General features: G+C 32.8%; 56 protein-coding genes, 2 tRNA genes and 2 pseudogenes (2 of these 60 only partly in view). 21 read left to right on the top strand and 39 right to left on the bottom strand.

The window, feature by feature from the left end; all coding sequences use genetic code 11:
• From ACZZZT_RS07180 to ACZZZT_RS07160, 5 genes and pseudogenes are all read right to left on the bottom strand, one after another.
• Window positions 1-853 (bottom strand): annotated as a pseudogene (locus ACZZZT_RS07180) (MBOAT family O-acyltransferase) (it extends 826 nt beyond the left edge of the window).
• Window position 854: 1 nt separating this feature from the next.
• Window positions 855-2,186, bottom strand: coding sequence for a GDSL-type esterase/lipase family protein (locus tag ACZZZT_RS07175; protein ID WP_463459901.1), 1,332 nt, complete (start codon window positions 2,184-2,186; stop codon window positions 855-857).
• Between the two features lie 82 nt (window positions 2,187-2,268).
• Window positions 2,269-3,750 carry an SGNH/GDSL hydrolase family protein gene (locus tag ACZZZT_RS07170; protein WP_463459900.1) on the bottom strand — a complete coding sequence of 494 codons (1,482 nt, stop codon included), beginning with the start codon at window positions 3,748-3,750 and terminating at the stop codon, window positions 2,269-2,271.
• A 261-nt stretch (window positions 3,751-4,011) separates the two neighbouring features.
• Window positions 4,012-5,091, bottom strand: coding sequence for an HmuY family protein (locus ACZZZT_RS07165; protein ID WP_463459899.1), 1,080 nt, complete (start codon window positions 5,089-5,091; stop codon window positions 4,012-4,014).
• Window positions 5,092-5,108: 17 nt separating this feature from the next.
• Entirely contained in the window at window positions 5,109-7,220 is a 2,112-nt protein-coding gene (locus ACZZZT_RS07160) for a TonB-dependent receptor plug domain-containing protein (RefSeq protein ID WP_463459898.1), read from the bottom strand.
• Between the two features lie 105 nt (window positions 7,221-7,325).
• Between ACZZZT_RS07160 and ACZZZT_RS07155 the strand changes: the two genes are divergently transcribed.
• Entirely contained in the window at window positions 7,326-8,228 is a 903-nt protein-coding gene (locus ACZZZT_RS07155) for a DUF6607 family protein (RefSeq protein ID WP_463459897.1), read from the top strand.
• Between the two features lie 99 nt (window positions 8,229-8,327).
• On the opposite strand, the gene ACZZZT_RS07150 is transcribed toward ACZZZT_RS07155, so the two are convergent.
• From ACZZZT_RS07150 to argS, 10 genes and pseudogenes are all read right to left on the bottom strand, one after another.
• The gene (locus ACZZZT_RS07150; RefSeq protein WP_124020477.1) at window positions 8,328-8,813 is read right to left on the bottom strand and encodes a lipid-binding protein; all 486 of its coding nucleotides are present in this window, start codon (window positions 8,811-8,813) and stop codon (window positions 8,328-8,330) included.
• A gap of 10 nt (window positions 8,814-8,823) precedes the next feature.
• Window positions 8,824-9,459: a DUF5011 domain-containing protein gene (locus ACZZZT_RS07145; RefSeq protein WP_463459896.1), complete on the bottom strand. Its 636-nt coding sequence runs from the start codon at window positions 9,457-9,459 to the stop codon at window positions 8,824-8,826.
• A gap of 11 nt (window positions 9,460-9,470) precedes the next feature.
• On the bottom strand, window positions 9,471-10,898 hold the full coding sequence (locus ACZZZT_RS07140; protein ID WP_463459895.1) for a SusD/RagB family nutrient-binding outer membrane lipoprotein: 1,428 nt from the start codon (window positions 10,896-10,898) through the stop codon (window positions 9,471-9,473).
• Window positions 10,899-10,912: 14 nt separating this feature from the next.
• Window positions 10,913-13,759 (bottom strand): SusC/RagA family TonB-linked outer membrane protein, encoded by a 2,847-nt coding sequence (locus ACZZZT_RS07135; protein WP_463459894.1) that lies wholly within the window; start codon window positions 13,757-13,759, stop codon window positions 10,913-10,915.
• Window positions 13,735-14,064, bottom strand: coding sequence for a carboxypeptidase-like regulatory domain-containing protein (locus ACZZZT_RS07130; protein ID WP_463459893.1), 330 nt, complete (start codon window positions 14,062-14,064; stop codon window positions 13,735-13,737). Before ACZZZT_RS07130 ends, ACZZZT_RS07135 begins: the two co-directional genes overlap by 25 nt.
• A 615-nt stretch (window positions 14,065-14,679) precedes the next feature.
• On the bottom strand, window positions 14,680-16,128 hold the full coding sequence (locus ACZZZT_RS07125) for a RagB/SusD family nutrient uptake outer membrane protein (RefSeq protein ID WP_463459892.1): 1,449 nt from the start codon (window positions 16,126-16,128) through the stop codon (window positions 14,680-14,682).
• A gap of 4 nt (window positions 16,129-16,132) precedes the next feature.
• Complete coding sequence (locus ACZZZT_RS07120) at window positions 16,133-18,598, bottom strand: SusC/RagA family TonB-linked outer membrane protein (RefSeq protein ID WP_463462394.1); 2,466 nt, start codon at window positions 18,596-18,598, stop codon at window positions 16,133-16,135.
• Between the two features lie 20 nt (window positions 18,599-18,618).
• A complete protein-coding gene (locus ACZZZT_RS07115; protein WP_463462393.1) occupies window positions 18,619-18,951 on the bottom strand; it encodes a TonB-dependent receptor plug domain-containing protein in 333 nt (110 codons plus the stop codon).
• Window positions 18,933-19,319: a carboxypeptidase-like regulatory domain-containing protein gene (locus tag ACZZZT_RS07110; protein WP_463459891.1), complete on the bottom strand. Its 387-nt coding sequence runs from the start codon at window positions 19,317-19,319 to the stop codon at window positions 18,933-18,935. The genes ACZZZT_RS07115 and ACZZZT_RS07110 overlap by 19 nt, the downstream gene beginning before the upstream one ends.
• Window positions 19,320-19,754: 435 nt before the next feature.
• Window positions 19,755-21,532, bottom strand: a pseudogene (argS, locus tag ACZZZT_RS07105) (arginine--tRNA ligase).
• Window positions 21,533-21,845: 313 nt separating this feature from the next.
• Between argS and ACZZZT_RS07100 the strand changes: the two are divergent.
• Window positions 21,846-24,260, top strand: coding sequence for a TonB-dependent receptor (locus ACZZZT_RS07100; protein WP_463459890.1), 2,415 nt, complete (start codon window positions 21,846-21,848; stop codon window positions 24,258-24,260).
• A gap of 92 nt (window positions 24,261-24,352) precedes the next feature.
• Here ACZZZT_RS07100 and ACZZZT_RS07095 read toward each other — a convergent pair whose 3' ends face one another.
• From ACZZZT_RS07095 to ACZZZT_RS07075, 5 genes are all read right to left on the bottom strand, one after another.
• A complete protein-coding gene (locus ACZZZT_RS07095; protein WP_463459889.1) occupies window positions 24,353-25,024 on the bottom strand; it encodes a copper homeostasis protein CutC in 672 nt (223 codons plus the stop codon).
• 120 nt (window positions 25,025-25,144) lie between these two features.
• Window positions 25,145-26,152 carry a 3-oxoacyl-ACP synthase III family protein gene (locus ACZZZT_RS07090; protein ID WP_042565974.1) on the bottom strand — a complete coding sequence of 336 codons (1,008 nt, stop codon included), beginning with the start codon at window positions 26,150-26,152 and terminating at the stop codon, window positions 25,145-25,147.
• A gap of 220 nt (window positions 26,153-26,372) precedes the next feature.
• Window positions 26,373-27,323, bottom strand: a complete 951-nt coding sequence (locus tag ACZZZT_RS07085; protein WP_042565973.1) for an ABC transporter ATP-binding protein — start codon at window positions 27,321-27,323, stop codon at window positions 26,373-26,375.
• A 101-nt stretch (window positions 27,324-27,424) separates the two neighbouring features.
• On the bottom strand, window positions 27,425-28,120 hold the full coding sequence (locus ACZZZT_RS07080; RefSeq protein WP_042565972.1) for a YiaD family glycine zipper/OmpA-like lipoprotein: 696 nt from the start codon (window positions 28,118-28,120) through the stop codon (window positions 27,425-27,427).
• A gap of 18 nt (window positions 28,121-28,138) precedes the next feature.
• A complete protein-coding gene (locus ACZZZT_RS07075; RefSeq protein WP_463459888.1) occupies window positions 28,139-28,639 on the bottom strand; it encodes a lipocalin family protein in 501 nt (166 codons plus the stop codon).
• 201 nt (window positions 28,640-28,840) lie between these two features.
• Here ACZZZT_RS07075 and htpG point away from each other — a divergent pair, with 201 nt between their 5' ends.
• From htpG to ACZZZT_RS07030, 9 genes are all read left to right on the top strand, one after another.
• Window positions 28,841-30,724, top strand: a complete 1,884-nt coding sequence (gene htpG, locus ACZZZT_RS07070; RefSeq protein WP_042565971.1) for a molecular chaperone HtpG — start codon at window positions 28,841-28,843, stop codon at window positions 30,722-30,724.
• Between the two features lie 209 nt (window positions 30,725-30,933).
• A complete protein-coding gene (locus ACZZZT_RS07065) occupies window positions 30,934-32,199 on the top strand; it encodes a patatin-like phospholipase family protein (RefSeq protein WP_042565970.1) in 1,266 nt (421 codons plus the stop codon).
• Window positions 32,200-32,285: 86 nt separating this feature from the next.
• Window positions 32,286-32,840: a hypothetical protein gene (locus ACZZZT_RS07060; protein WP_463459887.1), complete on the top strand. Its 555-nt coding sequence runs from the start codon at window positions 32,286-32,288 to the stop codon at window positions 32,838-32,840.
• 74 nt (window positions 32,841-32,914) lie between these two features.
• On the top strand, window positions 32,915-33,433 hold the full coding sequence (locus ACZZZT_RS07055; RefSeq protein WP_463459886.1) for a hypothetical protein: 519 nt from the start codon (window positions 32,915-32,917) through the stop codon (window positions 33,431-33,433).
• Window positions 33,434-33,660: 227 nt separating this feature from the next.
• Window positions 33,661-34,482, top strand: a complete 822-nt coding sequence (locus ACZZZT_RS07050) for a hypothetical protein (protein WP_463459885.1) — start codon at window positions 33,661-33,663, stop codon at window positions 34,480-34,482.
• A gap of 133 nt (window positions 34,483-34,615) precedes the next feature.
• A complete protein-coding gene (locus tag ACZZZT_RS07045; RefSeq protein ID WP_042565967.1) occupies window positions 34,616-35,332 on the top strand; it encodes a DUF4369 domain-containing protein in 717 nt (238 codons plus the stop codon).
• Between the two features lie 228 nt (window positions 35,333-35,560).
• Window positions 35,561-35,785, top strand: a complete 225-nt coding sequence (locus tag ACZZZT_RS07040; protein ID WP_463459884.1) for a hypothetical protein — start codon at window positions 35,561-35,563, stop codon at window positions 35,783-35,785.
• Window positions 35,748-36,368, top strand: a complete 621-nt coding sequence (locus tag ACZZZT_RS07035; RefSeq protein ID WP_463459883.1) for a hypothetical protein — start codon at window positions 35,748-35,750, stop codon at window positions 36,366-36,368. Before ACZZZT_RS07040 ends, ACZZZT_RS07035 begins: the two co-directional genes overlap by 38 nt.
• Window positions 36,320-36,817 carry a hypothetical protein gene (locus ACZZZT_RS07030; RefSeq protein ID WP_463462392.1) on the top strand — a complete coding sequence of 166 codons (498 nt, stop codon included), beginning with the start codon at window positions 36,320-36,322 and terminating at the stop codon, window positions 36,815-36,817. The genes ACZZZT_RS07035 and ACZZZT_RS07030 overlap by 49 nt, the downstream gene beginning before the upstream one ends.
• Before the next feature lie 32 nt (window positions 36,818-36,849).
• On the opposite strand, the gene ACZZZT_RS07025 is transcribed toward ACZZZT_RS07030, so the two are convergent.
• The 8 genes from ACZZZT_RS07025 to idi all read right to left on the bottom strand — a co-directional run bounded on the left by ACZZZT_RS07025 (window position 36,850) and on the right by idi (window position 40,406).
• On the bottom strand, window positions 36,850-37,173 hold the full coding sequence (locus ACZZZT_RS07025; protein WP_042565965.1) for a hypothetical protein: 324 nt from the start codon (window positions 37,171-37,173) through the stop codon (window positions 36,850-36,852).
• Between the two features lie 136 nt (window positions 37,174-37,309).
• A tRNA-Thr gene (locus tag ACZZZT_RS07020) sits at window positions 37,310-37,383 on the bottom strand.
• 102 nt (window positions 37,384-37,485) lie between these two features.
• Window positions 37,486-37,559 (bottom strand) — tRNA-Thr (locus ACZZZT_RS07015).
• 78 nt (window positions 37,560-37,637) lie between these two features.
• Window positions 37,638-37,904 (bottom strand): hypothetical protein, encoded by a 267-nt coding sequence (locus ACZZZT_RS07010; RefSeq protein ID WP_026982865.1) that lies wholly within the window; start codon window positions 37,902-37,904, stop codon window positions 37,638-37,640.
• A gap of 56 nt (window positions 37,905-37,960) precedes the next feature.
• Window positions 37,961-38,929: a type I phosphomannose isomerase catalytic subunit gene (locus ACZZZT_RS07005; RefSeq protein WP_463459882.1), complete on the bottom strand. Its 969-nt coding sequence runs from the start codon at window positions 38,927-38,929 to the stop codon at window positions 37,961-37,963.
• Between the two features lie 57 nt (window positions 38,930-38,986).
• Window positions 38,987-39,445: a peroxiredoxin gene (locus ACZZZT_RS07000; protein ID WP_042565963.1), complete on the bottom strand. Its 459-nt coding sequence runs from the start codon at window positions 39,443-39,445 to the stop codon at window positions 38,987-38,989.
• A 3-nt stretch (window positions 39,446-39,448) separates the two neighbouring features.
• Window positions 39,449-39,859, bottom strand: coding sequence for a 6-carboxytetrahydropterin synthase (locus ACZZZT_RS06995; RefSeq protein ID WP_042565962.1), 411 nt, complete (start codon window positions 39,857-39,859; stop codon window positions 39,449-39,451).
• 19 nt (window positions 39,860-39,878) lie between these two features.
• The gene (idi, locus tag ACZZZT_RS06990) at window positions 39,879-40,406 is read right to left on the bottom strand and encodes an isopentenyl-diphosphate Delta-isomerase (protein ID WP_073396032.1); all 528 of its coding nucleotides are present in this window, start codon (window positions 40,404-40,406) and stop codon (window positions 39,879-39,881) included.
• 293 nt (window positions 40,407-40,699) lie between these two features.
• Between idi and msrB the strand changes: the two genes are divergently transcribed.
• Window positions 40,700-41,260, top strand: a complete 561-nt coding sequence (gene msrB / locus ACZZZT_RS06985) for a peptide-methionine (R)-S-oxide reductase MsrB (protein ID WP_463459881.1) — start codon at window positions 40,700-40,702, stop codon at window positions 41,258-41,260.
• 55 nt (window positions 41,261-41,315) lie between these two features.
• Window positions 41,316-41,882 (top strand): peptide-methionine (S)-S-oxide reductase MsrA, encoded by a 567-nt coding sequence (gene msrA / locus ACZZZT_RS06980; protein WP_463462391.1) that lies wholly within the window; start codon window positions 41,316-41,318, stop codon window positions 41,880-41,882.
• 62 nt (window positions 41,883-41,944) lie between these two features.
• On the opposite strand, the gene ACZZZT_RS06975 is transcribed toward msrA, so the two are convergent.
• Window positions 41,945-42,379, bottom strand: a complete 435-nt coding sequence (locus ACZZZT_RS06975) for an META domain-containing protein (protein ID WP_463459880.1) — start codon at window positions 42,377-42,379, stop codon at window positions 41,945-41,947.
• A gap of 261 nt (window positions 42,380-42,640) precedes the next feature.
• Here ACZZZT_RS06975 and ACZZZT_RS06970 point away from each other — a divergent pair, with 261 nt between their 5' ends.
• Both ACZZZT_RS06970 and ACZZZT_RS06965 read left to right on the top strand, forming a co-directional pair.
• Window positions 42,641-44,047 (top strand): aminopeptidase P N-terminal domain-containing protein, encoded by a 1,407-nt coding sequence (locus ACZZZT_RS06970; RefSeq protein WP_463459879.1) that lies wholly within the window; start codon window positions 42,641-42,643, stop codon window positions 44,045-44,047.
• A 204-nt stretch (window positions 44,048-44,251) separates the two neighbouring features.
• Window positions 44,252-45,211: a quinone oxidoreductase family protein gene (locus tag ACZZZT_RS06965; RefSeq protein WP_463459878.1), complete on the top strand. Its 960-nt coding sequence runs from the start codon at window positions 44,252-44,254 to the stop codon at window positions 45,209-45,211.
• A 96-nt stretch (window positions 45,212-45,307) separates the two neighbouring features.
• Here ACZZZT_RS06965 and ACZZZT_RS06960 read toward each other — a convergent pair whose 3' ends face one another.
• The 5 genes from ACZZZT_RS06960 to ACZZZT_RS06940 all read right to left on the bottom strand — a co-directional run bounded on the left by ACZZZT_RS06960 (window position 45,308) and on the right by ACZZZT_RS06940 (window position 49,288).
• Window positions 45,308-46,396, bottom strand: a complete 1,089-nt coding sequence (locus tag ACZZZT_RS06960) for a DUF6630 family protein (protein ID WP_302093484.1) — start codon at window positions 46,394-46,396, stop codon at window positions 45,308-45,310.
• Between the two features lie 45 nt (window positions 46,397-46,441).
• The gene (locus ACZZZT_RS06955) at window positions 46,442-46,978 is read right to left on the bottom strand and encodes a hypothetical protein (RefSeq protein ID WP_463459877.1); all 537 of its coding nucleotides are present in this window, start codon (window positions 46,976-46,978) and stop codon (window positions 46,442-46,444) included.
• Window positions 46,979-47,193: 215 nt separating this feature from the next.
• The gene (locus ACZZZT_RS06950; protein ID WP_463459876.1) at window positions 47,194-48,753 is read right to left on the bottom strand and encodes an NAD(P)/FAD-dependent oxidoreductase; all 1,560 of its coding nucleotides are present in this window, start codon (window positions 48,751-48,753) and stop codon (window positions 47,194-47,196) included.
• Window positions 48,754-48,773: 20 nt separating this feature from the next.
• Window positions 48,774-49,040 (bottom strand): type II toxin-antitoxin system RelE family toxin, encoded by a 267-nt coding sequence (locus tag ACZZZT_RS06945; protein WP_042565955.1) that lies wholly within the window; start codon window positions 49,038-49,040, stop codon window positions 48,774-48,776.
• Window positions 49,037-49,288 carry a hypothetical protein gene (locus tag ACZZZT_RS06940; RefSeq protein ID WP_042565954.1) on the bottom strand — a complete coding sequence of 84 codons (252 nt, stop codon included), beginning with the start codon at window positions 49,286-49,288 and terminating at the stop codon, window positions 49,037-49,039. Before ACZZZT_RS06940 ends, ACZZZT_RS06945 begins: the two co-directional genes overlap by 4 nt.
• A gap of 119 nt (window positions 49,289-49,407) precedes the next feature.
• Between ACZZZT_RS06940 and ACZZZT_RS06935 the strand changes: the two genes are divergently transcribed.
• The gene (locus ACZZZT_RS06935) at window positions 49,408-49,647 is read left to right on the top strand and encodes a hypothetical protein (RefSeq protein ID WP_042565953.1); all 240 of its coding nucleotides are present in this window, start codon (window positions 49,408-49,410) and stop codon (window positions 49,645-49,647) included.
• Window positions 49,648-49,768: 121 nt separating this feature from the next.
• Here ACZZZT_RS06935 and ACZZZT_RS06930 read toward each other — a convergent pair whose 3' ends face one another.
• Genes ACZZZT_RS06930 through recQ form a run of 3 tightly spaced genes read right to left on the bottom strand, consistent with a single transcriptional unit; the run spans window position 49,769 to window position 53,162 of the window.
• The gene (locus ACZZZT_RS06930) at window positions 49,769-50,191 is read right to left on the bottom strand and encodes a hypothetical protein (protein ID WP_463459875.1); all 423 of its coding nucleotides are present in this window, start codon (window positions 50,189-50,191) and stop codon (window positions 49,769-49,771) included.
• Between the two features lie 4 nt (window positions 50,192-50,195).
• On the bottom strand, window positions 50,196-50,957 hold the full coding sequence (locus tag ACZZZT_RS06925; RefSeq protein ID WP_302093488.1) for a hypothetical protein: 762 nt from the start codon (window positions 50,955-50,957) through the stop codon (window positions 50,196-50,198).
• Between the two features lie 9 nt (window positions 50,958-50,966).
• Entirely contained in the window at window positions 50,967-53,162 is a 2,196-nt protein-coding gene (gene recQ, locus ACZZZT_RS06920) for a DNA helicase RecQ (RefSeq protein WP_042565952.1), read from the bottom strand.
• Window positions 53,163-53,249: 87 nt separating this feature from the next.
• On the opposite strand from recQ, the gene ACZZZT_RS06915 reads away from it, so the two are divergent.
• The 5 genes from ACZZZT_RS06915 (at window position 53,250) to ACZZZT_RS06895 (ending at window position 56,614) form a co-directional block, all read left to right on the top strand.
• The gene (locus ACZZZT_RS06915; protein WP_073396004.1) at window positions 53,250-54,215 is read left to right on the top strand and encodes a KpsF/GutQ family sugar-phosphate isomerase; all 966 of its coding nucleotides are present in this window, start codon (window positions 53,250-53,252) and stop codon (window positions 54,213-54,215) included.
• On the top strand, window positions 54,215-55,030 hold the full coding sequence (gene tatC, locus ACZZZT_RS06910; protein ID WP_042565950.1) for a twin-arginine translocase subunit TatC: 816 nt from the start codon (window positions 54,215-54,217) through the stop codon (window positions 55,028-55,030). Before ACZZZT_RS06915 ends, tatC begins: the two co-directional genes overlap by 1 nt.
• Window positions 55,023-55,376, top strand: coding sequence for a carboxymuconolactone decarboxylase family protein (locus ACZZZT_RS06905; RefSeq protein ID WP_463459874.1), 354 nt, complete (start codon window positions 55,023-55,025; stop codon window positions 55,374-55,376). Before tatC ends, ACZZZT_RS06905 begins: the two co-directional genes overlap by 8 nt.
• A 195-nt stretch (window positions 55,377-55,571) precedes the next feature.
• Window positions 55,572-56,312: an LPS export ABC transporter ATP-binding protein gene (gene lptB / locus ACZZZT_RS06900; RefSeq protein ID WP_029272155.1), complete on the top strand. Its 741-nt coding sequence runs from the start codon at window positions 55,572-55,574 to the stop codon at window positions 56,310-56,312.
• 80 nt (window positions 56,313-56,392) lie between these two features.
• Window positions 56,393-56,614: a DUF5808 domain-containing protein gene (locus tag ACZZZT_RS06895; protein WP_463459873.1), complete on the top strand. Its 222-nt coding sequence runs from the start codon at window positions 56,393-56,395 to the stop codon at window positions 56,612-56,614.
• A gap of 45 nt (window positions 56,615-56,659) precedes the next feature.
• Here the strand turns inward: ACZZZT_RS06895 and ACZZZT_RS06890 are convergent, their stop codons facing one another.
• Both ACZZZT_RS06890 and ACZZZT_RS06885 read right to left on the bottom strand, forming a co-directional pair.
• On the bottom strand, window positions 56,660-57,517 hold the full coding sequence (locus ACZZZT_RS06890) for a glycoside hydrolase family 25 protein (protein ID WP_463459872.1): 858 nt from the start codon (window positions 57,515-57,517) through the stop codon (window positions 56,660-56,662).
• A protein-coding gene (locus tag ACZZZT_RS06885; protein ID WP_463459871.1) for a CDP-alcohol phosphatidyltransferase family protein crosses the window boundary here: on the bottom strand, window positions 57,477-57,671 show its 3' end. Its footprint extends 567 nt past the window's final position; 195 of the gene's 762 nt are visible here — the last part of the coding sequence; its start codon lies beyond the right edge, outside the window; the stop codon is at window positions 57,477-57,479. Before ACZZZT_RS06885 ends, ACZZZT_RS06890 begins: the two co-directional genes overlap by 41 nt.

Genomic DNA, 57,671 nt, shown 5'->3' with positions numbered 1-57,671 from the left:
CGATTGCCATATCAGAGTACCCTGAAAAGTCACAGTAAATCTGGATGGCATATCCGTATGATGCCATTAAATTTTCGAATGCGGTATAATTCATTGGCGTATCAAAAACTCGGTCTACGAAGTTTATTGAGATGTAATTTGAAATTACCGTTTTCTTAATCAATCCGCCAATAATAAGAAATAAAGCGTTGTTTACATCTTGTTTGGTAAGGTTTAGTTTTTGGTAAATCTGTGGTAAAAAATCTTTTGCCCTAACAATTGGTCCGGCCACTAATTGCGGAAAAAACGAAACGAAAAATAAATATTCGATGTAGTTTTTTGTTGGCTTGATTTCTTCACGATAAATCTCGATAATATAACTCATCGACTGAAAAGTATAAAACGAAATTCCGACAGGAAGAAAAATATTATGCAAAGCAAAATGACCGTTGAACATGTCATTGTACGTAACAATCATGAAATTCATATATTTGAAATAACCAAGCAATCCTAAGTTCAGGATCACACTTATAACCAGATATATTTTCTTTGTGCTGTCTTTTGTTTCTCTGTAAATAATCTGACTCAAGCCATAATCTACGACCGAAGAAAGCAATAAAAGTAAAAAGTAAATTCCGCTTGACTTATAGTAAAAGAAAAGCGAGAACAGAATAACGTAGGTTAATCGTAAATAAAATGTTTTACGTAAAAAGGCGTATACAAAATAGAAAACTAAAAACAATCCAAGAAACAATCCTGTATTGAATAATAGTTTTTCGTCTGGATTATATATGAACCAACTTTTGACCTGCTCTAATGTAATTTCTCCAAAATTCTGAACAAACCAATTATTTATGCTATTACTTGTTATCAACTTACTTTTTTGATTTAAAATTATCGTATGCTTTTAAAAACGCTTCGGCAAACAATTTTGCTTGTTTTTCGTATCCTTTTTTAGAATAATGAACAAAATCGGGACCTATCAATCCTTCTGCTCTTAATTTTCGAACTCCTGTTATTCCACCAAATTCATCGTACAAATCCCAAACTGCAAAATCATCTTTTTCTGCAGAACTATTAATTCGTTCTGCATAATCTTTAACGTACACATTTGGTTTTCTTCCTCGGTGCAGTGATGGCGGAGGTGTCATGACAATTATCGGAACATCAATTTTTTGATCTTTCAGATTACTTATAAATTCGCGCAATTGTCGAATATAAGCTGAGGCTTCCATGTTGTCGTAACTTTCATTTGTTCCGAGAGAGAAAATCAACAAATCTGGATGCAAAGATTTTAACTGCTCAAAAAACAAAGGATATTTATTGTAATCAGAGAATTTAGCTCCGTTTACGCCAATTCCGCTATAGGTTATTCCCGGAGCATCATTCTCTAAAACAAGTCCGTTAAGCTCAAATTCTGATGCATCTTTATTTGGAATCAGGTAAATTTTGTCTAATGCCTTCTCTGATTTATAATAATGAGAAAAAGTATCATTTACGAGAGTTAACGGTACAAATTCTGAATTTTTAATCTCTTTCGGTTTTGTTTCGTTTGTTGGAATTTTTAAAGTTCTTCCGGCACGGATATTATTTGATTTTAGATTATTTGCTCTTTTTATTTCGGCTACTGAAATATTGTATTTATCTGCAATTACCGAAATTGCTTCTCCTTTTTTAATTTTATGTGTAATTACTTTTCGCTCTGTCGACTGAATAATATTGGTTTGAGATGATATTGCCAAATCAAACATATTCTGGTTTTGAGGCGTAATAATATGGATAGAATTAAATTTGTAAGCCGCATCTTTTATACTCAATTGTACTGCAAAACCTCCATTATCTCTCCACAATCCAATTCCGCTTAAACCGATGGGCCTGTTTTTTACCGGATAAATATTCCGATAACTTTCCCAGGTTCTGTTCGAATAAAATCTTTCGTTATAAGACCCATTTGTTTTTGCCAATTGATACGGAAAAACAAAACCACGACCAGCATTTCCGAATTGCTGTTGCAAAATTTTTCTAATTTTATTGGTCATTAAATCTCCCTGAATGTGAGAGTCGCCAATATGTACAATATTTATTTTTTGTTTATTATCGCCTTCGTTTTCTTTTAATCTTTTAAAAACACTTTCTAATACTTCTGCATTATAAATGTGATTACCCATGTAAGATTCAATCGTTGCGCTATCGATTTTACTAATCATATTTTTAGTTATTAAAAGTGAGACTGACTTTTGCGCCTGATTATTTATCGAGAAAAAAAGACAACAAAAGAGGATAATAAGTTTATTCATTTACACTATCTTTTTTAACAGAGACAGAATCTGCTTTTGCTCTTCTGACTGTTCTGGGTTTAGCGGCAACATCGCGTTTTTCGCGCAGCGCTTTATATTGTTCGTATCCTTTGTTTAGCTGATCATACAATAAATTACCAATTGCTTTTGCACCACGTTGATTAAAATGCGTGTAATCTTTATTGGCTTTTGCCGGAGCTTCATCAACCCATTTCACCATCGATCCGTCTCCGCCCATTAGCGTGTATAAATTTACAAATCCCGACTCAGTTTCAAGTGAATATCTTTTTTGTGCTTTCATTAAAGGAACAACGGCCGAATCTGTTTTCATTTCCAAATCATATTTGGTTGATTTATCAGCGGTTGAAACAATTAATATAGAAACTCCCGGAAAAGATTCTTTGATTTTATTTACGGTTTTTTTCATTCCTTTTTCGTACCATGAATAATTTTTGGTTCCGTAATTTAACACATTTGTTCCGTAATGAAGTACAACCAGATCATACTTTAAATGGTTGTTAAAAGCCTGCATTACATTGGCATCAAACATAGAAATTGGCAGCCCGGAATTTCCTCTTTGCGAGAAGTTATCTACATGAACTCCGCTTCCGTTATCAAAATTAAAACCATAAATAGGAATTGAATCTGCCTGAACGAAATTGGCTTTAAAAGCTTTGATACTTCCTGAGGTTACTTTTAGGGTATTGACTAAGTTATTTGGAACTAGATTTTTTCGCAATGTATCTTTTCCTATAATAAAATTGACATTTCCTTTTCGATGCGATTTTCCGTAAAACAAAGTTGGATTATCCAATACAGATACATGTTTGTTAAGTCCGGCTTCGTATTGCACCCAGGTTGGATTTGTTTTATCATTTGCAAAGAAAACGTGCCCGTTTACACCAAAAGGATTTATTGGATGTTTTACATTGAGATACGATTGTGTTTTCCAGTTTTTAGAATAAGATGATTTTACCGAGCCTCTGGACGCAGCAGATTCTGAAGTTATAGAAACGAAACCAACTCCGTTTCCGCCAAAACGTTCCTGATAATTATTTCGAACATCCTGAACAATTAAATCACCATCGGTCATCGAATCACCGTAATAAGCAATTCTCACTTTGGCTTGTGGATTTTTTTCTAACTGATATAATTTCTCGTAAAAAGAAATCAGGTATTGGTATCCTTTATAGTTTTCAAAAGTTTCTGTTGGAAATTCAATTCCTTCTGTTGCATCAAAAACAATTTTCTCCTGAGCTTCCTTTTTCTCCATTTCGACAATACTATCGCTTTCTTCAGATAAAGAATCATTTGCAACCGACTCCAGAAGCAGGCTGTCTATAAGTACACTTTTAGAATCGATCTTGCTGTCCGGAAATATCTTATTCGGCAACACTTGTTTAAATCCTATAAAAGCGATAAATGCTAATGCAACAATGGCAAAAGACTGAAAAAAATATGATTTTGTGTTCACTTAGTAATTATAAATTTTGAAGAATAGACTCACAAAAATTTCATCTTAATTTTTGTTAATTCCTTATAAAAAATACCTGCAAAGATAGAATTAAACCTTAATTTATTATTCTTTTTAACAATAAAAAAAGAGGTCAGATAAATCTGACCTCTCTCAAAAAAATAAAAAAAACAAAGCTAATGATTAACTAGATTTTTGAATGTTGTTTATTTAAAAAAAGGTTTAAAAAATAAACTAATAAAAGTTTGCATTAAAAAAATATTAATTCAATATAGCATACTCTAAAGTAGGGTAACCTCTCTCTCCTGCATCATTTGTCATAGCAAGAAATTTAACTTTATAGTAATTTCCAGCCTCATCTTTAACAACATAAAAACGATCAGTTCTAATACTTGGTAAGGAAGTTGGGCCACCACCACTTCTCCAATTAGCGCCAATAATTCTTTGATCTGTTACAGAAGCTGTAAAATTAGCTTCAACCACTTTTGCCTTTGTAAAATCAGCATATGCTCCACCATCAGCAACTAAAACCTGATAAACTTGTGTTCCTCCTTTTGCATTAGAAGTAATAAAATCTGAATATCCGTAAGTAACTTCACTACCAGCATTTAAATAATTAGTAAAAGTGGTGAAATTTAAATCCCATTTTGTTTTTTGAGGTTCAACAGAAACTGTATTTCCCGAAGCTAAACTGAAGAATGTAAAATTAAAATCAGTCTCTTTTGAAATTGTTTTTTCTGTAAAAGTTACAGAATCTAAATCTGCATATTGAATTTTATATCCATTTCCACTTCTTAAAATCCTAACCTTTTTCCACCCTCTTGCGTCTCCATCAACACTTACTGAACCCACTGCTGGTTTAGTTGTCGAAACAGCAAATCCAAGATTTACTAAATATACTTTGTTATCTGCATCTGTAGCCGAAACTTCAGCAATTGCAGTTCCAATCCCTGCTCCTGCACCAGCCAATACGCCAGTTGGATTATCAACATATCCGTTGCTGGCAAGAGTCGTACCTGCACCAACAGCAACATCTGCATCACTTTCTTGTGGTAAAGTAATATCTGAAGTAGACAATTGTTTAACAGCCATTTTAAGAGATCCATTTATAACAACTCTAAATTCTGAACCTGTAGAAAATCCAAAATCCCATGTAGCTCTATTTACTGATTTAGATTCTTCAGCACTTAAATCAAGATATACTTGGTTTGGCTGATTAGCCCCTCCTACTGTAGGTTGTAAAGTTGCTCCAACTGTTGGGATTTCAACTGGAGTATCATCATCATTTGAGCATGATGCTAATGATAATAATGCGATTGATAAAAATAATAACTTTTTCATTTGTGTTTTATGTTATATTAAAGATTAAGGTTATATGCTAATTTTAAATAATAGGAACGCCCATAGGCAAGCATAACTTCGCCCGGACCCGCATGTCCTGCAGCACTTGCAGTTCCTGTTTGGGTTACATTTGTTACATCAAGAATATTCCTTGCCCCAGCCGTAACTTCGAAGTGATCTTTGAAGAAATTCTGACGAATAGAAGCATCAAGCCAATTACTTGGAGCAACTTCAGACAAAATATAAGAAGATGTCCCTTCGATAAATTGCTGTGTTTTACCATTGTATTTGTAGTAACCGGAAACAATTGTTTTCCATTTTGGAAGTGTATATGAAAAACTTGCATTTAGATTGAAAGAATAAAGAAATCGATCATCTGAAGAAAATACAAGATTTTCAATTTTCTGCGAAATTCCAATAAGTGCAGCACCAAAATTAAATGTAAAATTTTCCTTTCTTAATTGATTCATTGTTGAAAAATTCCACATTTTATATTTACTGATATTAATGTATTGATATTCCGGATTTCCAGTATCTGGATTAAATCGAACTAATGCCATTCCAATTCTGTCATCAACATTTAAATAGCTTCCTGCAAATGTGTTTGAAAGTTGCAATCCAGATGAAAATAAAGTTAATTTTTTAAGACTTGCTTCATATGAAGTACTTGTTTCAGGAATTAGATTATCATTTCCTGTAAAAAAGTGTCCATCAAAAATTTGTTTTGAGTATAGTTCATCAAAAGTTGGTGTCCTAAAAGAATTACCATACGAACCTCGAAGTTCAATTCCTTTATCAAATAAATATCTCAATCCTAATGAAGATGCATATTGATTGGTAAATTGAGATTGAGCTGAAAATCTTAATCCTGGTCTTATCGAAAATTTATCAGTTGCCATAATCTCAGAGGCAGCAAAAAAATCATAATTTTCAAGCGTTTTAAGAACTGGTGTAAAAATATTATTTGCTTCCTGAACTAATGAATATCCTCTATTATTTACAAATTCATATCCTAATTGAAGATCAATTGTTTTATCTGAAAAGAAGTTATTTAATGTTCCTGTAGAATAAAGAACTTCCATAGACTGGTCTTTTACTGTAACATTATTCGCTTCAGTTTTAGTAAATAAATAGTACCTGAAATCTTCTACATCACGTTGCTGTTTTTGATGAGAAAGTGAAACATTATAATTTAATTGTGAGAAAAGCTTACCAGTCGCATTTAGGTTGTGAAAATACCGATTTGTAAAATATCGGCTATCTTCACTATATCTATATGATCCTAAAGTATTATTATAGCCAGATTGCACTGTGCTATTATAATAATCTACATTTTCATCTAAAAACTCGAATTTATAGAAAAAACGAAAACTATTTTTTTGATAAGCTATCGTAAATGTCCCGTTTAACTGTTCTTTTGGAAGCCATCTATAACCACGGGTACCATCATTTTCATCATAATCAATTCCATTTTTATCATCTAAATATCCCTGAAAATCATTACGATTAATACCTGCCGACACATACCAATTCTTATTAAATGTATGAGTAAGTCTTAAAGATTGAATATGACGTCCTTTATCAGAAAGAGAATATTCATTGTTTACCGTTTCTTCCTGAACGAATGCTGTAATTCCCCACTTATATTTTGAAGATTTTTTTGTGATAATGTTCAAAACACCACTAACTGCATTAGCTCCATAACTAACACCCATTGAACCCTCTACAATTTCAATATGATCTACATCGTTAAGATTAATCTGTGATAAATCTATATTATTACCTAAACCGGCTTCATTTATTAACGGAACATTGTCAACTAAAATTTTAAAATATTGTGCATCTAAACCAAATAAAGAAACTGTAGATCTACCACTTGTTCCACTTGGACTAACCGTAATATTCAAATATTGATTTAATACATCTGCAAGATTGCTTGCTGCTAAATTTTGAATATCCTGACTTGATATAACCCGAACATTAAAAACTGATTTCTTTATAGATTGTGGCTCAAACTGACCTGTAACAACAACTTCAGAAAGTTTATTTACAGCTGTAGTATCTTTTTCCTGCGCCATCAAAATTTGGCAAAAAAGAAATGCCGCAAAAAGGGTAATTTTTATTTTCATTATTTTTATTCAGTCTTAATAATAGCGCAAATATATAAACTATTTTTATTTGTTCTAAATAAAATGTATATATTTGCGAAAATTAAAAACAAAACAATTTAAGTTATGATTTCAAAAAGTCTTTATTTTTCAGCCGTAATGGCTTTGGCATGCAGTCTTGGCTTTAGTCAGGATAAAAAGCAACAGGACATTAAATCGATTAAATCAATGTGTGGTTGTTATGAAGTAAAATTCAATTTTACTGAAACTTTTCAATACCCAAAGGACTCTCTCACTTATAAACCTTCAGAAACTAAACACGAATCGGCATTGGAATGGGTAGAGTTACTTGAAGACACTCCAAACAAAATTGTAATGCAACACTTATTGATTGTAAGTGACGACATGATTATCAAACACTGGAGACAAGACTGGCTATATGAAAACACAGACTTATATTCATTTGACAAAGGCACCTCTTGGAAATATAAAAAATTAGACAAGAAAGCCGTTAAAGGTCAATGGACTCAAAAAGTATTTCAAGTAGACGATAGTCCAAGATATGAAGGATCTTCAACTTGGGTACATGTTGATGGAGAAAATTACTGGTCAAACGTTGCTGATGCTCCTCTACCAAGAAGAGAACAAACCAAGCGTAACGACTATAATGTATTAAAAAGAAGAAACATTCACGAAATCACTGCTACAGGTTGGAACCACGAACAAGACAACGCCAAACTTATTAGAGATGAAAACGGAAAAGATGTTTTATTAGCAGAAGAAAAAGGGATGGATATTTATACTAAAGTTCCGGACATTAAATGTATTGCCGGTCAAAAATGGTGGAAGGAAAATAGTGCCCTTTGGAAAAATGTTCGTGACAAATGGCAAACTCTTTTCGACAGACACCAAGACCTAAACCTGGAAGCTAAAGTGGACAGAAAAGCTCTTTATTCTCTTTTGTTTGATTTGAAACCAAATGCTACAAAAGCAGAAACTGATGCAATCATCAACAAGTTTGTAAAATAAAATATTTGAGTTAGTTGCAAAAAGCCGATAGTTCTGCAACTATCGGCTTTTTTATTTAATAAAAATTAAGGCTTCCCAATCTCAAAATTTAACTCATTGTTATTCATCTTCACTAAAACCAGTTCTTCTACTTCCTTCATAAGAATAAAGTACTCCTGGCTCATTACTAAATTCTGCCTTAAAGGAAATCTTATCAACTTTATGACCTCCTTTGGAAACAGCAGCTTCTTTTTCAACTTTACCATTTGTAATAGTTACTGTTACAGAACCATATTCATTTGAAGCAGATGAAGCCGAAAATGAACCTTCTTTCTCAAAAGTAACTTTGATTTTGAATTTTTTAAACGAATTCTGATCGTCTAGCCACAAAGTATTATTGTTGGCTGCCGTATTATAAGTAGAAAATAATTCGTGTTCTGAAACTTTTCCAGATGCATCAGACGCATCAATAAACCATTCACCTGCCAAATTTTTAGCTGATGTTCCTCCCGTAGTAGTTTCACCAACTTCGTCACAAGCCATAAATGAAGAAAGTATAAGTACTGTTGCAATTATGCTTGTTGTAAATTGTTTTATTTTTTTCATTTTAAAAATTTTAATTTGATCGTGTAAATTTTCTATCTGCTGTTCCAAAGGTTGATGAAGCAATAATAGACCATTGCCAATGGTTCGGGTCTGTTATAATTCCGTTGTTGCTTTCTGCAGAAATACCAGATGTAGAAGTTTTTTCCTGATATGGCGCATAAATTTGTTTATCATCTATATTATAGAATTCTAAAGTTATTTTATTATCATTAACATCAAATCCCGTAGCATTATCGCATTTGTACTTTCTATCACCCAGTTTTGTGACAATATTGTTGTTACCGCTTCTCACAAAGGTACCAGACAAATCTATTGTGCTTGGCTTATCACTTAAAACAATTACGGTACGTGTTATATAAGCTGGAAATCCATCACTATTTATTGCAGCGTATTTAATTTTATATACAGCTGGTTTACTTGTATCAACTGTACCATCAATTTTAACATCTAATTTTTCTCCACTAGATTCAGCTTCAGCCCCTTGTTCTGTATATGTTTCGCCTTGCGTTAAAACAACGAGCGCATCACCATTCATGGACATATTTGCGTAATACGTTATTTGCGATACATGATCTGTAGAATCTGTTTCACAAGAAGTAAACAATAGTCCGGAAACTATCATTCCTAGTATAAATATTTTTTTCATTTTTTACTTTTTTAGTTAACATTCCACCATACCGGAGCCGTAATCGCCTGTAAAATCGGTGCATTTGGATTTCTTGATTTTACGATACTAGGCAAAACAATCCTTTTTGGAAACTTTCCTCCTGTTACATTTTCTACAGATACTGCAAATTGTCCGGGAATATAAGATTCGCTTACTTGAGAAACATTAGATATTTTTGGGTATCCGGTTCTGTTTTGCTCCAAAAAAGATTCATATCCGTTTCCAGGGAAACTTGCAATCCATTTTTGAGTAATAATTGCCTCAATTTGTGCATCAGTCCCTGTTGCGGGAAATTCGTATTTACCTCCGGCAGCAACAAATGTTTCTGCGTTTCCTCCAAATCTTGTTATTGAAGTCTGAACGCCTAAATCGTATTTAGCTTTAGCTCCCGCTCCACCATAATATCTTGTTAGTACTTCTGCTTGTAAAAAACTGCTCTCTTCCTTACTGATAAAAAATACAGGTGTTAGCGGACTTAATAATACTTGGGAAAGATTAGTTGCTTTGTTTTCAAAATCACCTTGATTATTTGGACTTCCGGCTCCATAATATTTATTTAAACGAGGGTCAGTATTAACTTGTAGATAAGAGTACAATGTTTTACTCGCTTTCAGGTTTAAAGTACTATTTAATTTTCTTCTGTCAGACTCATATAATGGATTACTTTGATCGGCTGCATCTACAAATTGAGTCAATGCGGCGTCAACATCTAAAAATTCTGCACCTGAATCGATTAATGCTTTTATCCCTGATTCGGCTAGTGTCGGATCAGCTGCTGTTAATCTCATGTGTAATTTTAGCAATAAAGTATTACCAAATTTTGTCCAGTTTGCCATTTCACCTTTAAAAAGTAAATCATCAGCTGCTGGCGCAGTTCCTTTAGAAGAACTTAGATCTTTTGATAGCGCTAATTTTAAATCAGCAATCATCAGATCGTATGTTTCTTTGCCTGTATTGAATTTAGGCTGTAAAATATTTATATTATTTGCTTCAGCGTAAGGAATAGCATCATATAAATCGGTCATTACCTGAGAGCCTTCTACTTCAAGAATTGTTGCCATTAAGTAATAATTCCAGTTTTCTTCTGCTAATGCCTGTGCTTTTACAACTCTGATATCATTCAAAGCATCGTACATAGCAGTCCATGCTGGTTGATAATCGTTTGTTCCAATAGTATAAGAATCAACATTTTTATATTGATTGGAAGTATTATTTTGTGTCCAAAATTGAGACCAAAATCCGCCAATTAAAGCGTAATAAGATCCTTGCGCACCTGCAAGACCAACTATACCTGCAGGAAGGATAGTACTATTTGCTTGTCCGGACGGCAAAGTATCGGGATTTCTATTAATATCAAATGTTTCATCACATGAGACTAATAAGAATAGTACTGTAATTAATGTTGCTATTTTTTTCATTTTTCTATATAATTTTAGAATGATAATTTTAAAACTCCACCTAAAGATCTTTGTGAAGGGTTAGATCCAAATTCTCCAAAGTCTGAAAGTACACCAGTTCCATAAGTTCCTACTTCAGGATCTGTATATGGATTATCTCCCGGAGTCCACATAAATAAATTTCTTCCATAAATACCAAGTGACATTTTGTTCAATCCGATATTTTTGGTAAAATCAGAAGAGAAGTTGTAAGTCAAATTAATTTCCCTTAATCGTATGTATGTTTTATCAATTACATGAGTTGGTTCAATGCCCGGATTATTTGAGGTATTGTAAAAGGTAGATACTTTATCCCAAGCGATTGCCGTTGTGTTTTCCGTATAAGTAACATCTTTTGTTATAGCATCTACATGTTCATTAACAGAATTAGGAACAATAAAAGGATTTCTGTCGTTATAAGTAGTTTCAATACCATTTCCTGTGAAATGGGATAGTCTTTTGGTATATGAATAAAATTCGCCCCCTTGTTTCCAGTCTAATGAGAACCCTAGATTAAGGTTTTTGTATTTGAAAGTATTTTGAAGTCCCATTACAAAATCACGTTGCGAATTTCCAATTTTTTGAAGATCACCACTTACTTCATACAATCCTGTATCAGCATTAACAACATATTGTCCTGCAGCATTAATTTTTGGAACTTGAGAATAAAATGTACCTATTGGCTCTCCTTTAGCAGCCGAATAAGTAATACCATAAGCAGTTGCTAAATCAATTCGGTCAAAACCATCAGCTAGTTTAGTAACTTCATTAAGGTTTTTAGTAAAAGTGTAAGTCACGCTCCATGAGAAATCTGTATTTTTGATTGGACTTCCAGTAATAGAAAGCTCTATACCTTTATTTACAAGATCTCCCGCATTAATCGCTTTAGTTGTAAATCCGGTTGAGGGATCCAAAGGCAGGTTCACAATCAAATCAGAAGTTGTTTTATGATATAAGGCAATATCGTAACTGATTCTGTTTTTGAAAAATGACCCTTCTGCTCCAATTTCATATTCAATTGTAGTTTCTGGTTTTAATTCCGAATTACCAAGTTTTCCTGCGGCTTCATAGTAACTAATACCTCCAAGCGGAGATAAAATTTGTCCAAAATTGGCAGAAGCAACTCCTGAAATATATGAGTTTTCAGTTGAGTAAGGACTAGTATCATTTGCAATTTTAGAAGCTGAACCTCTTAATTTTAGAAAAGTATCCCCATTATCAATTACAATAGCACCTAAAGATAAAGCTGGGTAAAAATAGGCATTGTTACCAATCGGTAAAGTAGATGTAACATCTTCCCTGCCTGTTAAAGTAGCAAAATATTTATTTTTGAAAGCAAATTCTGCAGATGCATAAACTGCCCCGGTTTTTCTTAAAGTGTTAGTTTGCGAAATTTTTGCTCTAAATGGAGTATTTGAAAGTTCATAGTAATTAGCAACTCCAAGATTTGTTATTGAATTCGTTAATTCATCAGATTCTCTTTTATTATAGTTGAAACCTCCTAAAAGATTAAAATTCCAATTCTCTCCTAAATTAGTATTATAGTTAACATTGAAAAATGTATCAAACTCACTATATTCAGATCTGCCTTCTGTAACTCCACCTACAACTTTATTGGTTTTTGCAATAGCCTGTGGAGTTCCTGGAAGATAATCTACAATAGCTCCGTAACTTTTCAACCTTTCTTGTCTTAAGTTACCGCCCACTTGCCATGAAGCCGTAATTTTATCAGTAATCTTATAACTTAAATTTACGTTTCCAAAAATATTATTTCCATATATTTTTGTACTGTTCTCATTAATCGAGAAATAAGGATTTGAAGAATAAGGAGTGAAATAATAATCAGGAGTATTAAAAATATTTCCTTTATAATCTCTTAAATCTACTACACTAATATCTCTCGGAATTTGCAATAAATCCTCTTGCAATGTAGACCCTTGGCCAGCATCATCACCTTGTCCTGTGTTTACAGCACTTTGATTTTTGTAAACATAATTGAAAGCGGTTCTTAATGTGAATTTTTTCGATTTCAAACCACCATTAAATCCTAACGATTGTTTTCTATATAGATCAGCATCAGTTGGTATAATTCCATCACTATTTACATTTGAAAATACCAAAGAGAAATCTGAAGCATCTCCTCCTCCGCTAAGGTTTACGGATTGTGTAGATAATAAACCTGTATCATAAAAATCTCTAATGTTATTTTTTAATCCAACATAAGGTTTAATTTGCTGACTGTTATTATATACAGTTCCCCAAGGTCTCACCTCTCCATTAAATGCAGGTCCCCAAGAACCATTTTCATTACTGTATGTGTTAGTTCCTGAATATCCGACACCATTCCAGCCTTGTCCAAATTGATTTTGTAAGTGAGAAACTCTTGCTGCTTCGCTTAATTCTGTTGAAGCAAGCATATCAACTTTTATTCCTGAATTAGACTTTCCTTTTTTAGTTGTGATGATAATAACTCCGCCACCTGCTCTTGAACCATATAAGGCAGATGCTGCAGCTCCTTTAAGAACTGTCATGCTTTCTATATTATTAGGATCAATATCACTTACACCATTTCCTGAATCATAAGATCTTTTAGAAGAAGCAACTCCGTCATTACTCGTCCCTGTTGCTGTATTATTAATTGGAGATCCGTCAACAATATATAAAGGACCTGAATTTCCTGTTATAGTATTCAAACCACGAATAACAACTTTAGTAGAAGCTCCTGGCTGTGAGGGTGCCGTAATATCTACTCCGGCAATTTTCCCTGAAAGTGTTTCAAATGGATTTGTATTGACTACAGCCGTAAGCTGTTCTGATTTTAAGGTTGTCGTAGCATAACCCAAAGATTTTTTTGTCTCTTAATACCAAAAGCAGTTACAACAACGCTTTCAAGTTCTTGTGCGGCAGCATCTACTAATTTTACATTAATAACCGAGGAACTTGCCGCAATTTCCTGCGTTTTCATTCCAATATAACTAAATATTAAAATTTGATTTGATTCCGCTTTAATTGCATATTTTCCATCAAAATCAGTTTGCGCACCGGTTTGAGTTCCTTTAATTAATACAGTTACCCCCGGCAATGGTATGCCTGTATTGTCTGAAACGGTTCCTGTAATTTTTTTCTCTTGTGCAAATGTAAGCTGCATAGCAAAAGCAAAAAAAGCATCCCAAATACCTTCATTTTTTGTTTCATTATTTTATCATTTTGATTAATTGAGCGCAACTTATCAAATTAATATAATTTTAACAAGAAAATATTATCATTTAACATTTATTAAAGTAGCTAAAATATTACTTTTTATTTTGAATTTTGAGTGGAATTTATGGTAACATATTTTCAACAAAACAGTTATACCATAAATAAGGATTCTTGCTTTGTCCGAATATTTTTTTAATCAACAAATTCTATTAAAACTAAAAATGATAGTTTTTAAGATTTTTTATGTCGAAAAACAATTAATACTTTTTAGAAAATCCCTTCTTACAAACTTTAAAAAAAGACATAAAAAAACCGTCCAAAAATTAATTCAAACGGTGGTCCTTTTATAATCTTCACTAAATAGGGTACTAATTCAAAATAGTTAAAAATAAATACAAGGAGGGTATTTTTAACAGACTGAAATCTGTATTTATTTCTATAATAAAATGCAAAAGTAATATTAGACTGAAAGTATTTGTAGGGATAATACGTTTAAAGAATAACAAATAAAGCCGATAGTTTTAAAACTATCGGCTTCTCTATTTAAAAAAATAAATGTGTTTTATAATGGACTTTGATCAATTAACGGATTGGCATCTATTTCTGCCTGCGGAACCTGGAATATGAACCTGTTATCTCCAACAGGAATATTAAATTTTCCAAAGGTTGCATGATTTGAGCCTGGATAATCTCTTGTCAGTGGTACCTTCAATCGTTTCATATCAAACCAGGCATATCCTTCGCCCCATAGTTCAATCCTTTTTTGGAGTATGATTTCATCTATTAAAGCTGTTCCACTATTGGTAGACAGGACATATGATGGATCTCTTGTTATAGTAATATCATATAAAACTTGTCTTGCACCAGGCTCATTTCCTGATTTTGCAAGAGCTTCAGCTTCTATATAATACATTGCAGCAGATCTTAAATAAATATAATCGCCGGCATCAACCGTTGGATCTCTAAATTTTATATTGGCATATTCCGGTAATGAAGGATATATTGTACTTCCGCCCGGTGCAACAAAAGCAGTTTTTCTATAATCAGTATCTGATATGCTACTATACAGATTTTTGTCAATGTTTTTATAAATTTCTAATCCTCCAGCATATCCATCAGCGTTTGTATTGTCAAAATGAGAAAAGAAACTGGCCACAAAACTACTTTGTGCAGAAGTTATCGTTGCACCCCACATGGTATCTCCGTTAAGTGTAAGATCGTAAAAACCATTTAACCATACACTTTTTGATAACAATGGATAATTTTGTCTGGCGGCGTTAGCAAGTGGTGCAGCTTCAGCATATTTCCCCATTTCCAGGTAAACATCAGCCAAAAATGCTTGTGCAACACTTTGATTTACAGCAGCAACACCTCCACTTGGAATTCCTTCTAATAATTGAATAGATTCTAATAAATCTTTTTCAATGACAGCATACACTTCTGCTACAGTTGATCTTGGTGCACCTTCTAGAGTCACCTGAGTATAAAGCGGCACAGAAAGTTCATCTTCATTTCCAATATATGTTGGTCCATACATGCGGGCTAACATAAAATAAAAATAACCTCTTAATGCCAAAGCCTCTCCTCTAATTTTCTTCAGCTCATCGTCGGTCGCAGCATCTGCCGGAACCGCAGTCAATACCACGTTTACTGTTTTAATTTGTGGATAGTAGATGCTCCACGCTAATCTCGATCTGCTGTTTGTTTGTTGTCTTCCCAAATAATTATAAAAAGAACCATACCAGCTTGATTTGGTCATTAGCATATCATTTGACATCATGTCTGTTGCTGCAAGTATTGATTTGTGTCCATAATCTTCATGGTTTCCAGACACCGATAATCCATAAGATCTAAGTGCAGAATAAACTCCATTTATAATCGCTGCATTTGCAGCAGCAGATGTGGCAAGTTGTTCATCATTGATAGTTGACTCAGGCACTGTATCTAAAAAATCGTCAGAACAACCTGTGAATATGAACAATGACAATGTAAGTATAATTAATTTTCTCATGTTCTTAAAAATTTACTGTTAAACCAAAGGAAATAGTTTTCATAACTCCATATACATTTAAGGATTGCCCATTATTGGTTCTTGACCCCAGATTATTTAACCTTGGATCCATCCCTTTTCTTTCTGACCACAATGCTAAATTGGAACCCATTAAACTAAATTTAGTAGATTGAATTCCGATATCTTCAAGTCTGCTATTTTTAAAATCATATGATATGGAAACATCCTGTATGCTTAGATAATCTGATTTTATTAAGAAATAATCTGAAGCTGACATTTGTAAGGTTGAAATATGATCAATTCTCGGAATATCAGAATTTGGATTATCAACAGACCATGCTTTTTGTACATCTTTGTGATAATTTTGTCCAATATTGTCTGAACCTGAATACATGGCAGTTTGATAAACACCATCAAACATATACCCTCCAAATTGATAAGCAAAACTAGCCTGGAATGTTATGTTTTTATATCTAAAGATTGTTCCAAACCCACCATATACATCCGGGTTTGCATCTTTATCGCTTAAATATTGCGTTGAATTTCCGTAAACATTTGTTGTGGTTCGACCAGTTACGTTTCCGGAAGTATCTTTTACATCCATATACCATAGTGCATCTCCATTTGTTTTATCAACGCCTGCAAATTCTCTCAAATAAAATGCGTAAGCCGGAGCTCCTTCTTCAAAACGAAAAATTCCGTTTGTAAATGGACTTGGCAATGATGTCACTTCATTTTTATAATGAGTCCCGTTAACCCAAATATTAAAGTCAATATCTTCTGTTTTAATGGCATCAATTCCTATATTAACCTCTACACCTTTATTATTCATGTCACCGACATTCTCAGTAACAAATGAAACCCCTGTTGAAGGCGAATTTGGTTTATTATAAATTAAATCACTTACTTTTCTTTCAAAATATTCAGCTTCAATATTTACTCTGTTGAATAATTCAATTTCAAAACCAACATTCATATTGGCAGATTTCTCCCATTTAATATCCCTATTTCCCTGATATACTGTTAGAACACTTGCATTTCCATCAGCGTCTGGTACAATTTCATACTGGGTTTGATAAGCATAGTAATTTCGTGCACTTCCAAAGTAAGAACGATGGCTTATTTGTGATGTTCCCGGATAAAATATATTATCGTTTCCTTGTTCTCCGTAACTTCCTTTTATTCTTAAGTTTGTAATCACTTTTGACTTAGGGAAGAAAGATTCCTTCATTATCGACCAGGCAGCTCCAAAACCATAGAAATTACCCCATCTGTTTTCCGGTGCAAATACAGACGATCCGTCTCGTCTAAAACTGGCATTGATAAAATATTTTTCTTTGTAATTATAGTTTAACCTTGAAAAATAACCTTCAACATTATACAAATCGTTATATCCATCTACGTATACATATTTTGTTCCGTTGCTTAAAATAGGCAAATTTGGAATAACCGCTCCGGATTTTTGACCCGCCAACATTTTTGATTTGTAATCAGATGATTCATGTCCGACAAGGATATCCAGTGAATGACTTCCGAATGTTTTTTTCCAGGATAAAAGCTGCTGGTTTGTAATGGTGTAATCGTTTGATGTTGCGGTAGAATTTCGACCATTTACACCTTCATCGTCTCCTCCTTCTCCGGTAGTGATATTTAAATAATACCCGGACAATAAATCATATCCAAGATTATATCTAAAATTAAAATCTTTGAAAAAATCGATAGAAACATATCCTCTCGCTCCAAATTTATTCTCTTCGTTTAAATTTGTATTTAATAATGTTGTGGCATAAGGATTAAGATTTGCTCCATACGGACGATCTCCTGAATCATTAAAATCATAAGCCCTATTACCATTCTGGTCATTTACAAAATTTCCGCTGGCATCTCTTTCCCAAACAGGATAAATTGGCGCAATATTTCTCGCCCAGCTAAATAAATTGCTATAAGTAGCAGATCCAACCTGAGATATTGGTGCGTTTTGATCTGTATTGGCAAAGTTTAAATTTGTTCCCACTTTTATTTTACTGGTAACATTATAATCAACATTTGCTCTAACTGTTGCACGTTTAAAATTTGAATTAATTGTATATCCTTCATCTTTAAGATAACCCACAGATAAATAGGAACTAAGATTATCTGTACTGGATGATAAACTTAAAAAATGTTCTGTTCTTGTAGCGTCTCTAAACAATTCTTTGGCCCAATCATCGTGATATAATAATCTGGCATTAGGATTAAGTTGTCCTGTGGCAGGATTAATTACCTGATCACTTGGCACATTGTAATTGTTATATCCTAAAGAATAAGTATCCCCGGTAATTAAGGTTTGTGAGGCAATTGTAGATGCATCTGCAGCCGTTTCACCATCGTAAATTAAACCATTTCTAATGCGGTTATAGACTGTTTTATAATAATCTCCCGGATCTGTAATCATATCATATTCAGGAACAGCTCTTGAGTTAACCCCTATTTTAGTTTCGTAAGTAACTTTTAATTTCCCTTTTTTCCTTTTTTTGTTGTAACAATAATAACTCCATTTGCTCCTCTGCTACCGTATAATGCGTTTGATGAGGCATCTTTCAGGAAACTGATAGATTCAATATCCTGAGTGGCTATAGCGTTTATATCTCCGTTGTACGGAAAACCATCTACAACATACAATGGCGTATTTGAGGAAGAAATTGATCCGATACCTCTAAAACGTACTTGAGGCGGATCTCCGGGTTGTCCTGAGTTTGCACTAATTTGCACACCCGAAACTTTACCGGTTAAAGATTGAATTGCATTTGAAGCCTGAGTATTCTCTAAAGCTGCGGCATCAATTTTAGTAACCGCACCGGTAATCTCAGATTTTTTTGAGTTCCGAAAGCTACTACAACCACACCTTCGAGTTCTAGAGCGTCTCCAAGTAATTTTGCATTCACTGTAGTAGATGATGCAGGTTCTTCATTTGCTTTCATACCGATGTAGGTAAATAACAAAATTTGATCTGGTGAAGCCTTTATAGAGTACTTACCATCAAAATCAGTTTGTGTTGCATTATTTGTTCCCTTAACTGATACAGTAACACCCGGAATTGGCATACCTGCATTATCAGAAACGGTTCCCGAAACAGTTCTTTCTTGTGAAAATGCTAATTGAGATAGCATTAAAAGAAATACTATAAATCCTTTTAATTGTTGTTTCATCATTAATATTGTTTAAGGTTATTCATGCAAATTATTAAAAAATAACAATTTTAACAATATTTTAGCAGCGTTTAACAAATTAAAACGATGAATTTACTTATTTAATTAGAGGAATCAATTTGTGTTAACAGAATTTTACAGGAGGAATTTATGAATATTGTATGTTTCAAAAAATAAAAAAAACCGTCTAAAATCCCTATTTCAGACGGTTTCACCTTTTATTTTTACTAAAAGCTTACTAATTCAAAATAGATAAAAATAAAAAATAAGTTCCCTATCATAGAACTATTTAGTCATATAATAAAATTACTACAAAAAAAATAGATTTACAAAATTAATCTACTAATTAACAGTATTTTACAAATAACATTTTAAATTATTAAGCACAAAAAAGCCGATAGTTTTTCAACTATCGGCTTCGAATAAAATTATTTTTTTCTACATTCTTTCCGGAACTTCGATTCCTAGCAAAGTAAATGCTGCTTTAATTACCTCAGCCACTTTTTGAGAAAGCTGTACTCTGAATATTTTTTTGTTAAATCTGTTTCACCTAAAATATGAACTGACTGATAAAATGAGTTATATTCCTTTACCAAATCATACGTGTAATTTGCAATTAAAGCCGGACTATGATTTTGCGCCGCATTTTGAATTACTTCCGGGAAAAGTTCAATTTGTTTTACCAATTCTTTTTCTTTTTCATGAAGCTCTTCTATTGCTGTTTTAGCTGAAAAATCAAAATCAGCTTTACGAATAATAGATTGAATTCTCGCATATGTATATTGTATAAATGGACCTGTATTTCCGGCAAAATCAACAGATTCTTCAGGATTAAATAAAATACGTTTTTTTGGATCTACTTTTAAAATATAATATTTCAAAGCACCAAGACCAATCGTTTTATACAGTTTTGCTTTTTCCTCTGCAGAATAACTATCCAGTTTTCCTAAACCTTCAGAAATTTGTTTGGCTGTATCTGTCATATCCTGCATCAAATCATCAGCATCTACAACAGTTCCTTCACGGCTTTTCATTTTTCCTGATGGCAAATCCACCATTCCGTATGACAAATGATATAAACTTGAAGCCCAGTCAAAGCCCAATTTTTTCAAAATTAAAAACAAAACTTTAAAGTGATAATCCTGTTCATTACCAACTGTGTAAACCATTCCGCCAACATCCGGCATATCTTTTACACGCTGAATTGCAGTTCCAATATCTTGCGTCATATAAACTGCAGTTCCGTCAGAACGCAATACAATTTTACGGTCTAAACCTTCATCAGTTAAATCAATCCAAACTGAACCATCCGGATCTTTTTCGAAAACACCTTTATCAAGCCCAACCTGAACAACATCTTTTCCTAATAAATAAGTATTGCTTTCGTAGTAATATTTATCAAAATTAACTCCAAGATTGGTATATGTGGTAGCAAAACCATCATAAACCCATTGGTTCATCATTTTCCAAAGATCTATTACTTTTTCATCGCCAGCTTCCCATTTTTTCAGCATATCTTGCGCTTCAACAATAATTGGAGCTTGTTTTTTTGCTTCTTCTTCCGTTTTACCTGCTTGTATCAATTGATTGATTTCCGCTTTATAAGCTTTATCAAATTCAACATAATATTTACCAACTAACTTATCACCTTTTAAATTCGAACTTTCAGGAGTTTCTCCGTTTCCGAATTTTTCCCAGGCAAGCATTGATTTGCAAATATGAATTCCACGATCATTGATAATTTGCGTTTTATAGACTTTTTTACCCGAAGCTTTAATGATTTCGGCAACAGAATATCCTAATAAATTATTACGAACGTGACCTAAATGCAAAGGCTTATTAGTATTTGGCGAAGAGTATTCCACCATAATTGCTTTTTCATTTGGATTCGGCGCTACATATCCAAATTTTAAATTGTCTTTGATTTCATTAAAGAAATTCAAATAATAACTATCAGAAATTACAATATTCAAAAAGCCAGACACAACATTAAAGCGCGCCACTTCGGTTACATTTTCAACCAGATAATTCCCAATTTTATTTCCTAATTCAGCAGGATTGCTTTTAGTCATTTTTAACAAAGGAAAAATTACCATTGTAATATCGCCTTCAAACTCTTTTCTGGTAGTTTGAAATTCGATTTTATCAACAGTAACATCAAATAGTGCTTGTATTGATTTTTGTATAGAAGGTGTAAGAATTTGTGATAATGACATGTAAACTTATTTTTAAAGTGAGCAAAGATACTGCTTATTCACCAATTACAGAAAACGAAAAAGATATAAAATAACATATCCCGATTCGAATTTCTCAAAAAACGAATTGTTTTAGTTGTTAAAATTATCAAAAAATTAAAACGCTAATCTCTTATAAAATAGAGTATCTACGAAAATTTTAATTTTTAATTAATATTTTCCTGTAACAAATCGTTAAGGAAAGAGTCTTACTTAGAAAATCAAAAATAATTATACAAAGAAAATTACAAACAAAAATCATCATCAATCAATCAAAATAATCATTTACTAAACTATGAAATTAAAATTCTTTCTGTTCGTATTACTAGGGGTAATAACAACAGCACAAGCCCAAAATTCAGGAACAGTCTCGGGAAAAATTATCGAAAAATCGACTAACACACCAATTTCTTATGCTACAGTTTCGATTAAAGATAACGGAAAAGTAGTTTCCGGAGTTAATACCGATGACAATGGAGATTTCAGTATTAAAAACTTAGCTTTAAAAAGTTATACTATCGAAATTCAGTACATTGGATTTAGAAAATATATTGGCTCTGTTATTTTAAGTGATAACAAAAAAACAGCAACAGTAAATATCTCTCTTGAGGAAGAAGCAACTCAGCTAAAAGGCGTGAACATCGTTAGTGAACGCTCAACAATTGAACAAAAAATCGACAGAAAAGTAATTACTGTTGGTAAAGATCTGACCACTGCAGGAGCTTCAGCATCAGACATTATGAACAATATTCCTTCAGTTAATGTTGATCAGGACGGAAAACTTTCACTTCGTGGAAATGATAATGTGCGTGTTTTAATTGATGGAAGACCATCAAATATTGATCCGGCACAATTACTAAAACAAATTCCGTCAACTTCAATCAAAAAAATTGAATTGATTACAAACCCAAGTGCTAAATACAATCCGGAAGGAATGTCCGGAATTATCAATATCATATTACACAAGAATGCCAATACTGGATTTAACGGAAGTTATAGCGGCGGAATCACTTTTGGGGAAACTGCAAAATACAATCAATCATTAGATTTAAATTATAAAACAGGTAAAGTAAACTTCTTTGGAAATGTGGGACAAAATTTCGGGACGTATTATAATGATGGATTTATAAAAAGAGCAGATCAGGATATCGTTCAAAAAATTGATGTTGTAAATGATAATGATTCTTACCTGTATAAAATTGGAATGGACTATTTGATCAACGATCATAATACGCTTTCAATTTATACTAATCAAAATAAATCGAATGGAAAAGGTTTTGTAAACACAGATATTGATTACAATAATGTAACGGATTCTGACATATCAAACATTTATCAAAAATCAAAATATACAGGTCCGGACCGGGTAGGAACTTATAATTTAGCTTTCAAACACATCTTTAAAAAAGAAGGTCATACCTTAGATTTTGAAGCAAATTACAGTGATAATAAAGAAACTCAAAATGCTTCTTTTGATACGCAGTCAACAAAAATTGACAATACTGTCAATAGCGTAATTTATGATGATTATATTAAAGGAACTCGTAAATTAAGCACTGTAAATATTGATTATGTAAATCCGTTAAACGAAAAAACTACGCTTGAAGCCGGTGCCGAAGCCAGAATTACAAGAACAGGAAATGATTATATTACCGGAAACCCACTTGCTGCACTTCCGGTTTCTGACTACACTTACGATACTGATATTTATTCTGCATACGTAACATTTGGCCAGAAATACAAAAAATTCAGTTATCAGTTAGGAGCTCGTTTTGAAAGTTATAAAGTAGCTGCGAATTTAAATCATGGTCTTGAAAAATTTGATGATGACTATATTACTTTGTATCCATCAGCCTATTTTACTTATAACCTGAATGAGAAAAACACACTTCAATTTAGCTACAGCCGTCGTGTAGATCGCCCAAGCTTAGAGCAGACAAAACCTATTCGTGAGTTTTCTACACCACTTGTAACTTCATTAGGAAATCCTGAGTTAAGACCTCAGTTTACAAACTCTGTGGAAGTAAATTATACTAAAACTTTAGAAAAAGGAAGTTTTACTGCAGGCGTTTTCGTTAGAAGTATCAATGATCAGATTAGCAGAATATTATACCCTGATGAAGCAGATCCTAGCCAGGAAAAACAGATTATGACTTTCACCAATTATGATCATAATACAGCTTATGGTTTTGAGGTTTCATTTAATTATAAAATTACAAAATGGTGGGATATACAGCCATCTATTGATTTTTCAAGCATTAACCAACAAGGTGTTGTATTTTTATATGATCCTTTAACAAAAACAAGTAGTCCTTTAGAAAGAAAAATTACTGTGTCTGCTTTTAACGGACGTATGAACTCAAACTTTAAAGTAAATAAACGTTTAAGCTTTTTATTATTCGGTTTTTACAGAGGTGCTGTTGACGGATTGCAAAATAATAGTCATGAAATGTACAAAATGGACATTGGTTCACGTTATACATTGTTAGACAACAAGATGAATATTAGTTTACGTTTCAATGACGTATTTAATACAATGAAATATGCGTTTGATACTATGTATCCTTATCCACAATCAGGACAATTTAAATGGGAAAGTCAAACCGTTTATTTAGGATTAACATACAACTTTGGAGGTGCAACAATCAAAAACCTGCAACGTAAACAAAGAGAAGATAACACTAGTAAAGGTGGTGGTGGAATGTTTTAAAACCCTCTTTTATTAGTAGTTTTAATAGTTCTTGTAGAAAAGAAAAGCCTGGAGTATGCCAACTCCAGGCTTTTCTTGTTTTATTAATTGCGTTATAAAAAATTCTTCAGTTCTTTTATTTCTTCCGGATTGGCGGTTTCAGTCTTTCCGGTAATGGCAGATGAATGATAAAATGTAGGTTCTAATTGTTCCTGCAATAATTCAATATTTGAAGATCGCAAACCTCCTCCAGGCATGATTTCAATTCTGTCTTTTGCTAATTGCTGAATTTTGGCCAAAGTAAAAATCCCCTCTTCTACATTTATTCCCTGCCCTGAAGTCAAAATTGTTTTAAAACCACAATCAATTACATCTTCCAACGATTTTTCAATATCTTTAACTACATCAAAAGCCCGATGAAAAATACAGGAAAGTGGATGCGCTAAATGCACTAATTCTTTATTTTGTTTTTTGTTGACGCTTCCATTCTCTTTTAAAATTCCAAAAACAAAACCATCAACGCCTAGTTTTTTATACTGCTTAATGTCTTGCTTCATCTCTGTAAGTTCCTCATCAGAATAAACGAAATTTCCACCGCGAGGTCTTATAATCACATGCATTTTAATACTCAGATTTTCGCGTACTTTGACTACCAAAATTGAATTTGGAGTTGTTCCGCCAAGCTGCATGTTTTCGCATAACTCAATTCGATCTGCGCCGTTTTCCTGAGCAATTAACGCTGATTCATAATTAAAGCACGCTATTTCTAGTTGATTTTTTTTCATCTTATTAAACACTCTAAATTAGTTTGTCATTTCTGTAAAACTCCATAACAAAATACTAAATTATAAAAAAACCTGCTCCATTCCAGAGCAGGTTTTAAATATTATTTCAAACGAATCAAATTACCATTTAATAATAGCACTTGCCCATGTAAATCCACTACCAAAAGCAGCTAAAACAACGGTATCTCCAGATTTGATTTTTCCTTGTTCCCAAGCTTCTGTTAAAGCAATCGGAATAGAGGCTGCAGTCGTATTTCCATACTTTTGAATATTATTGTGTACCTGATCATCCGATAATTTGAACTTATTCTGAATGAACTGAGAAATTCTCAAATTTGCCTGGTGCGGAATCAACATGTCAATATCTGAAACCTGTAAGCCATTTGCTTCTAAACCTTCATTAATTACCTCAGCAAAACGAACTACAGCATTTTTAAATACAAACTGACCGTTCATATAAGGATAATAACTTTCGTCATTAGGGTCATTATCAGCCAAAATATCAGTTACCCAACGTGCTCCCATTCCTGGAGCCTGCAACGCCAATTCTTCGGCATGCTGTCCTTCTGAATGCAAGTGTGTAGATAAAATCCCTTTTGTTAAATCTTCTTCACGGCTTAAAACCGCTGCTCCTGCTCCATCTCCAAAAATTACCGAAACACCACGTCCGCGGGTTGTCATATCCAGTCCTGTTGAATGAACTTCTGAACCAATTACTAAAATGTTTTTATACATTCCGGTTTTAATATATTGATCTGCAACTGAAATTGCATAAACAAAACCTGAACATTGGTTTCTAACATCTAATGCTCCTACAGTTCTTAATCCTAAATCACGTTGCACTAAAACTCCGGGGCCAGGAAAATAATAATCAGGGCTTAATGTGGCAAAAACTACAAAATCAATATCTTCTTTGGCAACGCCAGAACGTTCTATTGCAATTTTAGCTGCTTTTACACCCATTGAAGTCGTAGTATCTTCTCCACGAATAATATGTCTTCGCTCCTGAATTCCGGTTCTTTCCTGAATCCATTCATCATTGGTATCAATTAACTTAGACAAATCATCATTGGTGACAACATTTGAAGGAACATAATATCCTAAGCCCGCTATTTTTGAATGATACATATTCTTTTTATTATTTGTTAAAAATTTGGATTGCAAATTTAAGTATACTTTAAAACATAAGCGTACAAATTACTATTTTTTTCGTTATTAGCAATTTAATTAAGTTTAATTATAAAGTAGATACTATTCTTTTATTGAAAGAATAGCAGATTTTGGGACAAAAAACAGCAATAAATTAAAAAAGCCACAAACACCTTTTAATGTTTATGGCTTTTGTTTCTTATAAATAATTTAAGGCTAGAAAAACATTCTCTTCAAGCGGTAAATCAATTTCACTTTCAAAAAATACTAATTGTCTTTTATAAACTGATTCTATCAAATAATGATTTCCTCTAAAGTAAGTTCTTCGAATTTTTACCGGTAATTTAGATTCCGGAACCATTTTAAATTGGTGCGGATAAACCAGCGTTTTATGCGTTTCATCTTCGTAAGAAACTAACAAATGAGTTGCAATTTCGTTTACTTCTCCAAAAAGTGAGGCTACGTATTTAGTTTCGGGGTTTTCGTAAATTTTTGTTGGATTGTCTTTTATGACAACTTCACCGTTTCGCATTACAATTGCTTCATCAGCAAACGATAAAGCATCAGTACTATCGTGAGTTGCAATAATAACAGTAATTCCTTTTTGTTTTAAATATCGAAATAAATTTCTTCGTAAAGCATTTTTACGAAAAGCATCTATTTGGCTAAATGGTTCATCAAGCAGAATAACTTCCGGCTCTAAAGCCAAAACACGAACCAATGCTACTCTTTGCTGTTGTCCTCCACTTAAAAACTTTGCTTTTACATTAGAGAATTGATCCATTTCAACCATTTCCAATAATTCCTGAACACGAAGTTTTTTCATATTTGCAAAACCATTCGAAAGAAACTTTCCAACATTTTCTGCTACGGTTTCAAACGGAGACAAATCAAAATCCTGCGCCAGATATTTCATGAATGGCATTCCCGGAACTAAATTATATTTTGGACCTAAAATAGGTTTTTCATTATAGAAAATCTCACCTTCATCAAGATCATATAAACCATACATAAGTTTAAGCAGCGTACTTTTTCCGCAGCCGCTTTCGCCAATAATAGCAATATTCTGACCTTTTTCTATGGTAAAAGAAACGTTATTAATAACCGATTTATCTGTATACGAAAAAGAAATATTTTTTATGTCGAGCATGAGTTATAATTGAGAGAGCAAATTTACAATGTTTAATTTCTAATGTCAAAAAAAGCTGCTTCAATTGAAACAGCTTTTTTAAAATTATATTGTGATGGAAATTATTTTCCGGCTTCTGCTTTCGCATCATTTACCATCTTGTCGTTTGCAGTAATTGAAAACTCAACACGACGGTTTTGAGATCTTCCTTCCGGAGTATCATTTGTTGCAATAGGATCTGCAATTCCTAAACCTGAAGTTTTGAAACGGCTTGATTTTAAACCTTTTGAAACCAAATAAGCCTGTACAGACGCAGCTCTTTGTCCAGAAAGTGTCAGGTTATATTCTGGTTTACCTGTATTATCAGTATAACCAAAAATTTGAATATCAGTATCTCCGTAATCATTAAATACAGGAACTAATTTATCTAAATTTGCTTTTGCCTGAGTAGTCAAAGTAGATTTATTTGTATCAAAACGTACAGCATTTTCATTAAGAGTTAAGTGAATCCCTTCTCCTACTCTTTCTACATCTGCACCTGGTAAAGCCTGATCGATTTCACGGGCTTGTTTGTCCATTTTGTTTCCAATAAGAGCTCCTGTTCCACCACCAACGGCAGCACCAATTGCAGCACCTAAAGCAGCGTTACCTCCTTTTCCTAAATTATTTCCTAAAATACCACCAATAAGTCCACCGGCTACTACACCAATTCCTGCACCTTTTTGGGTATTATTTGCATTTTTAACTGAATCGCAACTTGCAAAAAAACTAACTAACACAAGTAAACTGCTCAATCCTAAAACTGTTATCTTTTTCATCTTTTATTCTTTTTAATATTAATTAGCTCTTTGAAATTGGTAAGTTACATCTTTAGTTTGTCCGCCAACGTTAATGTTGTCTATTAACTGAAAAGAGTTGTCAGTTAATCCTGCTACTTTTAGCAAATATCCAGATTTTACATTTTTTGCTTTTAATCCCGGATCTACAATTTTAAGAACAAAAAGTCCCTGATTGTTAATACTCCATACAATTGGAGATGTAAATGCAGTACAACTTGGAGCATTTAATGTCATCGTACCTTTATTATTATTTGAAATAAAATTCCATGTACTACCAATGAAACATTTAGAATCTGCAAGATCAAAAGAATTTACCTTGATATAATCAGAACCTGGGTAAGAAACATTGGTAAGAATCCAATTTCCTTTAAGCGCTACCTGAGTGGGTCTGTCAAGTTTAGTCGAAAGCGTAGTTGCCTCATTTGAAGCAGTTGACGAAGATGATTTACACGCAAAAAACATCGTGGCGATCATGCAAATGAAAATGATTTTCTTCATTTTGTACATATTTTTTAAGTTAATACTTACACATTTAACAATTATTGTACCACAAAGATACAATTCATTGAAATAAGTTGGGTTTTAAAATCTAATTATTTTCTTTCAAAATTAACACTTACGCCATTTTGTCATCTTAAAAACAATTGGTATTCTATTTGAAGAAATGAAAATCATCACGTTAAACTAAATTTATAAAATATGACAACAGGTAAAATTAATGTTTCAGTAGAAAACATCTTTCCCTTAATCAAAAAGTTCTTATACAGCGATCACGAGATTTTCTTACGTGAATTGGTTTCAAACGGAACCGATGCTACTTTAAAACTAAAACACCTAATAAGCATTGGTGAAGCTAAAGTAGAATACGGAAATCCTATTATTGAAATCAAAGTTGACAAAGAAGGTAAAAAGATCCACATCATCGACCAGGGTTTGGGTATGACTGCTGATGAAGTAGAAAAATACATCAATCAGGTTGCTTTTTCAGGAGCCGAAGAGTTCCTTGATAAATACAAAGATTCTGCTAAAGATTCTGGAATTATAGGACACTTTGGTCTTGGTTTCTATTCTGCTTTTATGGTTGCTGAAAAAGTAGAAATTATTACAAAATCATACAAAGACGAGCCGGCTGCACATTGGACATGCGACGGAAGTCCAGAATTTACTTTAGAGCCAGCTGACAAAACTTCACGCGGAACTGAAATCATATTACATGTTGCCGAAGATTCTTTAGAATTTTTAGAAGATTCTAAAATCAGCGGTTTATTAAATAAGTATAATAAATTTATGCCTATTCCGATTAAATTCGGAACAAGAACAGAAACACTTCCTAAACCGGAAGATGCTCCTGAGGATTACGTAAACGAAACGGTTGAAACAGATAATATCATCAATAATCCAAACCCGGCATGGACAAAACAACCAACTGAATTATCTGACGAAGATTATAAAAACTTCTACAGAGAGTTGTATCCAATGCAGTTTGAAGATCCGTTATTCAACATTCACTTAAATGTAGATTATCCGTTTAACTTAACCGGAATTTTATATTTCCCTAAGTTAGGTTCTGACATGCAAATTCAGAAAGATAAAATTCAATTGTACCAAAACCAGGTTTACGTTACAGATAACGTAGAAGGAATTGTACCTGAATTTTTGACAATGTTAAAAGGTGTAATCGATTCTCCGGATATTCCGTTGAACGTTTCTCGCTCTGGTTTACAAGCGGATGGCGCGGTTAAGAAAATCTCAAACTACATTACACGTAAAGTTGCAGACAAATTAAAAGCATTATTCAACGAAAACCGTGCTGATTTTGAAGCAAAATGGAACGATATTAAAATCGTTTTAGAATACGGAATGCTTTCTGAAGATAAATTCTACGAAAAAGCGGGTGCATTTGTTTTATACCCAACAGTAGATGATACTTACTTTACTCTTGAAGAATTAAAAGAGAAATTAAAAGAAAACCAAACAGATAAAGACGGAAAACTAGTAGTTCTTTATGCAGGAAATAAAGATGCTCAGCACTCTTATATTCAAACTGCAAAAGATAAAGGATATGAAGTATTGCTTTTAGATTCTCCGATTATCTCACACTTAATTCAAAAAATTGAAGGCGACAATAAAGATGTAACTTTTGTACGTGTTGACTCTGATCATATTGATAATTTGATTAAAAAAGACGAAAACACAATTTCTAAGTTATCTGATGAAGAAAAAGAAACGCTAAAAACTTCATTAGAAGCTTATATTCCAAAAGCATATTCTGTACAGTTAGAAGCTATGGACAGCCAGGCAGCTCCATTTATTATTACGCAACCTGAATTTATGCGTAGAATGAAAGAAATGAGTCAGTCTGGCGGCGGCGGGATGTTCGGAATGGGTAATATGCCTGAAATGTATAATTTAGTAGTTAATACCAATTCTGATTTGGCTACCAGTATTTTGAATACGGAAGACAAAACACATCAGGAACATTTGGTAAAACAAGCTTTAGATTTAGCTAAATTATCTCAAAATTTACTTAAAGGAGAAGCTTTAACAGCTTTCGTAAAAAGAAGTTTTGAAATGATTAAATAAGATTTTTTAAAATCTACTTAAATACAAACCTGCAAGTAATACACTTGCAGGTTTTTTTGTTTATAAAAAACTCACAACCAATTATTTAACAATACTACACCTCTAAAAAAAGGGTATTTATACTCTATTTTTTAAATAACGATTTCTCTAATTTTATTTCTTCAAAAAAAACACAAGTAACTGATTATCAATGTTTAAATACAAAACTCATGGATAAGAGAAAATTTACTGAAAATGGAGAAGTTTTAGCAATATTAAGAGATTTGAGAAAGGAAATAAATGGCAAAAAATTTTCGGATATCATTGATCTCAATAACAACCAATATGTTGATCTGGTTCAGGAAGGAGGAGGCGTTTTAGGAATTGCTTTAGTTGGCTATGTTTATGTTTTAGAACAAATGGGTATTCGGTTTTTAAGTCTGGCCGGCACTTCTGCCGGAAGTATTAACACCATGCTTATGGCCGCTGCCGGAACTTGCGATATCGAAAAATCAGAATGGATATTAGACTGTTTATGTAATAAAAACTTAAATGATTTTGTAGATGGAGATCACGATGCACGCGAATTTATTGATGCTTTATTAAGTGATTCGGGAAACTTAAAATTAATTATGAAAGGATGTCAGGTAGTGGATAATTTTAAAGATGATCTTGGATTGAATCCCGGCAATAATTTCTATCAATGGATTTCAAATCTTCTTTCACAAAAAGGAATAAAAAATTATGCCGATTTAAAGGCTTTACGTTTGAAAGGTGTTTCAGATCAAAATAAATTGTACTTAATCAATAAGGTCCAACAAGGCGACAGAGAAGAATACACCAGAGCGGATCATTGGAGTAATATGGCAATAATTACTGCTGATATTACTACCGAAAGTAAAATTGTGTTCCCTAAAATGATTGATTTGTTTTACTCAAACCCTGATGTTCAAAATCCTGCCGATTTTGTGAGAGCCTCCATGTCAATACCTCTGTTTTTTAGTCCGTTTAGAATTAAAAACATTCCGACAGGCGTTGAATCCTGGGAAAAATGGAATGAAGCCACAGGGTTACGAACTTCTGTACCATCTGAAGTTATTTTTATGGATGGCGGTATCATTTCAAATTTTCCGATTGATATTTTTCATGAAAATTTAACTGTGCCGGCCTCACCTACTTTTGGCGTAAAACTGGGTTATGACAAAAATGAAGTTAATAAAAATGAAAAAATAACCAATATAATTAGTTCCATGTTTGACACAGCAAGATATGGTTACGATTCAGAATTTTTAATAAAAAATCCCGATTTTAGAAACCTGATAGGATACATTGATACGGGCGGTCATAATTGGCTTAATTTCAATATGACTGAAGATGCTAAAATTGATCTCTTCATTCGCGGTGCCCAAAAAGCCTCAGAATTCTTAACCAAATTTGACTGGGAGAAATATAAAGATATACGAAAAGCAAAGAGCAAATACTATAGAACTGTTTAATTTTCAACCAGTATAGCAAAATTTGGTTGAAAATGATTTGCAATTTTCCTGAAACCTGAAGTTTTCATAAACTTAAAACAAATCCAATGTCAAACAAAATAGGAATTTATATTACAGGTCTCGGTCAATCTATTGACAACGAAACAGTCGAAAAATATGTGGAAAGACTTAAAAATGAATTAAGTTTTAAAACAGATGGCACATTCTATTATCTTAAAATTGAAAAAAAAATCTATCCCATAGATAAAGAATGTACAGTTGTTAATCTTTACAGAAAAAGCAGAAAGGATAAAGACAACAAAAACATTGAAGGAGATCTAATTTACAAAATGTATGATTTTCAGTACCATCAAATTCTAACTAGCAGATTTGAACGTCATAATATCATTATAAAAAACCTACTCTTATTTACGTTAATTTTAAAAAAACTCCCTCAGATCACGTTACGATTATTCAATGGAGATGGTTTTAGCAGACCATATCAAACCTTGTATGCTTTTCTAATGTTATTTACAATCTCATTATGTATCCTTTTTTTAGTCCCGGCATGCATTGAAATAATTTTAAACAGCACAAATAATGGCTCCGGTTTAATAGAAAAAACTAATGCAGCTCTTCGCTTCTTTAATATAAAAAAATAATTTGTGTTACTGAAAGCAATAAAACCCTGAGCGCTATTGGAAAGACGATACTTTCAATAACTACATTAGTACTTTTGTTTGCACCAAAATCTAAAACAATATTAACTTCACTTGCTACCGAATTTTCCTGCGTCGACAGTTATATTACAAACGGAGATCAAAGTCAGATATTATTAGGAAATCTGGATCAGTTAATTGAATACATTGCAGAGAATGAGCCTGATCCTGAAATTCATTTTCACACCTATAGTTTTGGATGCATACTTGCCATTGATGCCCTTTTTCCAATTGCAGAAATTCCTCCGTCTGATAATATCCAAAAATTAACGAAACTTCTTATTACTATCGGAAATCCATTCGAATTTATTAATGCTTACTACCCAATATTTTACGAAAGAAGGTGTAGCGTAATGAAAGATAAACTGAATTGGATAAATGTTTATTCTATTTTGGACGTTTTCTCAACCAATTTCAGAAGGGATGACAAACGAGGTGAAGCTGAATTTGGTATCAAAGATATCGCACTCACTCCGGAAAACATCAATTATGAAATCACATCAGACCGTTCTGGGTTAGTAACTTTTTTTCATTAAATAGCATTAAAATGCATAAATGCTATTGGGATTACAGCACAATAGGACAAAGCTGTATAAAAGTAATATTACCTAGTTTGTTAGAAAAAAATCAATTTCTTTATAAAATATTTTTACATAAATATCTATATATAATCCTGTAAATAAGCCAACAGGATTTTTTTCAGGCTAATTTCTTTTTTTCTTATTTTTGATGGCCCTTATTTCTAACTTAAACCAAAATCATTATGAGGAAAATTATTCTTTTAACCCTAACTATTTGTACAACAACACTGATTTATGTTTCCTGCTCCAGCAGTGATGATATTGTTAATCAAACAGATCCATCTGCCGTTGGCGCTTCTGTTGCAATTGACGCAGCAAACGAAATGGATGTTAAAACAGGTTTATCAGTAACTGCTTCTGCCGAAACTGCAAAAACAACTGAAACCGGACCAATAACCTGCGCTACAATTACGGTAGAAATGCCAAACGGAACAGCCTATCCAAAAGTATTTACAGTAGATTATGGTGCAGGCTGTACTATCAATCAGCTTGAAAGAAAGGGAAAACTAAAAATTACTCTTACTGGCCCGATTATTACGACTGGAAGTAAAATGACAATTGAAAGAATCAATTACTCTCTTGCAGGTTTAAAACTTGAAGGAACAATTGAGTATACCAACACAACAACTATTGCCACAGTATCACAATGGACAAGAAAAGTAACTAACGGAAAATTTACTGATTTACAAGGAAGAGTTTTTTTAAATTCAGGAACATTTACCACAAAACAAACAGGAGGTGTTGATACTCCATACGTATTAGAAGATAATATTTATGAAATACCCGATGGAACGCACACAGTAACTACTGATAAAGGAGCAACTTTGACATTGACCGTTAAAGAAACATTAGTTAAAAAATACTCCTGCGAGTTTATTTCAAAAGGAGAATTACAAGTTGTAGGAGGTTATTTGAATGGAATTGTAGATTACGGAAACAACGAATGTGACAATAAATATACTTACTATCACGAGAACGGAACTGCCTATAATTTATCTATGTAACAGATTCATTTTTAAAAAAATAAACAAATCCCAATTTAGAAATAGATTGGGATTTTATTTTTAGTAAAAATTAAACAGCTACATCTTCACATTCAAACTATTTTCTTTATTTTGCAGCAAAATCTAAAAACCAATGAAAAAATCAATTATTGCCTTTGCTGCAATTGCACTTTTAGCATCATGCAGCAAAAAAGAATCTACTGACGGTTTACACTTAACAGGAAATATTAAAGGATTAAAAAACGGAACTTTATATATCCAAAGAGTTGTTGATACTTCACTTATTGCTATTGACTCTATTAAAATAGACGGAAACTCGTCTTTTGAAAGTAATATTAAATTAGAATCACCAGAAGTACTATATTTATTCCTTGATCGCGGAGTAACCAATTCATTGGACAATAATATTTTATTCTTTGCGGAGCCAGGCGATATGAATATTGACACCAACCTTGACAATTTCATTTACGGGGCTAAAATTACAGGATCTAAAAATCAGGAATTATACGAAGAATACAAAAAAATCAATTCACGCTTTAATGACGAAAATCTTTCTTTGGTTGAATCAAAATTTAATGCAATAAAAAGACAAGATCAAAAAGCAGTTGATAGTATAGACACAAAACAACAGTCTAATATCAAAAGAAGATATCTATACGCTACCAACTTTGCAATAAACCATAAAGATCACGAAATAGCACCTTATATTGCTTTGGCAGAAATTTATGACATCAATGTAAAATTTCTTGATACCATTCAAAAATCAATGACTCCAAAAGTTGCACAGTCACTTTACGGTAAAAAATTAACCAAGTTTGTTGCTGAAATAAAAAAAGAAGAACAAAAATAATTTTGCACAACGTTAAAAATCAGTAATTTAACTAAAAAATAGCTGTTTATTTATACCTTTTCATCCTGTTCTTATTAATAGAACAGGATTTTTTTATTGCCTTTTTTTAATATTTCAATAGAAAAATCATAAATACCTGATAATTAAATAATTATATGTTAAAAAAGAAAAATCAATAATTATTTTATTTTTATTTTGTAGTAACTTAGCTTCATAAAATAATAAATTATGAAGAATCCACTTAGTATTATCAGTCATGGAAAGTATGATTTTATTAATTCATTAGCTATTGAAAAACTAGAATCCTATCATCCACAATCTAATTTAGAATTAGAAAAAGTTCCGATACAGGATCCGTACTCAAAAAACGGACAAGAATTACGTTTAAATTTTATTCGACAGCACTTAAAATCAAATGTTGATTATTTATCTGGAGAAAAAATTCAACGATAATCAAAGTTTAAAAGGCAATATTGAGAATTATATCGGGATGAGTCAGATTCCTACAGGAATTATTGGTCCATTATTAATAAATGGAAGTTCTGCTCAAGGCCCGTTTTATGTTCCTCTTGCCACCACCGAAGGAGCTTTAATTGCATCCTATAACAGAGGTTCAAAAGCTTGCAGAGAATCTGGAACAATTACCGCAATTACATTACAAGAAGGCGTACAAAGAACACCAACATTCAAATTTAAAAATTTAATTGATCTGGCAAAATTTGTTGCCTGGGTATCAGAAAACAAAGAGGTATTCTCCATTTTAACTCGCGAAACCAGTAATTATGCAGTTCTTAACGATTTAGGGGTAAACATAGAAGGAAATATTTTAATTCTCAAATTTGAATATACTTCAGGGGATGCATCAGGTCAAAATATGGTTACCATTTGTACAGATAAAATTTGCAAGTATATTCTAAGTAATTGTCCAATTGAACCTGTTTTCTGGACCATTGAAGGAAATACATCGGGAGATAAAAAAGTAACTCCATTAACCACAAAAGTGCGAGGAAAAAAGTCACTGCCGAAATCACATTAAAAAGAGACATTATTGAATCAGTACTTAAGACAACAGCAGAACTATTATACCAACAATGGAAAATAAACTCGTCTGGATGTATAAAAGTAGGCGCAAGTGGTATTGCAACACAGACTGCTAATGCGCTGGCTGCTTTATTTATAGCATGTGGACAAGATGTTGCTTGTACTGGCGAGGCCGCTACTGCAATTACAAGAATGGAAATCGATGAAAATAAAGATTTGTACTGTGCAATTACCATGTCTAATATAATTGTAGGTACTGTTGGCGGTGGCACTTCGTTTCCTACACAAAAAGAATGTCTTGAATTAATGGATTGTCATGGTCCCGGAAAAAGCGGTAAACTTGCCGAAATAGCAGTTGCTTTATGTTTAGCAGGTGAAATTTCAATTTTATCAGCAATGTCATCGGGGCATTTTACATCTGCGCATCAAACACTTGGAAGATAAAAAACAGATATAGATTTTAGTAACAAACTACCTTAAAATCCTTTTACAACTTTTATCACAAGCTTGCAATACAAATATAAAAGCAGCACAATTAAACAAACAAACCAAAAAGCAGCAAACACAAGTGCAAAATAGTTTACCAGCCCGGGTAGTGCAACAATTTCTGTAGATGATGTCAGGGTTTCTATTAAAGGTCCTTGCAACATTAAAATAAGTGCAGTAAAAATCATGATTCCGAAACCTGTAAAACCAACAATAGCTAAAATATTACGCTTTTTAGGCAATACTTTTACATATTCATTTACAGAGTTATCAATCTTAAATTCACTTTTCTCAAAAACCGAAACATTCCCCATTTGTATATCCTTTGCATAAAAGCACAAATGTAGGAATTTTATTTCAAATAAAGATTGTTGGGAATTTTAAAAATAAAAATCACCTTGAAGTATTTAAACAAAAAAACCATCACTTTTCAGTGATGGTTTTACGTTGAGCCGGCGGAGGGACTCGAACCCACGACCTGCTGATTACAAATCAGCTGCTCTAGCCAACTGAGCTACGCTGGCGACTCATTACGGGTGCAAAGATAAAATGGTTTTTTATATTTCCAAAATAAATTTACAAGTATTTTAAAGAAAAAACCACCACTAAAAGTGATGGTTTTGTTGAGCCGGCGGAGGGACTCGAACCCACGACCTGCTGATTACAAATCAGCTGCTCTAGCCAACTGAGCTACGCTGGCGACTCATTACGGGTGCAAAGATAAGCCTGTTTTTCGTTTTTCCAAATAAAAAATCAAACTTTTTATACTTTTTTTTGCTTACAATTCGTTGATTTTAGCAATCAATTGATTAGCAGTTTCTTCCAATTCAACATTTATTTGTTTGAAGTGTGCTTTTTTGTTTTCAACGTTCTTTGCATTCACTTTTGTGATCAAAGTATCAAAAGCAGCTATAGCCTGGTCGATCAAAGCATTCGTTTCCGGAGTAGGATTTCCTGTTGTAGACATTTCAAATAAGTAAATTGCCTCAATAATATCTCCTAATACGAAATTGATGTCTTTCTTTAAATTCTTAACGTTTGCCATTTTATTTTAATTTTAATTTGCGACTGCAAAAGTACATATAATCTTTTTATTACGTGCTATGAAATGTAAATTTCTAAAATTGAAGCATTTCCATTCAAAATAAATGCATTAATCTCAGCAGGAACCAAAATAGTATCTCCTTTTATATAAGATTGTTTAAAACCGCTGTATTCAATTTCAAAACTTCCTTCAATACACATGTAAACAGTAAAACTTGCTCCTGATTTAGAAACTTCCAATTTATTTTCTAAAGGAAGAAAATTGGTCGTAAAATAAGGGCAATCTACAACAACATTTGATGTATTTGTTTTTGTCTCGTATTTCTTCTGTGTATCTACTTTATCATAATTAATAGCATCAAGCGCTAAATCTACGTGAAGTTCTCTTGTGTTTCCCTGTGCATCTTTACGGTCAAAATCGTACAAACGATATGTAATATCAGATGTTTGCTGAATTTCGGCAACAACCAAACCTGCACCTATCGCGTGAACGGTTCCAGTTTCTAAAAAGAAAACATCTCCCGGCTTTGCTTTTACAGTATCTAAAATAGAAACTAACGTTTTATCATTTAAGTGTTTTAAATATTCCTCTTTGCTTGAATCTTCTTTAAATCCAACAATAATTCTTGCATCGGCATCAGCTTGCGTTACATACCACATTTCTGTTTTACCAAAAGAATTATGACGCTCTTTTGCCAATTTATCGTTTGGATGAACTTGTATCGAAAGATCTTCTCTTGCATCTAAATATTTAAAGAGCAACGGAAATTGTTTTCCAAAACGTTTGTAAACTTCTGTTCCCAGAATTTCATTTGGTGATTCGTCAATAAGTTCCATTAACGATTTCCCTTTTAATTCACCATTCGACACAACACTCACGTCTCCTTCTACAGTTGATAATTCCCAGCTTTCGCCAGTTATTTTAGAAGTAATTGGTTTGTTAAGAATAGTTTTCAGTTTTTCTCCTCCCCAGATTCTTTCTTTTAAAATTGGTTCAAATTGTAAAGGGTACATTTGTGGTTTCATAAGTTTTTCTTTTTTGGCAAATATTTTAATTAATTATTGTTGTGTTCTAATTGTAATTTATAATACTAATTCTTTAATGGTCTCTAATGCTTTCGGAATGTGTTTTGCTGCATTCATATTATCAAAAATGTAAATTACAACTCCATTTCTGTCAATAATATACGTAACTCTTCCCGGCAACAAACCAAATAAATTATTCTTTACTCCAAAAAGCTGTCTTAATCTTTTATCCTGATCAGACAACAAAATGAATGGCAATTCATGTTTTTTGGCAAATTTGTGATGTGATTTTACACTATCACTGCTTATCCCGATTACTTCGGCACCTAAATCTTTAAAATCTTCGTATTGGTCTCTAAAGCTACAAGCCTCAGTAGTACAACCCGGCGTATTATCTTTTGGGTAAAAATAAATCACAAGTGGCTTTCTTCCTAAAACATTTCGGCTTTCAAAAAGTTCTCCGTGACTATCTTTTGCAGTAAAATTCGGAACTATATCTCCTATTTTTAATGACATTTATTATTCTCCTTTATAAGTTACAAAATTGCGGTCCGTTTCATTCAAAACGATTTCTAAGTCAAAATCAGGCTGAATTCTTTTTCTAATTTTATTCCATATCACAACGGCAATATTTTCTGCTGTTGGATTCAAATCCTGAAATTCCGGAACATCCAGATTCAGGTTTTTGTGATCAAACGGAATTTCTACCTCTTCCAGTATAATATCCGCTAATACTTTCACATCTAAAACAAAACCAGTTTCGGGGTCAATTTTTCCTGTAACACTTACTGTTAAACCATAATTATGACCATGAAAATTGGCGTTATTGCATTTTCCAAAAACAGCATCGTTTTTTTCAAATGTCCAATCTTTTCTGTGCAATCGATGTGCAGCATTAAAATGTGCTTTTCTTGATATGGTTACTCTCATTTAGGTTTGGTTGGTATAATTAAATTTTATGGTCTTCTAAATAATGATAAAATTCATCAAAAATTATTTTAAACCATACAGTATAAATTTCAGGCTTTTGTTCAATATCTGCTTTAATATCTTCAATTTTCATCCATTTCCAATCTTCGACTTCCTCTAAATTGATGGCAGGATTGTCATTATAATAGCCTATCATAACATGATCGAGTTCGTGTTCAGTCAAACCATTATCAAAAGGTGCTTTATAAATAAAATGAAAAAGTTCTTTCAATTCTGCTTTAAAACCCATTTCCTCAAACAATCTTCTGCTTCCGGCTTCTATATTTGTTTCGCCTTCACGTTGATGACTGCAACATGTATTCGTCCAGAGTAAAGGAGAATGATATTTTTGATGCGCACGCTGCTGCAACATGATTTCATTTTTACTATTTAAAATAAAAACCGAAAATGCACGGTGTAAAAGTGCTTTTTCATGCGCTTCTAATTTTGGCATTAAGCCAATTTGTTCATCGTTTTGATTGACTAATATTACGTTTTCTTCTATCATATGTAGTTTTGTACAAACAAAAATACGAAAAAAGAAATGGCTTGAAAATCCTAAAAAAGATTGTGAAAAGTTTAACGAGCTGCCATTCTTTACAAGCATTTCATATTCAAAACTTTATAAATCTATTTTAATTTTAAAACACCTTAAAAATAAGTCTAAAAAACTAAACCGATTGCTTTTACGTAAATAAAAAAAGTTAAAACATACTTAAAAAAACTCAATTGTAAATTAGCCGACATTTCTAAGCCAACTCTCGTCGTATCTTTGATATACAATTAAAAGCCTCATAAAACATGAAAACAAGAACTCAATTTTTTAGCCTTTGCCTTTTGCTTCCGCTCTTTATTTTTCAGGCATGCGGGCAATCATCAAAAAAACAAAATACAAAAACTGTTGTTATGGAAAATAAAATCGATAAACCCGGAAATCCTTATTATTCAAATACAGATACCACAAAACTAAACGTAAGTGATGCCGAATGGAAAAAAGTGCTTTCGGAAGATGTTTATGCTGTTATGCGTCAAGCGGATACGGAGAGACCTTTTACAGGAAAATACTGGAACACCGATGAAAAAGGAACGTACTATTGCGCGTCATGCGGAAACCTGCTTTTTAGATCAGGAGCCAAATTTTCAAGCAGCTGCGGCTGGCCAAGCTTTTTTGAACAGGACAATAAAAAAAGTGTGGTTTATAAAAATGATAATTCACTGGGAATGGAAAGAATCGAAGCACTTTGCGGACGTTGCGGCGGACACTTAGGTCATTTATTTGATGACGGTCCTGCGCCAACCGGAAAACGCTATTGCATGAACTCAATTGCTCTTGATTTTATTCCTGATACACAAAACAAATAATTCTTAAAATGAAAAATATAATTGTAATACTGCTTTGCGCAATATCTCTTAACGGATTCGCACAAACAAAAAAACTTCAAATCTAGAAACCATTACCGTTGGCGGTGGCTGTTATTGGTGTGTAGAAGCTGTTTATGAAAACCTAAACGGGGTAAAATCTGTTGTTTCGGGATTTTCGGGAGGAAAAGTGGCTAACCCAACTTATGAAGAAGTTTGCACAGGAACAACTAGTCACGCCGAAGTGGTACAAATTACGTATGACAAAAACGTGACAGACCTCAACGAAATTTTCAAGGTTTTCTTTACCGTTCACGATCCTACAACTTTAAACAGACAAGGAGCCGATGTTGGAACACAATATCGTTCTGTGATTTTTTATAAAAACGAAGAGCAAAAAAAAGCCGCTCAAAGTATTATCGCCGAGCTAAATAAAGCAAAAGTTTACGATAGCCCAATTGTGACAAAAGTAGAACCTTTTACAAAGTTTTATAAAGCCGGAGATTATCACCAAAATTATTATGCAAACAATAAAAATCAGCCGTATTGCAAAATGGTGATTCAACCTAAAATAGAAAAATTCGAAAAAGTCTTTAAAGACAAATTAAAAAAGAGTAAAGCATAAAAAAATAGCGAAATGAATTAAATCATTTCGCTATTTTTTTTAAGTCAATTTTTGAATTTAAATTATTTCGCTGCTTTTTTAAATCTCATCATCGGCACATCGCCTTGAATTAGATTTAGTTTTCCATCTTTGTCAATAGAATAACTTGTGATTTTTTTCATTTGCTGCAAAAATTGTGCTTCTCCTCCACCATCACAAAACATCATTGTAGTTGGTCCCGGCTCTCCAAAAGTCAAAGAATTTCCATTTAAAGTAAATGGCGCGCTGTAGCCATTACACCCATTATTCCCAAAAACATTTTTTTCTTTCTGATCAAAAGTAATTTGTGGTTTTTTATTCGGATACAATCCTTCAAAAGCAATTCTTGGTCCTGAAATATATTCTAATTCCCAAGTTGTATCATAAATACCGGCAGCGCTTTTATTTTCTTTTGATGCCATACATGAAGCAAGTAATAAGGTTAAAACCGAAACGATTGCAATGGTATATTTTTTCATAATTTGTTTTTTTTGAATTAAATATTTTGTTTTTTTTGAAGATTAAAATTAGCCTCTAACATTCCTTTCTCAATATTCATGCCCGTTTTTAAGTTTTAAATAGAAAAACTTTAACCATTAAGTTGACATATTTTCATCTCTAAGTTACATATTTTTCTTAAAAACAATATTAATACAAGATTTAAATTCCATTACGCAATTGTATTTTTTTTGTAATTTGCATCACATAAAAAACAAATTCATCATCAAAAAATCAAAAAAATGAAGCGACTGCTCTTACTTTTTGCCTTCTTTATTACAATCAATCAAGTACAATCTCAGGAAAATTTACCAACCGATTATCTTTCCAAAGAATTTCATAAAGGCAGAAGAGAAGCTTTTAGAGCTTTAATGCCTGCAAATTCTATAGCGGTTATTTTTTCATATCCTGAAAGAGTTTTTTCAAAAGACGTTAATTACAATTATCATCAAAATCCAGATATGTTTTATTTAACAGGTTATAAGGAACCAGATGGTGTTTTATTGCTTTTTAAAGAAAATCAGGGAAGTGGCGAAAAATACAACGAAGTTCTTTTTGTGAGAGAAAAAAATGCCAATCGCGAAATGTGGACAGGAAGACGTTTAGGAACCGACGGAGCAAAATCTAAATTAGGTTTTTCAACAGCTTACAACGGCAAGGATTTTAAGGATTTCGCTATTGATTTTAAAAAGTTTGATAAAATTATTTACGACAAAATACCAACAGATCTTGGAAAAGACAAAAGTGGCTTTGATCTTTTTGGTTTGCTTGATACTTTTAAAACTAAGGCAGGAATTACTACTGAAAGCGAAGCTTCATTAGAACTTTTCAGAACAATTACAAACTCGCTTAGAGAAATTAAAACGCCGGAAGAAATGGTTTTAATGCGTAAAACCGTAAAACTTTCCTGTGTTGCCCACAACGAAGTCATGAAAGCAGTTGGTCCCGATATGAGCGAAAACGAGGCTGACGGAATTCATGCTTACATTCACAAACACTATGGTGCCGAAGGCGAAGGTTATCCGCCAATTATAGGCGCCGGAGCAAACGGATGTATTTTACATTACGGAGAAAATAACGCCACAAAAATCGACAATCAATTGTTGTTAATGGATGTTGGTTCTGAGTATCACGGTTATTCTGCCGACGTTACAAGAACAATTCCGGCAAACGGAAAATTTACCGAAGAACAAAAAGCCATTTATCAATTGGTTTACGACGCGCAGGAAGAGGTTTTTAAAATCTGTAAAGAAGGAACACCAATTCAGGATTTAAATAAAAAATCTAAAGAAGTTATTGCTGCCGGATTAATTAAACTGGGAATTATTACTGATCCTGCCGATGTAAAAATTTATTATCCGCATGGCTGTTCGCATTTTCTTGGTTTAGATGTTCATGACAAAGGAAATTATATGGGCAGCTTAAAAGAAAACATGATCCTTACTGTTGAACCTGGAATTTATATTCCCGCAAACAGTAAATGCGATAAAAAATGGTGGAATATTGGTGTCCGTATCGAAGATGATATTCTCATCAAAAAAGATTCATATGAAAATCTATCAGCTGAATCTCCAAGAAAATGGGATGATATCGAAAAATTGGCAACTCAAAAAAGTACTTTCAACGAAATGAAATTTCCTAAAATATAATTGATTTTTTGCCACGAATTTCACGAATCTACACTAACTAATTCGTGAATTCGTGGCGAAAAATCATTTTAATCTTATAATCTGTGGCTATAAAAAACTAAAAACCTCGTTTCACTGAAATGAGGTTTTTTTATGCACTTTTAAGACAAGCTTTTAAATCTACAGCTGATTTTCACGTACTTTGTATTTCTAAAAATATAAAAAATGAAAGCACTTACCTTCTCTACTTTCGGAGATTCGGATGTTTTAGAATATATAGAAATTCCAAATCCGGAATTAAAAAGCGATGAAATTTTAGTCGAAATGAAAGCCATCGGATTGAATTTTGCCGATGTTTACAGACGAAAAGGAAATTATCACTTAAAAGGAAATTCACCTTTTATTGCCGGTTACGAAGGCGCCGGAATTATTGTCGATGCTAACAATCATCCGGAATATAAAGTTGGCGATCGTGTGGCTTTCGCCGATGTTCCATTTGCAAATGCAGAATTGGTTGCCGTAAATACAAATCACGTTTTACCTTTACCGGAAGCCATTTCGTTTGAAACGGCAGCTTCTATTTTACTACAAGGTTTGACAGCGCATTATTTAGCAACCGACAGTCATACAACAGCAAAAGGTGAAACAATTTTAATTCACGCCGTTGCGGGTGGAGTTGGTCAGATTTTAACCCAAATAAGCAAATTGTTAGGCGCCAATGTTATTGGTTTAACCTCATCTTCAGACAAAGCAAAAGTAGCTTTTGAACAAGGTGCAGATCATGTTTTTCTATATAATAATGATTGGAAATCAGATGTTTTAAAAATAATCCCAAATGGCGTTGATGTCGTTTACGATAGTATCGGAAGTACATTAATGGACAGTTTTGAGGTCACAAAAGAATGCGGACAAGTTGTTTTCTTCGGAATGGCGGGCGGCGATCCGGCACCTGTAGATCCGAGAATGTTAATGGATGGTTCTAAAACTCTGACTGGTGGTGATTTATGGAGTTATTTAAACTCGAAAGAAGAAAGAATCAAAAGAGCCAATCAATTATTTCAATGGATTATAGAAGGAAAAGTAACGCTTTCAACACCAACATCTTTCAAATTATCAGAAGGAAAATTGGCGCATGATTATCTTGAAAGCAGAAAAAGTACAGGGAAAATAATTTTGATTCCGTAATTAAAAGATACATGTAAAGTTTTTCGCCACAAATTCACGAATTTTAGTTTTGCAATAATTCGTGAATTCGTGGCGATTATTTTTTTAAGCCTTATTTTATAACTGATTTACCTCAATCTTAGTCAACCCAGACAAGGCTAAAATCCTGCCTACATCACTTTTATTTGCCACAAAAAACAAATAATTATCACCATGTGTATCATAAGTCATTAGTTCCAAATCTAATTTCTCTAATGCTGATTGAATATAAGGAAACAAATTATGACTATAGGTTTCTTCCGGATAGGCAAAATTAAGATCCTGACCAATCATTTCTGAAATGAAATACTCAGCATCTTCCGGATCAAATTTCCAATCGCTGTTCCAGCAATCCACACTATCAAAAAGATCCCAGTGTGCTTCAACTGACTCGTGATAATTATCCGGTCCTTTTTTAAAATTCTTTAAAAGCTTTTTCGATTGTTTTTTAACCAGTTTATCTTCTGCATTTCCTCTTGAAACCAGATTAATAAATTCTTCAAAAGTTTCAATTGTAACGGCTTCATCTTCTATTAAATTTTCTGATGAAGGAAGTTCGACACTTTCAGGAATTTCAATATTTACATATTGGCAAATTGCCTGCAGTACTTTTTCAAATTCTTTAAAACCTATCTCCTGAACATCATTTTGAGGGTTCTTTATATCAATAGATTGAGTATTACGAATCCCTTTTACATAATCCATAAAGAAATCAGTAGTGTATAGAATCCTGAAATCATTAGTTTCTAAACTATTTGTACAGCAAAAAAAGATAATAAAATTATGAAAAACATGCTTCAGATCTCTTTTAATTCTTGCTGGCGGCTCAGAATAAAACTGAATATGTATATAATCATATTCAAGTCCTTTTTCAATCTCATCCTCAGAAAGTGCTCCAATATCTATTTTTTTATACAGTTCATTTAAAAGTCCATACGCATCTTTCAAATCACTTTTCTCAAATTCATTTTTAGCTTGCTCGTAATTAAATGCACTTGGAAAAGTAAATAAATTGGTCACAACAGTATTGTGAACACCTTTCATTTTAAATTCAATTTGATCTTCTACGTTATATAAATACGAGTAAATGGCATTAAGAACATCAAAAGAAACAATTGATTTTGGGTCGTTGTTTCGACCAAACAAATTAGAAAAGAAATTTTTCATTAAAACAATTTTAAATATTGTATTCCAAATTTAAATTATTACTTCTTATTTTAGTGCGTTTTTGTTAATTAAAGTAAATTCTTCAACAATCGACTTTGCCAAATATTTGAGTATTTCTTGAAATTCTTCATTACTACTCATTCGATTTTTAGAATCAAAAAAATTATTATCCCCTTGAATGAATAAATCTCTTTTATCATATTTTAAGCTCCAATATTTCAAATTCTGAAATGCGAAAAGCTCCAATTCAGCAAGCTTAGGAATTACAACATTGATATTATGTGTACTCCCTTTTACAGACCCTGACAAAAATTTATATTTTATCGTTTCGTTATTTTCAAAATAAAAAGTCAATTCAGCTCCTTTATAAAGTGTAATTTTCTTATTAGATGAAGCAATTTCTATAACTATATATCTATCCGATATTTTAAAACTCAATCCAAGATAGTTATCACTTCCTTGGTCATAATACATTGGTAAATATTTCGAATTACTCATTGTTATATTATCAAAATAAATCGAAGTATTATTCAATCTTGTTTGAAGTTTAACAGTTTGAATCTTGAGTATAATTTCTTCCAATGGAATTTTATAATTAGGCTTTCTTATCTTATTCTCTTTTTCAATTTTATTTTTTTACATCAATAAAAGAATACTTTATATTACCAATTTCTTGATATTTCTTATTATTTTCTTTAAAAATAATATTACCAAATAATTTTCCAATAAACCATCCCCCTCCTACGAGCACAAGAAATAGTATTATTACAAAAATTATAACTCCCATTTGCGTTATATTATTTTAGTGTTTCGGCAATCATTAAAGCGCATTTTTCACCATCGATAGCAGCAGATATAATTCCGCCTGCATAACCAGCGCCTTCTCCACACGGATATAAACCTTTTATTTGCAAATGTTCATAAGTCAAAGGATCTCTTGGGATTCTAACCGGTGATGAAGTTCTGCTCTCCGGAGCGTGCAAAATAGCTTCGTTGGTTAAATAACCTCGCATTGATTTTCCAAATTCCTTAAAACCTTCGCGCAAAATCTGCGATAAAAAACCGGGAAAAACCTGTCCCATTTCAACCGAGGTTGTTCCGGGAACATAAGATGTTTTTGGAATATCTGCTGAAACTTTATTTTGCGTAAAATCGATCATTCGCTGTGCCGGAACTTTTTGAGTTTCCCCAGCCAAATGCCACGCTTTTTGCTCGATACTTTTTTGAAATTCCATTCCGGCCAAAGCACCAAATTTTGCAAAAGGTTTAAAATCTTCCAATTTTAATTCAATTACAATTCCTGAATTTGCAGTTGCCTGATCTCTTTTTGAGGGTGACCAACCGTTTGTAACTACTTCGCCCGGACTTGTCGCACAAGGTGCTATTACACCACCAGGACACATACAGAAAGAATACATTCCGCGGCCGTTAACTTGTTTAACAATCGAATATGGTGCCGGTGGCAAATGTTCACCACGATAATCACAGCTGTATTGGATACTGTCGATTAATTCCTGTGAATGCTCTGCACGAACTCCTAATGCAAAAGGTTTTGCCTCGATTAGAATTTTCTTTTTATCTAATAATTCAAAAATATCACGCGCCGAATGCCCTGTTGCTAAGATTAATTTATTAGCAAGAATAGTATCTCCATTTTGAGTTACGATTCCTTCAACTTCATTATTTTTTACTAAAATATCAGTTACTCTGGTATCAAACAAAACCTGACCACCAAATTCGATTATCTTGTTTCGAATGTCTTCAATGATTTTTGGCAATTTATTTGTTCCGATGTGTGGATGCGCTTCTACCAAAATATCTTCAGAAGCTCCAAAAGCTACTAAAAGCTCTAAAATTCTGGTAACATCGCCACGTTTTTTAGAACGCGTATATAATTTTCCGTCAGAATAGGTTCCTGCCCCGCCTTCACCAAAACAGTAATTCGAATCTTCGTTTACCAAATGATCTACGTTGATTGCTTTTAAGTCACGACGGCGTCCGCGAACGTCTTTTCCTCGCTCGATTACAATTGGCTTTAAGCCTAATTCTATCAATTGCAAAGCTGCAAAAAGTCCTGCCGGGCCAGCGCCAACAACAATCACTTCCTGTGCCGACGAAACGTCATTATATATAGGTAGCTCAATTTTGGTTTCCTGAAAAGGTTCGCCTTTTAAATATATAGTAACTTTCAAATTGATTTTTATTGCTTTTTGGCGCGCATCAATTGAACGTTTTAAAATGGTAATATGCTGAATTTCCTGTGGAGAAACTTTTATTTGTTTAGACAAATAGTCTTTCAGCAGCGATTCGTTTGCGGCAATATCGGGAGAAACTTGTAATAGAAGTTCTTTTGGCATGTTGTATGTGTTCTGAAATCTTATGGAAATAATTTATAAATATCTTCGCGTTTTGCAAATCGGGCAAGTTCTACCACTTCACCATCGAAAAAAAATCCCAATCTATATTTTCCAATCCTAATTCTGTAAGCTTCCGTATGACCTTTCAGTTTTTTGACATTAGATAGAAGATTTAAATTTTCGGTTTCTTTTAGCAAAACAATAATCTCAAATAAATTATTCTTTAAAGTCTCATCATTAATTTTTAGTAAATCTTTAGAAAATTGTTTTAAATATTCAACTTTCATTTACCTAATATTTTGAAGATTTCCTCTTCGCTAACTTTATCGTTTCTGTCTACTTCCTGCATTAACATCATTAAACCAAGGTCTTCTTTTTCTTCCTCCGACAAATTATTAAATTGATTTGATTGCATGTTTTTCACGTACATTTGCACTGCATTTTCAATTAATCCTTTAACGCTTGTCTTTTCAAAAATTGAAATCACCTTTAATTTAGTTAACGTTTTTTCGTCGATATCTATTAACTTTCTCATTTGAAATAATTTTAAGCAAAAATATACCATATATACGATATATACAATTTAAAATACAATGAATATCTTGAGACAAACTTTGTACCTTTGCAACTCTGAACCTTTGCACCTTTAAAAAAATGTCTAGAAAAATAAAACTAATTTGGGATTTTCGTGGTCCTGCTTCGGCAAAAACTGCTGAACATCACGAAATTCATTTGAAAGAATATATCGCCATAGAAAAACTTCCGTTAAATATTACGGGTTTTAAAATTATAAACGACATGCAGGCAATTGCTTTTATGGTTGTCACCGATGAAAATATGATTCAGGTAAGAGATGCTTTGAAACCACATCGTGGGGAAGTCTTTGAAGGATAAATTCCAATCTTTTAAATTCCAAATTCCAATTATTGGGGAAAATTTTAAATAAAAAATTCCAAATTTCAAACTATCGCTAGCACTTGGAATTTGGAATTTTTTAATTGAAATTAGTCCTGAATTATTTTAGATCAAGTCTGTAATCACTGAATGTATAGGTATTATTATCTTTTCCTAATAACTTAATACTTTTGAACTCAACAGATTCTTCACATTTTACTTCATATTTGTAAACATCAATATCTTTACTGCTTTCTGAAGCTTCATAAAACTTACCATCTTCAGTCCACCATTTTCCTTTTTCGGTAAAAGTCTGAACTTCGCAATCTTCTTTTGCAGTAAACATTATCATGTAAGTACCATCTGCAAATCTTTGTTGTATCCAGTGTTTTTCAACTCCCTCTATTTGGGCGTCTTTCTCAAAACCTTTCCAAATACCCACTAATTTTGTATCGTTCTCTTTTTTATCGATTGAAAAACTAAAAATTAAAATTGAAAATACTGCCAAGGCAATTATTTTAAATAACGGAGATATTTTTTTCATACAATTAATTAGTTGGGATTTCTATTGTTTTCATATAATCATTTAAAAAAACAAACATAAAAGAATCTATTTGTTTATCTGCTCTAAATTCAGCTTCCTTTTGCTTTAGTGATTTGTTTTCTTTTCCGATACCAGGATTTTCAATCAAAAAGACACTATTGTTATTGATACCAAACTCATTAGTTGTCTCATCTTTAAACTCTTTAACTTTAAGTTTATATTCTTCAGTTCGTTTATAATACTTAAAATAATCAATTTTAAATTTTTGGAATTCCTTTGCAGTCAATTTTTTCGATTTAATCTTAATTCCGTTTTTTATTTCCATCAGATTATAATTTTCATATAAAGAACTATAACCCATATGAACGTATTGAAGCATCTTTCCAGATGGACATATTAATAAACCCGAATAAAAATCACATTCAAAATTAGATTGCATTCCAAATACATCCTTATATATAGATGTCAAAAAATAATCCGTTTCGCCTTTGCTATTTTCTTTGTAATCTTCTTTATAAATATTTTCAACAACCAATTTTCCATCTAAGAATTTAAAATACGCAATATAACCTCGCCAATTCCCACTAGAAACGCCAGTTATTAATTTTTCAGGAATCGGATGAATATTAAAATATTCTTCTAACGGATTTGACTGAATTTGTAAAGTATCCTTATCAATGATTAAATAATCCGGAGCCTGAGCCGTCGCAAATGATTTAATAGATATGAGAATAACAAAAGCAAAAAGCAATTTTAAAAACTTCATAAATCTATTTTAGTTCGCAACCTCGCTGATAAATTTAATTCTCATTAACCGCAATTCATCAATATCATAATCGCCATCGAATTCCTTAAGAGCGTCTTCTATTTTATCTGATTCTGATTCCATGAAATAATCGTGAATTTCTTCCTGCTGATCATCATCAAGTAAATCGTCAACCCAATATTTAATATTTAATTTAGTACCGGCATAAACGATCTGCTCCATCTCTTTAATCAAAGCATCCATTGTGAGTCCTTTGGCAGAAGCAATATCATTTAAAGATAATTTCCTGTCAATGTTTTGAATAATATATAATTTATTGGCAGAATTTACTCCGGTAGATTTTACCACTAAATCGTCTGGACGAATGATGTCATTATCCTCAACATAACGATTAATAAGCGTTACGAAATCGCCACCATATTTTTTGGCTTTTCCTTCACCAACACCATGAATGTTGTACAATTCTGTTAAACTAATTGGGTATTTTAAAGCCATGTCTTCAAGAGAAGGATCCTGAAAAACGACAAACGGAGGAACTCCTAATTTTTTAGCAACCTTTTTGCGCAGTTCACGCAACATTCCCATTAAGACTTCATCTGCAGTACCGGATGATTTTGATGCTGTTACGATTGCCTCATCTTCAGATTCGTTATATTCGTGATCTTCAGACATCATGAATGAAACCGGATTTTTAATATAATCTAATCCTTCCTGAGTAATTTTTATGATTCCGTACGTTTCAATATCTTTTGATAAATAACCGGTAACTAAAACTTGTCGAAGTAAAGCCATCCAGTATTTTTCGTCATGATCTGAACCTGAACCAAAAAACGGCTGTGTATCTGTTTTATGTGCTTTAATTACGGCATTTATACGACCTATTAAAGTAAAGACAATTTCTTTTGATTTATAAATGTGTTTGGTATCGCGAACAATTTCCAGCAATTTAACGACCTGCTCTTTGGCTTCAATTTTATTTTTAGGATTACGAACATTATCATCCATATCAGCACCTTCTCCGGTTTCGCTATCAAATTCTTCACCAAAATAATGCAGTAAGAATTTTCGGCGTGACATTGAGGTTTCAGCGTAAGCCACAACTTCCTGCAGGAGAGCAAATCCAATTTCCTGTTCTGCAACTGGTTTTCCTGACATAAATTTTTCCAGCTTTTCTACATCCTTATAAGAGTAATAAGCCAAACAATGTCCTTCTCCTCCATCACGACCGGCACGACCGGTTTCCTGATAATAACTTTCGAGTGATTTTGGAATATCATGATGAATTACAAAACGAACGTCTGGTTTATCAATTCCCATTCCGAAAGCGATTGTTGCCACTACAACATCTACATCTTCCATCAAAAACATATCCTGATGTTTGGCTCGGGTTTTGGCATCTAAACCTGCGTGATAAGGTACGGCACTAATTCCGTTAACTTGTAAAACTTCGGCAATTGACTCTACCTTTTTACGGCTAAGACAATAGATAATTCCTGATTTTCCTTTGTGTTGTTTGATAAATCGAATAATATCCGATTCTATATTTTTAGTTTTTGTACGAACTTCGTAGTATAAATTTGGTCTGTTAAACGATGCTTTAAAAGTACTTGCATCAGACATATCCAGGTTTTTTAGAATATCTTCCTGAACTTTTGGGGTTGCAGTTGCGGTAAGTCCTATAATAGGAACCTGTCCCAATTGTTTAATAATATTTTTCAGGTTTCTGTACTCCGGCCTAAAATCATGACCCCATTCTGAAATACAATGCGCTTCATCAATAGCAACAAATGAAATAGGCACGCTTTGTAAAAAAGCCACATATTCTTCTTTTGTTAAAGACTCGGGCGCAACATATAAAAGCTTTGTCAAACCAGATGTAATATCTTTTTTAACTTGTGCAATTTCTGTTTTGGTAAGAGAGGAATTTAAAACATGCGCTATTCCGTTTTCTGAAGAAAGGCTTCGAATGGCATCAACCTGATTTTTCATCAAAGCAATTAAAGGAGAAACAACAATAGCTGTTCCGTCCTGAATTAAAGCGGGTAATTGATAACAAAGAGACTTTCCACCGCCAGTTGGCATAATTACAAAAGTATTCTTTTTACCTAAGATACTCGTAATGACTTGCTCCTGCAAGCCTTTAAATTGGCTAAAGCCGAAATACTTCTTTAATTCCTTGTGTATTTCAATTTCGTTTGAATTCATTCTTTATATTAATGGATATTTTGTATAAATTTGCAACACATAAAGATACAACTTTCTTTTATACATACAAATTTTAAATATTCTGTTTTGATCACAAAAGAAAATATATTGGCAATCGCCAAAAAAACAATACTCTCTGAAAGTGAAGCAATTACAAAGCTAATTGATTTTCTTGACGAAAATTTCTTCGAAGCAACCCAACGCATTTACGAAACCAAAGGCAGATTGATCGTTACTGGTATCGGAAAAAGCGCAATTATCGCACAAAAAATGGTTGCTACTTTTAACTCAACCGGAACACCTTCTATGTTCCTTCATGCCTCAGAAGCCATTCATGGCGATTTGGGTATGATACAAAAAGAAGACATCATTATTTGCATTTCAAAAAGCGGAAACAGCCCTGAAATAAAAGTTTTGGTTCCGTTATTGAAACGTTTCGGAAATATCTTAATTGCTATTACAGGAAATATAACTTCATCATTGGCCAAAGGTTCTGATTATGTTTTAAACACAACAGTAGACATGGAAGCATGTCCGATAAACCTGGCACCAACAAACAGCACAACTGCACAACTTGTTATGGGTGATGCTCTTGCAGTTTGTTTAATGGAAATGCGTGATTTTAAACCTGAAGATTTTGCAGTTTATCATCCGGGCGGAGCTTTAGGAAAAAAATTATTGCTTCGCGTAAAAGATATGATCGAACACTCGTTAAAACCAATGGTTACGCCAGATACCTCAGTTAAAAAAGTTATTTTTGAGATCTCTGAAAAAAGATTAGGTGTTACAGCAGTAATCGAAGACAATAAAATAATTGGAATTATCACTGACGGAGACATCCGAAGAATGCTAAATGACGTAGATACTATAGCTGACTTAACTGCAAAGGATATTATGTCAAAAAACCCTAAATTAGTATCATCTGAAACTATGGCTGTTGACGCCTTAAATATTTTGGAAGATTTTTCTATAACACAGTTAATCGTTGCTGATAATGGCGAGTACAAAGGAGTACTACATTTACATGACATTTTAAAAGAAGGAATCGTATAATGGCAAAAAAGAACCTTGGCGAGATGTCATTTTTAGACCATCTTGAAGAACTAAGATGGTTATTAGTAAGAAGTACAATTGCAATATGTATTATGGCATTTGTTACATATTTTATAAGTGATTATTTGTTTGACCAAATTATTTTAGGTCCAATCAGACCCACCTTTTTTACTTACGTCTGGTTTTGTGATCTATCTCATCAATTAGGTTTTGCTGATAGCATTTGTATTACCGAGCTAAATTTCATTATTCAAAATACGGAAATGGAAGGCCAGGTAAACATTTTTGTATGGATGTGTCTTTTGGCAGGTTTCATCTTGAGTTTCCCTTATATTTTATGGGAACTTTGGAAATTTATTAGCCCTGCACTTTATGAGAAAGAAAGAAAAAATGCTAAAGTATTCATTTTCACTTCTTCATTACTTTTTTTCTTAGGAGTATTGTTCGGGTATTATATCGTAATTCCGATGTCGGTAAATTTCGTTGCTACTTTTTCCATTAGTGATGTTGTAAAAAATCAATTTACCCTTGAATCTTACATGGGAATGGTAAAAACAAGTATTCTTGCCAGCGGATTGTTTTTTGAATTGCCTATTATCATTTATTTCCTAACTAAATTAGGACTTGTAACTCCTGTTTTTTTAAGAAAATATTGGAAATATGCAGTAATACTTATTTTAATTATTGCGGCAATCGTAACACCTCCCGATGTTGTAAGTCAAACTATTGTAGCAATTCCAATGTTGATTATTTACGAAGTGAGTATCCTGATTTCAAGAGTTGTTTATAAAAATAAATTAAAAGAAAATGTCTGATATCATACAAGAATTTAACGACTATCGTTCTAAAATGAACGAAAAATTACTAGCTGACAATAACAAAATTGTAAAGCGAATATTTAACCTTGACACTAATGCATACGCACCGGGTGCTCTTGATGTAAAAACAAAAGAGCTTTTAGGATTGGTTGCTTCGGCAGTTTTACGTTGTGATGACTGTGTAAAATATCACTTGGAAACAAGCCATAAAGAAGGCGTTACAAAAGAAGAAATGATGGAAGCTATGGGAATCGCAACTTTGGTTGGAGGAACAATTGTAATTCCACATTTAAGAAGAGCTTACGAATTTTGGGAAGCTTTGGAAGAAAAAGCTGCAAATTAGAAAATGGGTCAATTAGATAATTAGATAATTGCTTAAATTGTAATTATCTGATTGTGAAAGCGCAATATTTTGTTAATTCATTTATCTGATTGATTATTTTACTTTTAATTTGTTTCTTCTAATAAATTTTAAAATTGAATTTGAGTGATTTTCAATTATCTCATTTTCAAATTATCTAATTATCTAATTAAAATAATGAAGCTAAGAGCCGATAATTTAATCAAAACCTATAAAGGACGCAGTGTTGTAAAAGGAATTTCTGTTGAAGTAAATCAGGGAGAAATCGTTGGACTTTTGGGTCCAAATGGTGCCGGAAAAACAACTTCTTTTTATATGATTGTGGGATTGGTAAAACCAAATCAGGGAAATATTTACCTTGATGATTTAAATATTACTGATTATCCGATGTACAAACGTGCTCAACAAGGAATTGGTTATCTGGCACAGGAAGCTTCTGTTTTTAGAAAATTAAGCATTGAAGACAACATTCTGAGTGTTTTGCAATTGACTAAACTTTCTAAAGAAGAGCAAATTGCCAAAATGGAAAGTTTGATTGAAGAATTCAGTTTAGAACATATTCGCACCAACCGAGGCGATTTACTTTCTGGAGGAGAACGTCGTCGTACTGAAATTGCGCGCGCCCTGGCAACAGATCCAAAATTTATTTTATTGGATGAGCCTTTCGCCGGAGTTGACCCTGTTGCGGTTGAAGATATTCAGAGAATTGTAGCTCAGTTGAAAAATAAAAATATCGGAATTTTAATTACCGATCACAACGTTCAGGAAACCTTAGCTATTACCGATAAAACCTACTTAATGTTTGAAGGTGGAATTTTGAAAGCCGGAGTTCCGGAAGAGTTAGTAGAAGATGAAATGGTTCGCCGTGTTTATCTTGGACAAAACTTCGAACTTCGTAAAAAGAAACTTGAATTTTAATAAAAGTTATATGTGAATGGTAAAAAGTTAAATAGTAATACTTTTTACCATTTTTCTTTTACATCTTATATTAACTCTACATGAAGTCAGAAGAACCAACTCAGGAAGACTACGACAATTGGCACAAAGATCCAAATAATTGGTATTTGGGATGCTTTTATTATAATCCGAAAGACAAACGATTACTTACTCCAAAAAGAATTCAATGGATGGGTTACACGGTAAATTTTGCTAATCCTTATTCTGTTTTAATTTTAATAGCAATATTGTCTTTAATTCCAATTGCCCTTTTATCAAAATAAGATTCAAAACTTCCAGATTTAAATATTAAAACTGAAGACTGGATTCTACTCTACAGTAATAAACTGCAATTGCTCTAAATCGCCATTGTAGATATTCACATCAACACGATGGTTTATTCCTGGCAAAGATGCTTTCTCTGTAAATTGCCAAAAAAGCCAATCGTCTTCAATTTTTTCTCTGTAGAAATTATAGTTTGCTATCCAGAATAAATATTCACCGAATTCTTCTTTTAGAAAATCACTGTAATAACGTTCGCCTGTATAAATTATGGGACGAACCTGATAATGTGCTTCTACTTTAGTCAGCCAGCGTTTTAAGCCTTTTTTCAAACTATCCAAAGATTGATTTTTTGGTAGTTTTTCGATATCTAAAACAGGTGGCAAATCACCTTTTTGCAATTTTACCGTTTTAATAAAAAGGTTCGCTTGTTCTATAGAATTTTCGTTTGGGCGATAGTAGTGATAAGCGCCACGCATGATTTTATTTTCTTTGGCTCCAGCCCAATTTTGGGTAAATTGCCTGTCTACCCTATCGTTTCCAGCAGTTGCGCGAATAAAAACAAAACTTACAGGATATTTTTCTTCTAAAATTTCAACTTCTTCCCAATCCACTTTTCCCTGAAATTCAGATACGTCAATACCAATCACTTTTCCTTTGTGATTTTCTAAAACCTGAATATTTCTAACGTCAGAAAGGTGTTTGTCTACCTCATCTTCTTCTAAAACTTTCCCTGATTTAAAACCAAGATAAAAAGCTAATCCTGCACGATAATGATAAATCGTACCTAAAAAAATCAGCACTAAGCAAGAATAAAAAATAAAGCGAATGGCGCTGCCAAAAACAGATCTTTTAGGTTTTGCTTTAGAATAAGAATTTCTTCGTGTAGTGGTTTTTCTTGCCATTCAAATAAACTACTTTTTTCAAAAACATATTATTCACAACCGATAACAGCACATAAAAAATGATAATTAATGGAATTGCGATATATTGAAGCAATACTACCAAAGCTAAAGAAACTAATAAAAACACGATTTGAAGTGCATTATCTTTCAGATT

The sequence above is a fragment of the Flavobacterium sp. AC274 genome (assembly GCF_979258275.1).
The sequence above is the reverse complement of the archived record's forward strand: the minus strand, read 5'-3'. Positions and strand labels throughout refer to the sequence as shown.

What these genes read in the sequence shown, in the direction of transcription:
- ACZZZT_RS07175 (WP_463459901.1), bottom strand. Translation starts at nt 2,186, where the DNA reads ATGATTAGTAAAATCGATAGCGCAACGATTGAATCTTACATGGGTAAT.
- ACZZZT_RS07165 (WP_463459899.1), bottom strand. Translation starts at nt 5,091, where the DNA reads ATGAAAAAGTTATTATTTTTATCAATCGCATTATTATCATTAGCATCA.
- ACZZZT_RS07160 (WP_463459898.1), bottom strand. Translation starts at nt 7,220, where the DNA reads ATGAAAATAAAAATTACCCTTTTTGCGGCATTTCTTTTTTGCCAAATT.
- ACZZZT_RS07155 (WP_463459897.1), top strand. Translation starts at nt 7,326, where the DNA reads ATGATTTCAAAAAGTCTTTATTTTTCAGCCGTAATGGCTTTGGCATGC.
- ACZZZT_RS07150 (WP_124020477.1), bottom strand. Translation starts at nt 8,813, where the DNA reads ATGAAAAAAATAAAACAATTTACAACAAGCATAATTGCAACAGTACTT.
- ACZZZT_RS07145 (WP_463459896.1), bottom strand. Translation starts at nt 9,459, where the DNA reads ATGAAAAAAATATTTATACTAGGAATGATAGTTTCCGGACTATTGTTT.
- ACZZZT_RS07140 (WP_463459895.1), bottom strand. Translation starts at nt 10,898, where the DNA reads ATGAAAAAAATAGCAACATTAATTACAGTACTATTCTTATTAGTCTCA.
- ACZZZT_RS07130 (WP_463459893.1), bottom strand. Translation starts at nt 14,064, where the DNA reads ATGCAGCTTACATTTGCACAAGAGAAAAAAATTACAGGAACCGTTTCA.
- ACZZZT_RS07125 (WP_463459892.1), bottom strand. Translation starts at nt 16,128, where the DNA reads ATGAGAAAATTAATTATACTTACATTGTCATTGTTCATATTCACAGGT.
- ACZZZT_RS07110 (WP_463459891.1), bottom strand. Translation starts at nt 19,319, where the DNA reads ATGATGAAACAACAATTAAAAGGATTTATAGTATTTCTTTTAATGCTA.
- ACZZZT_RS07100 (WP_463459890.1), top strand. Translation starts at nt 21,846, where the DNA reads ATGAAATTAAAATTCTTTCTGTTCGTATTACTAGGGGTAATAACAACA.
- ACZZZT_RS07095 (WP_463459889.1), bottom strand. Translation starts at nt 25,024, where the DNA reads ATGAAAAAAAATCAACTAGAAATAGCGTGCTTTAATTATGAATCAGCG.
- ACZZZT_RS07090 (WP_042565974.1), bottom strand. Translation starts at nt 26,152, where the DNA reads ATGTATCATTCAAAAATAGCGGGCTTAGGATATTATGTTCCTTCAAAT.
- ACZZZT_RS07085 (WP_042565973.1), bottom strand. Translation starts at nt 27,323, where the DNA reads ATGCTCGACATAAAAAATATTTCTTTTTCGTATACAGATAAATCGGTT.
- ACZZZT_RS07080 (WP_042565972.1), bottom strand. Translation starts at nt 28,120, where the DNA reads ATGAAAAAGATAACAGTTTTAGGATTGAGCAGTTTACTTGTGTTAGTT.
- ACZZZT_RS07075 (WP_463459888.1), bottom strand. Translation starts at nt 28,639, where the DNA reads ATGAAGAAAATCATTTTCATTTGCATGATCGCCACGATGTTTTTTGCG.
- htpG (WP_042565971.1), top strand. Translation starts at nt 28,841, where the DNA reads ATGACAACAGGTAAAATTAATGTTTCAGTAGAAAACATCTTTCCCTTA.
- ACZZZT_RS07065 (WP_042565970.1), top strand. Translation starts at nt 30,934, where the DNA reads ATGGATAAGAGAAAATTTACTGAAAATGGAGAAGTTTTAGCAATATTA.
- ACZZZT_RS07060 (WP_463459887.1), top strand. Translation starts at nt 32,286, where the DNA reads ATGTCAAACAAAATAGGAATTTATATTACAGGTCTCGGTCAATCTATT.
- ACZZZT_RS07050 (WP_463459885.1), top strand. Translation starts at nt 33,661, where the DNA reads ATGAGGAAAATTATTCTTTTAACCCTAACTATTTGTACAACAACACTG.
- ACZZZT_RS07045 (WP_042565967.1), top strand. Translation starts at nt 34,616, where the DNA reads ATGAAAAAATCAATTATTGCCTTTGCTGCAATTGCACTTTTAGCATCA.
- ACZZZT_RS07040 (WP_463459884.1), top strand. Translation starts at nt 35,561, where the DNA reads ATGAAGAATCCACTTAGTATTATCAGTCATGGAAAGTATGATTTTATT.
- ACZZZT_RS07035 (WP_463459883.1), top strand. Translation starts at nt 35,748, where the DNA reads ATGTTGATTATTTATCTGGAGAAAAAATTCAACGATAATCAAAGTTTA.
- ACZZZT_RS07025 (WP_042565965.1), bottom strand. Translation starts at nt 37,173, where the DNA reads ATGGGGAATGTTTCGGTTTTTGAGAAAAGTGAATTTAAGATTGATAAC.
- ACZZZT_RS07010 (WP_026982865.1), bottom strand. Translation starts at nt 37,904, where the DNA reads ATGGCAAACGTTAAGAATTTAAAGAAAGACATCAATTTCGTATTAGGA.
- ACZZZT_RS07005 (WP_463459882.1), bottom strand. Translation starts at nt 38,929, where the DNA reads ATGAAACCACAAATGTACCCTTTACAATTTGAACCAATTTTAAAAGAA.
- ACZZZT_RS07000 (WP_042565963.1), bottom strand. Translation starts at nt 39,445, where the DNA reads ATGTCATTAAAAATAGGAGATATAGTTCCGAATTTTACTGCAAAAGAT.
- ACZZZT_RS06995 (WP_042565962.1), bottom strand. Translation starts at nt 39,859, where the DNA reads ATGAGAGTAACCATATCAAGAAAAGCACATTTTAATGCTGCACATCGA.
- idi (WP_073396032.1), bottom strand. Translation starts at nt 40,406, where the DNA reads ATGATAGAAGAAAACGTAATATTAGTCAATCAAAACGATGAACAAATT.
- msrB (WP_463459881.1), top strand. Translation starts at nt 40,700, where the DNA reads ATGAAAACAAGAACTCAATTTTTTAGCCTTTGCCTTTTGCTTCCGCTC.
- ACZZZT_RS06975 (WP_463459880.1), bottom strand. Translation starts at nt 42,379, where the DNA reads ATGAAAAAATATACCATTGCAATCGTTTCGGTTTTAACCTTATTACTT.
- ACZZZT_RS06970 (WP_463459879.1), top strand. Translation starts at nt 42,641, where the DNA reads ATGAAGCGACTGCTCTTACTTTTTGCCTTCTTTATTACAATCAATCAA.
- ACZZZT_RS06965 (WP_463459878.1), top strand. Translation starts at nt 44,252, where the DNA reads ATGAAAGCACTTACCTTCTCTACTTTCGGAGATTCGGATGTTTTAGAA.
- ACZZZT_RS06960 (WP_302093484.1), bottom strand. Translation starts at nt 46,396, where the DNA reads ATGAAAAATTTCTTTTCTAATTTGTTTGGTCGAAACAACGACCCAAAA.
- ACZZZT_RS06950 (WP_463459876.1), bottom strand. Translation starts at nt 48,753, where the DNA reads ATGCCAAAAGAACTTCTATTACAAGTTTCTCCCGATATTGCCGCAAAC.
- ACZZZT_RS06945 (WP_042565955.1), bottom strand. Translation starts at nt 49,040, where the DNA reads ATGAAAGTTGAATATTTAAAACAATTTTCTAAAGATTTACTAAAAATT.
- ACZZZT_RS06940 (WP_042565954.1), bottom strand. Translation starts at nt 49,288, where the DNA reads ATGAGAAAGTTAATAGATATCGACGAAAAAACGTTAACTAAATTAAAG.
- ACZZZT_RS06935 (WP_042565953.1), top strand. Translation starts at nt 49,408, where the DNA reads ATGTCTAGAAAAATAAAACTAATTTGGGATTTTCGTGGTCCTGCTTCG.
- ACZZZT_RS06930 (WP_463459875.1), bottom strand. Translation starts at nt 50,191, where the DNA reads ATGAAAAAAATATCTCCGTTATTTAAAATAATTGCCTTGGCAGTATTT.
- ACZZZT_RS06925 (WP_302093488.1), bottom strand. Translation starts at nt 50,957, where the DNA reads ATGAAGTTTTTAAAATTGCTTTTTGCTTTTGTTATTCTCATATCTATT.
- recQ (WP_042565952.1), bottom strand. Translation starts at nt 53,162, where the DNA reads ATGAATTCAAACGAAATTGAAATACACAAGGAATTAAAGAAGTATTTC.
- tatC (WP_042565950.1), top strand. Translation starts at nt 54,215, where the DNA reads ATGGCAAAAAAGAACCTTGGCGAGATGTCATTTTTAGACCATCTTGAA.
- ACZZZT_RS06905 (WP_463459874.1), top strand. Translation starts at nt 55,023, where the DNA reads ATGTCTGATATCATACAAGAATTTAACGACTATCGTTCTAAAATGAAC.
- lptB (WP_029272155.1), top strand. Translation starts at nt 55,572, where the DNA reads ATGAAGCTAAGAGCCGATAATTTAATCAAAACCTATAAAGGACGCAGT.
- ACZZZT_RS06895 (WP_463459873.1), top strand. Translation starts at nt 56,393, where the DNA reads ATGAAGTCAGAAGAACCAACTCAGGAAGACTACGACAATTGGCACAAA.
- ACZZZT_RS06890 (WP_463459872.1), bottom strand. Translation starts at nt 57,517, where the DNA reads ATGGCAAGAAAAACCACTACACGAAGAAATTCTTATTCTAAAGCAAAA.